Origin of the sequence: Aliivibrio sp. EL58, from assembly GCF_900312675.1 — a bacterium.
Lineage (GTDB): Bacteria > Pseudomonadota > Gammaproteobacteria > Enterobacterales > Vibrionaceae > Aliivibrio.
Genome location: NZ_OMPC01000001.1, coordinates 57672 through 115342, shown reverse-complemented (window position 1 = coordinate 115342; position 57671 = coordinate 57672). Strand labels below are relative to the sequence as shown.

Annotated in this window: 49 protein-coding genes, 1 pseudogene and 1 riboswitch (2 of these 51 cut by a window edge); of the genes and pseudogenes, 28 read left to right on the top strand and 22 right to left on the bottom strand. The window is 38.7% G+C overall.

Translation table 11 applies throughout. The annotated features are described in order from the left end of the window. Positions 1–64: riboswitch (TPP riboswitch) on the top strand; it begins 34 nt to the left of the window's first position. Between the two features lie 103 nt (positions 65–167). The 7 genes and pseudogenes from thiD to thiE all read left to right on the top strand — a co-directional run bounded on the left by thiD (position 168) and on the right by thiE (position 5774). Further along, positions 168–1022, top strand: a complete 855-nt coding sequence (thiD, locus tag ED622_RS00500; RefSeq protein WP_122032031.1) for a bifunctional hydroxymethylpyrimidine kinase/phosphomethylpyrimidine kinase — start codon at positions 168–170, stop codon at positions 1020–1022. 5 nt (positions 1023–1027) lie between these two features. Continuing rightward, a complete protein-coding gene (locus tag ED622_RS00495; RefSeq protein ID WP_122032811.1) occupies positions 1028–1795 on the top strand; it encodes an ABC transporter ATP-binding protein in 768 nt (255 codons plus the stop codon). Positions 1796–1877: 82 nt separating this feature from the next. Next, positions 1878–2606, top strand: a pseudogene (locus ED622_RS00490) (ABC transporter permease); the annotation flags it as partial. A 27-nt stretch (positions 2607–2633) separates the two neighbouring features. After that, positions 2634–3581, top strand: coding sequence for an ABC transporter substrate-binding protein (locus tag ED622_RS00485; protein ID WP_122032029.1), 948 nt, complete (start codon positions 2634–2636; stop codon positions 3579–3581). Positions 3582–3614: 33 nt separating this feature from the next. Further along, positions 3615–4277, top strand: coding sequence for a thiaminase II (gene tenA / locus ED622_RS00480; protein WP_122032028.1), 663 nt, complete (start codon positions 3615–3617; stop codon positions 4275–4277). A 54-nt stretch (positions 4278–4331) separates the two neighbouring features. Continuing rightward, positions 4332–5135: a hydroxyethylthiazole kinase gene (thiM, locus tag ED622_RS00475; protein WP_122032027.1), complete on the top strand. Its 804-nt coding sequence runs from the start codon at positions 4332–4334 to the stop codon at positions 5133–5135. A gap of 9 nt (positions 5136–5144) precedes the next feature. After that, positions 5145–5774 carry a thiamine phosphate synthase gene (thiE, locus tag ED622_RS00470; RefSeq protein WP_122032026.1) on the top strand — a complete coding sequence of 210 codons (630 nt, stop codon included), beginning with the start codon at positions 5145–5147 and terminating at the stop codon, positions 5772–5774. Positions 5775–5787: 13 nt separating this feature from the next. Here thiE and ED622_RS00465 read toward each other — a convergent pair whose 3' ends face one another. After that, positions 5788–6594 carry a GGDEF domain-containing protein gene (locus ED622_RS00465; protein WP_122032025.1) on the bottom strand — a complete coding sequence of 269 codons (807 nt, stop codon included), beginning with the start codon at positions 6592–6594 and terminating at the stop codon, positions 5788–5790. A 274-nt stretch (positions 6595–6868) separates the two neighbouring features. On the opposite strand from ED622_RS00465, the gene ED622_RS00460 reads away from it, so the two are divergent. After that, a complete protein-coding gene (locus ED622_RS00460) occupies positions 6869–7294 on the top strand; it encodes a hypothetical protein (protein ID WP_122032024.1) in 426 nt (141 codons plus the stop codon). 88 nt (positions 7295–7382) lie between these two features. Here the strand turns inward: ED622_RS00460 and ED622_RS00455 are convergent, their stop codons facing one another. The 4 genes from ED622_RS00455 to ED622_RS00440 form a co-directional block, all read right to left on the bottom strand. Next, complete coding sequence (locus ED622_RS00455) at positions 7383–8108, bottom strand: DsbA family protein (RefSeq protein ID WP_122032023.1); 726 nt, start codon at positions 8106–8108, stop codon at positions 7383–7385. A 13-nt stretch (positions 8109–8121) separates the two neighbouring features. Then, complete coding sequence (locus ED622_RS00450) at positions 8122–8646, bottom strand: protein disulfide oxidoreductase (protein WP_122032022.1); 525 nt, start codon at positions 8644–8646, stop codon at positions 8122–8124. Beyond that, positions 8646–10751, bottom strand: coding sequence for a protein-disulfide reductase DsbD (locus ED622_RS00445; protein WP_254052585.1), 2106 nt, complete (start codon positions 10749–10751; stop codon positions 8646–8648). Before ED622_RS00445 ends, ED622_RS00450 begins: the two co-directional genes overlap by 1 nt. A 64-nt stretch (positions 10752–10815) precedes the next feature. Then, a complete protein-coding gene (locus ED622_RS00440; protein WP_254052563.1) occupies positions 10816–11397 on the bottom strand; it encodes a hypothetical protein in 582 nt (193 codons plus the stop codon). A 39-nt stretch (positions 11398–11436) separates the two neighbouring features. Between ED622_RS00440 and ED622_RS00435 the strand changes: the two genes are divergently transcribed. Next, on the top strand, positions 11437–13098 hold the full coding sequence (locus tag ED622_RS00435; protein ID WP_162922407.1) for a methyl-accepting chemotaxis protein: 1662 nt from the start codon (positions 11437–11439) through the stop codon (positions 13096–13098). 83 nt (positions 13099–13181) lie between these two features. Here ED622_RS00435 and ED622_RS00430 read toward each other — a convergent pair whose 3' ends face one another. Then, positions 13182–13880 (bottom strand): metal-dependent hydrolase, encoded by a 699-nt coding sequence (locus ED622_RS00430; protein ID WP_122032019.1) that lies wholly within the window; start codon positions 13878–13880, stop codon positions 13182–13184. 56 nt (positions 13881–13936) lie between these two features. Here ED622_RS00430 and ED622_RS00425 point away from each other — a divergent pair, with 56 nt between their 5' ends. Further along, complete coding sequence (locus ED622_RS00425; protein ID WP_122032018.1) at positions 13937–14107, top strand: hypothetical protein; 171 nt, start codon at positions 13937–13939, stop codon at positions 14105–14107. 142 nt (positions 14108–14249) lie between these two features. Here ED622_RS00425 and ED622_RS00420 read toward each other — a convergent pair whose 3' ends face one another. Continuing rightward, positions 14250–14918, bottom strand: a complete 669-nt coding sequence (locus ED622_RS00420; protein ID WP_122032017.1) for an OmpA family protein — start codon at positions 14916–14918, stop codon at positions 14250–14252. 113 nt (positions 14919–15031) lie between these two features. After that, positions 15032–15499, bottom strand: a complete 468-nt coding sequence (locus ED622_RS00415; protein WP_122032016.1) for a MarR family winged helix-turn-helix transcriptional regulator — start codon at positions 15497–15499, stop codon at positions 15032–15034. 144 nt (positions 15500–15643) lie between these two features. On the opposite strand from ED622_RS00415, the gene ED622_RS00410 reads away from it, so the two are divergent. Together ED622_RS00410 and ED622_RS00405 are read left to right on the top strand one after the other, a co-directional pair. Continuing rightward, on the top strand, positions 15644–16066 hold the full coding sequence (locus ED622_RS00410) for an organic hydroperoxide resistance protein (protein ID WP_045103675.1): 423 nt from the start codon (positions 15644–15646) through the stop codon (positions 16064–16066). A gap of 18 nt (positions 16067–16084) precedes the next feature. Next, on the top strand, positions 16085–16480 hold the full coding sequence (locus ED622_RS00405; RefSeq protein WP_122032015.1) for a DoxX family protein: 396 nt from the start codon (positions 16085–16087) through the stop codon (positions 16478–16480). 91 nt (positions 16481–16571) lie between these two features. Here ED622_RS00405 and ygjK read toward each other — a convergent pair whose 3' ends face one another. The 10 genes from ygjK to ED622_RS00355 all read right to left on the bottom strand — a co-directional run bounded on the left by ygjK (position 16572) and on the right by ED622_RS00355 (position 34326). After that, positions 16572–18953 carry an alpha-glucosidase gene (gene ygjK, locus ED622_RS00400; protein WP_122032014.1) on the bottom strand — a complete coding sequence of 794 codons (2382 nt, stop codon included), beginning with the start codon at positions 18951–18953 and terminating at the stop codon, positions 16572–16574. A 132-nt stretch (positions 18954–19085) separates the two neighbouring features. Then, on the bottom strand, positions 19086–20081 hold the full coding sequence (ygjJ, locus tag ED622_RS00395) for a protein YgjJ (RefSeq protein ID WP_122032013.1): 996 nt from the start codon (positions 20079–20081) through the stop codon (positions 19086–19088). A 340-nt stretch (positions 20082–20421) separates the two neighbouring features. Next, positions 20422–21843, bottom strand: coding sequence for an amino acid permease (locus ED622_RS00390; RefSeq protein WP_122032012.1), 1422 nt, complete (start codon positions 21841–21843; stop codon positions 20422–20424). A gap of 261 nt (positions 21844–22104) precedes the next feature. After that, a complete protein-coding gene (locus ED622_RS00385) occupies positions 22105–25014 on the bottom strand; it encodes an HD domain-containing phosphohydrolase (protein ID WP_174213415.1) in 2910 nt (969 codons plus the stop codon). Positions 25015–25175: 161 nt separating this feature from the next. Next, entirely contained in the window at positions 25176–26603 is a 1428-nt protein-coding gene (locus ED622_RS00380) for an amino acid permease (protein ID WP_122032011.1), read from the bottom strand. 92 nt (positions 26604–26695) lie between these two features. Then, entirely contained in the window at positions 26696–27148 is a 453-nt protein-coding gene (locus tag ED622_RS00375; RefSeq protein WP_122032010.1) for a beta-galactosidase subunit beta, read from the bottom strand. After that, entirely contained in the window at positions 27148–30249 is a 3102-nt protein-coding gene (gene ebgA, locus ED622_RS00370) for a beta-galactosidase subunit alpha (protein WP_122032009.1), read from the bottom strand. The genes ED622_RS00375 and ebgA overlap by 1 nt, the downstream gene beginning before the upstream one ends. A gap of 337 nt (positions 30250–30586) precedes the next feature. Beyond that, positions 30587–31582, bottom strand: coding sequence for a transcriptional regulator EbgR (gene ebgR / locus ED622_RS00365; RefSeq protein ID WP_122032008.1), 996 nt, complete (start codon positions 31580–31582; stop codon positions 30587–30589). 101 nt (positions 31583–31683) lie between these two features. Next, positions 31684–32463 carry a 3'-5' exonuclease gene (locus ED622_RS00360; RefSeq protein ID WP_122032007.1) on the bottom strand — a complete coding sequence of 260 codons (780 nt, stop codon included), beginning with the start codon at positions 32461–32463 and terminating at the stop codon, positions 31684–31686. Positions 32464–32466: 3 nt separating this feature from the next. Beyond that, positions 32467–34326, bottom strand: a complete 1860-nt coding sequence (locus ED622_RS00355) for a DUF294 nucleotidyltransferase-like domain-containing protein (RefSeq protein ID WP_122032006.1) — start codon at positions 34324–34326, stop codon at positions 32467–32469. A gap of 287 nt (positions 34327–34613) precedes the next feature. Between ED622_RS00355 and ED622_RS00350 the strand changes: the two genes are divergently transcribed. From ED622_RS00350 to ED622_RS00325, 6 genes are all read left to right on the top strand, one after another. After that, positions 34614–37175, top strand: coding sequence for a VCBS repeat-containing protein (locus tag ED622_RS00350; protein ID WP_122032005.1), 2562 nt, complete (start codon positions 34614–34616; stop codon positions 37173–37175). Between the two features lie 288 nt (positions 37176–37463). Beyond that, complete coding sequence (gene galE / locus ED622_RS00345) at positions 37464–38474, top strand: UDP-glucose 4-epimerase GalE (protein ID WP_122032004.1); 1011 nt, start codon at positions 37464–37466, stop codon at positions 38472–38474. A 132-nt stretch (positions 38475–38606) separates the two neighbouring features. After that, positions 38607–39656 carry a UDP-glucose--hexose-1-phosphate uridylyltransferase gene (locus tag ED622_RS00340; protein ID WP_122032808.1) on the top strand — a complete coding sequence of 350 codons (1050 nt, stop codon included), beginning with the start codon at positions 38607–38609 and terminating at the stop codon, positions 39654–39656. A 144-nt stretch (positions 39657–39800) separates the two neighbouring features. Further along, positions 39801–40961 (top strand): galactokinase, encoded by a 1161-nt coding sequence (gene galK, locus ED622_RS00335; RefSeq protein ID WP_122032003.1) that lies wholly within the window; start codon positions 39801–39803, stop codon positions 40959–40961. 9 nt (positions 40962–40970) lie between these two features. Next, on the top strand, positions 40971–42032 hold the full coding sequence (gene galM, locus ED622_RS00330; protein WP_122032002.1) for a galactose-1-epimerase: 1062 nt from the start codon (positions 40971–40973) through the stop codon (positions 42030–42032). A gap of 206 nt (positions 42033–42238) precedes the next feature. Next, positions 42239–44806, top strand: coding sequence for an ATP-binding protein (locus tag ED622_RS00325; protein WP_254052562.1), 2568 nt, complete (start codon positions 42239–42241; stop codon positions 44804–44806). Between the two features lie 44 nt (positions 44807–44850). Here ED622_RS00325 and ED622_RS00320 read toward each other — a convergent pair whose 3' ends face one another. Next, complete coding sequence (locus tag ED622_RS00320) at positions 44851–45855, bottom strand: substrate-binding domain-containing protein (protein ID WP_122032000.1); 1005 nt, start codon at positions 45853–45855, stop codon at positions 44851–44853. A 147-nt stretch (positions 45856–46002) separates the two neighbouring features. On the opposite strand from ED622_RS00320, the gene ED622_RS00315 reads away from it, so the two are divergent. The 7 genes from ED622_RS00315 to ED622_RS00285 all read left to right on the top strand — a co-directional run bounded on the left by ED622_RS00315 (position 46003) and on the right by ED622_RS00285 (position 52665). Beyond that, the gene (locus ED622_RS00315; protein WP_122031999.1) at positions 46003–46335 is read left to right on the top strand and encodes a tRNA-binding protein; all 333 of its coding nucleotides are present in this window, start codon (positions 46003–46005) and stop codon (positions 46333–46335) included. A 180-nt stretch (positions 46336–46515) separates the two neighbouring features. Then, positions 46516–48084, top strand: a complete 1569-nt coding sequence (locus ED622_RS00310; RefSeq protein ID WP_122031998.1) for a PAS domain-containing methyl-accepting chemotaxis protein — start codon at positions 46516–46518, stop codon at positions 48082–48084. Between the two features lie 217 nt (positions 48085–48301). After that, complete coding sequence (locus ED622_RS00305) at positions 48302–49810, top strand: sodium:alanine symporter family protein (protein ID WP_122031997.1); 1509 nt, start codon at positions 48302–48304, stop codon at positions 49808–49810. 142 nt (positions 49811–49952) lie between these two features. Beyond that, positions 49953–50429, top strand: a complete 477-nt coding sequence (locus tag ED622_RS00300) for a DM13 domain-containing protein (RefSeq protein WP_122031996.1) — start codon at positions 49953–49955, stop codon at positions 50427–50429. Between the two features lie 71 nt (positions 50430–50500). Beyond that, the gene (locus tag ED622_RS20020) at positions 50501–50809 is read left to right on the top strand and encodes a type II toxin-antitoxin system RelE/ParE family toxin (RefSeq protein ID WP_254052561.1); all 309 of its coding nucleotides are present in this window, start codon (positions 50501–50503) and stop codon (positions 50807–50809) included. 318 nt (positions 50810–51127) lie between these two features. Beyond that, a complete protein-coding gene (locus ED622_RS00290; RefSeq protein WP_122031995.1) occupies positions 51128–51730 on the top strand; it encodes a GNAT family N-acetyltransferase in 603 nt (200 codons plus the stop codon). Between the two features lie 416 nt (positions 51731–52146). Next, positions 52147–52665: a YgjV family protein gene (locus tag ED622_RS00285; RefSeq protein WP_122031994.1), complete on the top strand. Its 519-nt coding sequence runs from the start codon at positions 52147–52149 to the stop codon at positions 52663–52665. Positions 52666–52869: 204 nt separating this feature from the next. Here the strand turns inward: ED622_RS00285 and ED622_RS00280 are convergent, their stop codons facing one another. Continuing rightward, positions 52870–53097 (bottom strand): PAS factor family protein, encoded by a 228-nt coding sequence (locus ED622_RS00280; RefSeq protein ID WP_122031993.1) that lies wholly within the window; start codon positions 53095–53097, stop codon positions 52870–52872. 334 nt (positions 53098–53431) lie between these two features. Here ED622_RS00280 and ED622_RS00275 point away from each other — a divergent pair, with 334 nt between their 5' ends. From ED622_RS00275 to brnQ, 3 genes are all read left to right on the top strand, one after another. Then, positions 53432–53932 (top strand): GNAT family N-acetyltransferase, encoded by a 501-nt coding sequence (locus ED622_RS00275; protein WP_122031992.1) that lies wholly within the window; start codon positions 53432–53434, stop codon positions 53930–53932. A 29-nt stretch (positions 53933–53961) separates the two neighbouring features. Beyond that, the gene (locus ED622_RS00270; RefSeq protein ID WP_122031991.1) at positions 53962–54414 is read left to right on the top strand and encodes a hypothetical protein; all 453 of its coding nucleotides are present in this window, start codon (positions 53962–53964) and stop codon (positions 54412–54414) included. 292 nt (positions 54415–54706) lie between these two features. After that, positions 54707–56023 carry a branched-chain amino acid transport system II carrier protein gene (gene brnQ, locus ED622_RS00265; protein WP_122031990.1) on the top strand — a complete coding sequence of 439 codons (1317 nt, stop codon included), beginning with the start codon at positions 54707–54709 and terminating at the stop codon, positions 56021–56023. 87 nt (positions 56024–56110) lie between these two features. Here the strand turns inward: brnQ and ED622_RS00260 are convergent, their stop codons facing one another. After that, positions 56111–56566 (bottom strand): hypothetical protein, encoded by a 456-nt coding sequence (locus ED622_RS00260; RefSeq protein WP_122031989.1) that lies wholly within the window; start codon positions 56564–56566, stop codon positions 56111–56113. A gap of 12 nt (positions 56567–56578) precedes the next feature. Next, positions 56579–57671, bottom strand: the 3' portion of a protein-coding gene (locus ED622_RS00255; RefSeq protein WP_122031988.1) for an LruC domain-containing protein. Its footprint extends 1019 nt past the window's final position; 1093 of the gene's 2112 nt are visible here — the last part of the coding sequence; its start codon lies off the right edge, out of view; it ends in the stop codon at positions 56579–56581.

Genomic DNA, 57671 nt, shown 5'->3' with positions numbered 1-57671 from the left:
CAATAGCGAACCCGTTGAACCTGATTCAGTTAGTACTGACGTAGGGAACTAATGGTCCTTTTGATACGATCTTTCAATGAGATCCGTTTCTTTTGGTGAGATCTACGTCTATACGTACTTGTTCTCACTCGACTATTTTTCCTGACCGTTAGTTAGGGAAAATAAGTATGTCTTCATTAAACAACACTGCGCTTTTATCTACATTATCTTCTACCACACCGATTGTATTAACTATTGCTGGCTCTGACAGTGGTGGTGGTGCAGGGATCCAAGCTGACATCAAAGCAATTTCTGCAACCGGCAGTTATGCGTGCTCTGTGATTACCGCATTAACGGCCCAAAATACACAAGGCGTGACGGGCATTTATCCAATCAGCAGTGAATTTGTTGAGCAGCAACTGGATGCTGTTTTTTCTGATTTGAATGTTATCGCCGTTAAAGTCGGTATGTTAAGTGATTCTGATATCATCCGCTCTGTTGCGAAAAAAATAAAACAATACTCTCCTCGCTATCTTGTGGTTGACCCTGTTATGGTGGCAACCAGTGGTGATCTTCTTCTGCAATCCTCTGCTATTGAAAGCCTTAAATCCGAACTGCTTCCTCTTGCCGATGTGATCACGCCAAACCTCCCTGAAGCGGCGGCACTTATTAACGCTAAAGTACCCGAAAGTGAAGCTGAAATGACGGCAATGATTGATGAACTTCGTCAATTAGGTGCTAAGTCAGTATTGCTAAAAGGTGGGCATTTAGAAAAAGATGAGAACAGTACTGATTTACTGATTTTATCTGATTCCATAGAGCGTTTATCGACACCCCGAATTGAAACTCGCAATACACACGGCACGGGCTGTACGTTATCGTCAGCGATTGCTTCGTATTTAGCGCAAGGTCATGAGTTACAGGCGGCAGTAACACTAGGTAAGCATTATATTACTCAAGCGATTATTCATGCGGATGAACTGAATATTGGTCAGGGACATGGGCCTGTGAATCACTTCTTTGCTTTACATACTCCAGAGTAATGGGGATGAATCATCGCATTGGTGCCGCCATTTCTAATGGGGCCTTACAATATACAGACAGCGAACAGCCTATTATTTTCAATCTAAATATGACGATCCCTAAAGGAAAATGGACCGCCATATTAGGAAAGAGTGGTTGTGGTAAAACCTCTATTTTGCGTTATCTCGCAGGATTATTGACCGATAAAGTCATGTGGTCAGGGGATGTTTCGATTGATGGCGTAGACGCATTAGAGGGCAATATCGCGTACATGGCGCAACAAGATTTATTGATGCCGTGGTTAAACGTAATAGATAACGTCTGCTTTGCCGACAAGTTTGCAACGAACTCTCGCTTTAATTCAACGAAACCGAACTCGGATAAACACAGAGCGCATGAACTTTTAGAGTTAGTTGGACTAAAAGGGCATGAGTTTGCGATGCCGTCGCAATTATCGGGTGGGATGCGCCAGCGTGTTGCGTTAGCTCGGACATTAATGCAAGACAAACCAATGGTATTAATGGATGAACCTTTTTCTGCGTTAGATGCAGTAACTCGTTATCGCCTGCAAGATCTTGCTGCTCAAGTGCTAGCAGATAAAACCGTTTTATTGATCACGCATGATCCACAAGAAGCGTTAAGACTGAGTGATGCGGTTTATATCATGCAAGGACAACCTGCTTCAGCGGTCTCCTTACCCGTTCCAAGTACGTCGATACCTCGCAAGATTGATGCAGAGTTGGCGGTACTTCAACAACAGATAATTGATACGTTAGAGGTCGATTATGTCTAAATCACTCCTTATAAATTCGACATCAGCAACGATAGGAAAGGTAACGCAAAAACCAATGCTACAAAACGTGAAATCCTTAATAAGAATCTTAATCAGTGCGGCGGTTATTCTGGGATTATGGCAATTCATCGTAATCGTTTTTGCTTTACCAAGCTTCATTTTACCGAGTCCATTGGCTGTCTTTACTAAATTAATACAGCGATACGATGTGCTACTTGCTCATTCATGGATAACGGCTCAAGAGATCTTACTTGGTCTTGGCTTGGGTCTTTCTATGGGGTTGTTATTTGCGCTTCAAATGCTGTTGTTTGATCCACTTCGACGTTGGTTATTACCAATTTTAATTGCGAGCCAAGCGATCCCTGTTTTTGCTATCGCACCTATTTTGATGTTGTGGTTGGGTTATGGCATCGCATCAAAAGTAGTGATGGCGGCATTAATTATCTTTTTCCCTGTGACTACCTGTTGTTATGACGGGCTGCGAAATACCCCAAGTGGTTACCTTGATTTAGCCCACACGATGGGTGCATCAAAATGGCAATTATTAAAATACGTTCGCTTACCTGCGGCTTTACCTGCCTTAGCATCTGGTATTCGTGTTGCTGTTGTTGTCGCGCCTATTGGTGCTGTCGTTGGTGAATGGGTAGGCTCAAGCGAAGGCCTCGGCTATTTGATGCTGCAAGCGAATGCTCGAATGATGATAGATGAAATGTTTGCTGCGTTATTTATTCTCGCGGCGCTATCCGTCAGTTTGTATTTTCTTGCGGATGTATTGATTCAAAAACTCATACCGTGGCAACACGATAAATAAATTCATAATAAAAGGACTCATTGAATAATGAAAAATAGAGTAATTAAAGGGGCGGTGGCTCTGCTTATTTCAAGCTACTCCATGATGGCAAGCGCGGAAGACAAAGCGATGACATTAATGTTGGATTGGTTTGTAAATCCGAACCATGGGCCAGTGGTTATCGCACAGCAAAAAGGCTATTTCAAAGAAGAAGGCCTAAATGTGACGGTTCAAGAACCTGCAGATCCAAGTATGCCGGCAAAATTAGTGGCGGCAAATAACATTGATTTAGCCATTTCTTACCAAACCAGTTTAACGATTGATGTAGCGGCAGGCTTACCGTTAATTCGTTCAGCTACTCTTATTGCCACGCCATTAAACACCTTAATGGTACTGGATAACGGCAAGATAAATTCTTTAGCTGATTTGAAAGGCAAGAAGATTGGTATTGCAATTGCGGGTAATGAAGACGCCACGATTGGCACTATGTTGAATACAGAAGGGGTTGATTTCTCTGAGGTTAAAATCATCAATGTAGGCTGGGCATTATCGTCTTCATTAGCTTCAGGAAAAGTGGATGCTATTTGGGGAGGATTACGTAATTTTGAAACCAATCAATTAGCATTAGAAGGTTACAAAGCGAAATCATTTTTTCCAGAGGAGCACGGTGTGCCCTCGTATGATGAGCTTGTTTTTGTTGCGAATGCCAAAACATACGATGCCGATGCGCTAAAGAAATTTAATCACGCTATCGAAAAAGCGACACAATTTATTGTGAATCACCCTGATGAATCGTGGAAAACCTTTGTTTCTTACGCGCCAGATACCTTAAACAATGAATTAAATAAACGCGCATGGAATGACACGTTAACGCGTTTTGCCTTACGCCCATCAGCGGTTGATTTAGAACGCTACAATCGCTTCTCTGAGTTTATGTTCGAGCATAAGATCATAAAAACACAACCTAAAGCCCAAGATTTTGTGCCGGTGTTGTAATCCATTTTTCCTGTTTATTTTTAGAGAATCAGTATGAATCATCAAGACTTAATTCAAGCGTGTCAAAATGAGTGGACCGAATACACCGAGCACAGCTTCGTTCAACAATTAGCACTTGGAGAGCTAGCGCATTCGTCATTTCTACATTATTTAAAGCAAGATTTTCTGTTTTTAAAACAGTACACCAGAGCGTATGCCTTAGCGATTTATAAAGCGAGAACGTTAGCGGAAATGCGAATGGCGTTACCGAGTGTACAAGCATTATTGAGTTCAGAAATTGCACACCATGTGACTTATTGTGGTGAGTGGGGCGTGTCAGAAGTAGAGATGGAAGCAGAGCCAGAAGCCTTTGGCACGGTAGCCTACACTCGATTTGTATTAGATACCGGTATGTCTGGTGATGTCATTGATTTATACGCAGCATTAGCGCCGTGTTCTATTGGTTATGGGGTGATTGGTACGCAATTACTAGCAAGAGAGTCAACTAGGCTAGAAGGCAATCCGTATGCGAATTGGATCAAGATGTATGGTGGCGAAGAGTTTCAATCTGGCGTGCAAAAAAGTATTACACAGCTAGATGAATTGCTTGCTGATATCGACCTTGATAGTCAGCGTGGGCAGCGTTTGTGTCATATTTTTAAAACGGCGACTCGAATGGAAGTGGCGTTTTGGCAACAAGGATTAGATGAAGCCTAATTGTTGATGATTAGTACTCAATTAATGAATAAGCGAACGAATTAAGGAAGAACAATGACAATCATGAATACGCAAAAAATTATTGAAGCATTGGTGGTATTACGCGAGAAAAAACCATTAGTTGTGAACATTACCAACTATGTTGTGATGAACAACACCGCGAATGCTTTATTGGCGTTAGGTGCGTCACCAATCATGGCGCACAGCCAGCAAGAAATGGCAGAGATGATGAGTTTCTCTGGTGCGTTAGTCATTAATATTGGTACGTTGGATAGCGTATGGACACCAAGAATGCATTTCGCGGTAGAGCAAGCAAACCTTAATAATAAAGTGGTGGTGCTTGATCCGGTGGGATGTGGTGCAAGTCAACTTCGTACCCAAACCGCGCGTCAAATCGCAGAAGCGGCGAATACATTGATTATTCGTGGAAACGCCTCTGAGATCATCGCATTAGCAGGTGAAAATGCACAGAGCAAAGGCGTAGATGCATTAGACAGCAGTGATTCTGCATTAGGTGCAGCTTGTTATGTCGCGCAGCAATATCAATGCAACGTCGTTATTTCGGGTGAAACTGATTACGTAGTTACGAAAGATGCGCAATATCAATTGAATAATGGCCATGCGATGATGCCTTTTGTTACGGGAATGGGTTGCACACATACAGCATTAACTGGGGCTTTTGCCGCAATAGGTGAGTATTCAGGGGTTGCTGCGACGGCTGTTTTAGGCGTTGCAGGTGAGATCGCAGCTGAGAACTCAGCAGGTCCTGGTAGTTTGCAAATGAACCTATTAGATACGCTTTATCAGTTGGATGAAGAGACACTGATAAATCGCTTGAAATTAACGGTTAATACATAGGCAATAAGTATGAATAATCCTTATAAACTGTATTTAGTGACAGATGATAAGCAAGACATTGGTATATTGTGCCATGTTGTTGAAGAGGCAATAAAAGGCGGTGTAACCATGGTACAGATCCGTGAAAAACATGGTGATGTACGTGCTTTTATTGAACGTTCAATTGCAGTAAAGAATGTATTAAAAGACAGTGGTGTGCCATTGATCATTAATGATCGCGTTGATGTGGCATTAGCAGTGCAAGCGGATGGGGTTCATTTAGGTCAATCGGACATGCCTGCAAACCTTGCTCGTCAATTGATTGGCCCTGATATGATTTTAGGCTTGTCTGTTGAAAATGAAACGCAGTTGCGTGAGGCGCAAGATCTGCCTGTTGATTACCTTGGTATCAGTGCGATATTTTCTACGCCAACGAAGACTAATATTATTAAAGAGTGGGGCATTGACGGTTTAACTAAAGCCGTTAAAAAAAGTAGGCTCCCACTTGTTGCGATTGGTGGAGTTAATGAGTCGAATATTCGAGAGGTTGTAGATACAGGTGTTGATGGTATCGCGTTGGTTTCAGCAATTTGTCATGCTGTATCCCCTAAGCAGGCAAGTCAAGAATTGCTAATATTAATGGGTACTGAAATTCAGTAATCTAACAACGATGTTAACCATGTAAATTTGGAGCACTTTTGGTGCTCTTTTTTTGTGTCTGTTTCATATCATACATACTTTTATCTGAACGTATAAGTGCTTGGTCTAGGGTCTCTTTAGTGGCGGTTTCAATGCCATAGGCAAAAGTAATTTGTTCATTTCCGAGCTGTTTATACATATGTTCAATAAAAGAACTAGAGCGACTTTCATGAGTTAATGCTACAAACTCATCTCCCCCTATTCGAAAAGCCATTTCTTGATCAATACACGCAGTTCTAAGCACTTGGGCAAAGCGAATAATCATCAGATCGCCTACTTGGTGGCCTTTAAAATCATTGATCTTTTTTAGATCATTTAGGTCAAAATAAATAAGATCAAATGTCTTTAATTTTATTTCAGAGAATTTTCTTCTGTTATATAAATTAGTGAGTTCATCTCTCATATTCTGTTTTGACAGTACTTGCATCATATGAGTAAGACCAACGGCAATGAATAAGAATCCGGAGAATAAGGACCCATCATCAAAAATTGTATCAATGACTTCATATTGGTCTGTATGAAATTCAATCTGGGGGAATTCGGTTAATAAGTCATAACTTTTATTAAATAACAGAAGCCAAGAACCAATAACAAGAAATGAATATGATTTAAATGAGTGGTAAGTGGTTAAATAAATATAAGTTAATAGGATGAATGTTAAGCCTTCAAAACCAAGGTCTGCAGAAGATTCAAATCCAATCTCATTGTAAAAAAGTACGCAGATAATGAGGCATACAGATAGAATTGCAACAACGATGAAAGGCATTTTTTTATCTAGCATAATGAGTAACCATAGCTTATGTAGTGTTGTTAGATATAACATACTTAATTTTTATTGAAAAATAAATACAAAAAGAGAATGATTCTCCTATAGTGATGTGCAGTCTTATTTAAAATTAAATCTGAAAGTAGATTTCATAGAACCAAGGGCATTTAATAAAGTGTTAGTTGGTTCATATTTTCTCTATATACAAAGAGAATAACTATATTGATAAATAGAATAATGAGAACTATATATGGTATAATTTGTTGTCAGCTATTTTTAAGGTTTAAGTATGCATGTCATTTCCTCATTAACAAGTCGAGTGTTATTTAATCTAACACTCGCTTTACTTCCTGCTACGATCATTATCGCTCTTAATATTTGGTATGAGTATCGAACCGAAAAGCAGTTAGTTCAAGATGAAGTAAGAAGCACGGTGAATGCCCTTGCTAGCGAGCATATTGAAACTATCGGGGAAATTGAATTGATGTTAAAAGAACTAAGTTATTTTAGTGAACTTCAAGACCCTTCAAGTAAAGCATATAATAAACTTATTTCTGATTCATTAAAGTTGAATGCAAACCTTATTAATATCGGCGTTCTTATGGCAAATGGTGATTTGTTCAGTAAGCCATTACCTGTTAAAGAGTTTGAAAAATTTATCCAGACCCACGCAGAGTCTAAAGTAGAAGTGGAATTTGAACCTAGATTTATGTAATGGGAAATTGTAATCAGCAACTTAAAGTAACCCCCAATAGTGAGTCATCATTATTGGGGGTATTTTATAGGTAAATCTTAATTAGCGTTTAGAGTTGTTTATCAATGATGGCTTTTAAGTCTTCAGTTGGTATAAATCCTGGAATGATTTCGTTACCAATAATCAAACTTGGAGTACCTCTTAAGCCTAGTTGAGTAAAGATCTTTTCACTCTTTTCTACCATTTTTACCTTTTCTTGATTTGGAGTCAGTTCTTGCTGTGTTCCTGTTAGCTCCGCTATTTTCATTATGGATTTACTGTCATGACGTGATGGTTTTGCCATCATCAAGCGATGCACTTCTGCGTATTGCTCTGGTTTTTTCTCCCACACATCTAAAGCATACCAAGCAGTGTTAGTTTTTAGTCCAGGCACCATACGTTGTTGGAAAGGTAAAAAGACATTAACGATTCGAATTTCTGGGTACGATTTAAGTACATCAATTAAACCTGATTCTAAACGCTTACAGTAAGGGCAGTTGAAATCAGTGAAATTGATGATGGTTAATTTCGGATTCTCAGCACCAAAATAAGGATGTTTAGGGTTGTTGTATAGATAGTCATGATTCAGCGTCAAGATACTGCTTAGTGACTGTTGGCTATCAATATATTGCAATAAATTAGTATGTAACCCTTCAATGATTTCTGGGTTTTCACGAAGTAAACCAGAGATTTCTGCTAACTGTTTTTCTTGAGTAGAAGAAATAGTTTCTGCAGATACAAGCGGTGATAGAAATAAACTTGCTGCGATTGATACCGATAATAATAATGATTTCATGAGAATAATAACCTTAAGCAAAAAATAAACGTAACCACAGACCAATAGGGGTCGTTACGCCAGTTGTGATAGAAGATATTTCACCGTTTTTAACGATGACTATAGATGGGGTTGCCGTAACTCCCCATTCTCGGCCAATATTTCCCGTAGAATCATTAATAACAGGGAAATCGTAATCTTTGTAATTCATATACTGAGCTAAGCGGTTATTATCCCCAGAGGTAATCGCAACAGAAACGACTTGATGGTCGTTAGCTAACCAGCTCACACTAGGGCTCACCATGGTGCAAACTGGACACCAAGTCGCCCAAAAATAAACTAGAACAGGTTCTTTATAGCTCATTTTTGTAATATCAACCCATTCTCCGTCTATAGTGTTAATGGACAGTTTAGGTGGGATTTCTGATGGCATATCTTGGCTTCGCCAATAATCTACGGCAACAGAAAACAGTGTTATAAAGACCGTGAATTTTATGATTTCCTTAAGCCAGTGAATGGCCTTTTGTTTTTTCCCTGTAGCTATCTTCTTTGCCGTCATTAGTTTGTTCTCCCTGCATATTCAATTGCTTGAATAACATCGTTACTTGTTAAAATAACAGGTAAAGGTAACCCTCGCGGTGCATTCGGCCCATAAACAACATTAAGTGGAACCCCAAAACGTTGATGACTTTTTAGGTAATTGGTCACTTTTTCACTTGGGTGAGTCCAGTCTCCTTTCATAGCAATAACGTTTTCTTGATGCAGTGTTGAATAGACAGGATCTTGTAAAATTACACCTATCTTGTTGGCTTTACAGGTAATGCACCAATCTGCGGTAACATCGACAAAGACTGTTTTCCCTTGAGCTACATATTCATTTATAGAGTGTTGTTCTAAAGATTGCCAAGGGATATCGTCGACAATAGGGGTTACCCAATGCTTTGTGGTCATACTGCCAATAATCAGTAATGCGCTACTAGAGAAAACGATAATAGCTAAGATAGCAATAACGGTATTCTTGCCGTGTTTTTTACCTACTTTATATAATAAGAAAATAATTAGTAATGCAGTAACAATCCAAATAGTAGCGCTACCGAGAAAGGGAGAAAGTAAGCTAAGTAACCATAACGTTGTTACTAGCATCATCAAACCAAAAATAATTTTGACCTTGTTCATCCACATTCCAGGCTTTGGCATAAATGAAATGAGTCCCGGAAATAAAGCGAACAGCAACCAAGGAAGAGCCATTCCAAGCCCTAACGAAGTAAATATCACCCACATCTCAAAAACATTAGCACCTAATGCAAAAGCAACCGCGGTACCTAAAAAAGGCGCACTACATGGAGTTGAAAGTAGTGTTGCAAACATACCTTGAACGAAGTGTCCAAGTGTTGTGTTATTACCTTTACTCGCAATAGAGGTTGAGAAGCGGCTTGGTAATTGGATCTCGAATATGTCAAATAAATTAGCGGTAAACAAGGCGGTAATGATAACCATAAAGCCAATGAATATAGGGCTTTGGAACTGGATCCCCCAACCAATGGCACTGCCTGTAAATTTTAAAATAAGCAAACCAGATGCAAGTAACCAGAAAGAGGTTAAGATCCCCGCGGCAGAAGCAAAAAACTGCAAGCGAATAGATCGTTTACTTGACGCTGATGAAGCAACCATGCTGTTGAGTTTCATGCCTAAAACGGGTAATACACATGGCATGATATTAAGAATTAAGCCGCCTAAAAAAGCAAAAGCTATCATGGTAATAATGCTTGTATCTGCGCTTTGGGTTAGTGGTTTTGCATCGACAATTGCTGTTAATTCGTGAGCAAATAACTCATCAGAGGCAGTAATTGAAATTGTTTTACCAACTAAATCAGTATCACCTAACCAATTCGTAACGTTATAGGTTGCGGTGACTAAACTGCCATCAACCTCCACTACCGGTTGAGAGAAGTAATCATCAGTTATTTCTGGGCCATCAATCAGAATTTGAGGGGTTGCCCAGCCTGCATCATGATTCAGTTGAACTTGCAGTTTTTGTGATAAAGCATCAAATGAAGCACTAATTAGCGTTGTTGAATCACTTTGTTTTGGAACAGAAGCTAATCCTTGCTGAAATAAGTGCTGAGCGCTTGCTTCGATTTCTAGCTTATTAAGCTCGATTGGAGATAGCTCTAAATCGTAATCAGTAAGAACACAGATATTAGTACATGTTGGCAGGGTTAATTTTCCTGAAAAGTGCAACGGTTGATTGATATCTTCAAACGTTAATTCCATTGGAAAAACAACATTATGTTTATAGCCAAGGGTCATTAACCCTGATTGCTCATAAAAAGCAGGGGTTGGCCAAAACCATTCTAGATTAGATAGGTTTTGAGATTGGCTCAAATCAAGAACAGGAGATACGCCTCCTTCACCTGGTGATCGCCAATAGGTTTTCCACTCATCATCGAGTTTTACCTCTAATAAACCTTGTGCTTTATTATTTGATTTATCTACTTCACCAGTCAGCATAAAACGAACTTGTGCTGGTGGATGATCAGGATGAGTTAACCAACCTGTAGATATTGATTGCTCTGTAGCAGATAAAGAAAAAGCGGACAACAGCAACGCTGATGCCAATAGCACCGCAGAACGAAATCGAGCGATGACTTTAATTTGTTTAATTGTAAACACGGTTTTACTCCGAAAATAATTATATTAAATAAAGATATAAGTACTTACGGTGTGATTATTCTTGGAAGGTGCAAAACGCCAGATGTCGCCGAACACCATAAGAGGTGGTCGGTTCTGTAAAAAAGTAAGTTGATCCAGCTTGTTTAAGGATCGCCGCAAGAATAAGAAGGGCTAAGATAAACATGGGGATAGCAAAATCTAGATGAATGGTGTGAGCATTGACTAATTGTTCACTGCTACTGCATTGTGAAGCATCACCATTCTGTTCTTGTTCTAAATTGAAATTATGGATTTGTCCTACATTGTCAGTTTGAGGAGATAAAGGACAAGCTGTCGATAAACCAAGATTTTGAGAAAAACAGACAAATAGCACAATACACACTAACAATAGTGACCACGAAGCGGTACTTTGGCGCTTGTATTGTAATAATGAAAATCTCAAAGAAGTCAGCTTATTTTCAAGTGATAGGTATTTCCCATATTCTATTGATAAAAGTAAAAAGGTCAATGCAGATTTATCTGTGAATCGGCTCTTTAAATGTAAGGAAAAATAAATAGTAGTGATGTTTTTATGAATAATTGGCATAGAAATTGATGTGTCGTAGGAAATAATAATAATTACATTTTTAGTAAACATATTAATTCAAGACGTAACTTGATCCTCAGAGAGAATAAAATGAACCTATCAATAAAAGCAAGATTGTACCTACTTGCGATTCTGCCGATTGTATTAACATCATTGTTGATAATGGCGATGACCTATAAAGAAGCCAGTGCACTAAACCAAGCTCAAATGGATATGACACGTTCGCAGATGATGAAAATGAAGCGAGTCGAGCTGAAATCTTACTTGGATATTGTATCTTCAGAATTAAAGCATTTTGCGGAACAAGATAAGACTAAAGAAGAAGTGTTAGAGTCACTAAAGCCAGTACAATTTGCAGATACAGGTTATTTATTTGGCTTTACTTCTAACGGTGTTCGTATTTTGCAAGGAAATACCAATGATGTTGGTAATAATATGTGGAATATGAAAGACAAAAGAGGTAACTATTTGATTCAAGATATTATTACGGCAGCCAAAAATTCTTCTGGTTACTCTACGTATTATTACCCTAAGTTAAATGAAACAGTGGCATTACCAAAATTGGCTTATAGTGTTTACTTTTCAAAGTGGGATCTAATTGTGGGTACTGGTTTCTATACTGATGATGTTGATGCTGTCATTAATGATATGAAAGCCTTGAGTGATCAACAGTTAGCTAAAAGTATGCAAGTTATTGTTATGTTTACATTAGTGATTGTTGTTATTGTTGCATTTATTGGTTCTTTGATTAATAGAAGCATTATGGCGCCGATTCAAAAGTTTGATGAATCGATTAAATCTTTTGCTTCTGGTGATGCAGATTTAACGGCACGTATGCCACATTTTACCGTTCCTGAATTCGATCAATTGAGTACGAATTTTAATTTATTTGTTAAATCGCTGCATGAGATCATCACGAATGTATCGCATGTTAGTCGTGATGTATTGGCTGAAACTTCAAATATGTCAGAGCGCTCTGCTCAAGTGAATGCGGTTGTTACTAATCAACGTTCAGAGACAGAACAAATTGCGACAGCGATGACGGAGTTAACCACTTCATCTCATGAGATCTCTTCAAATGCAGAGCAAGCGGCAAGTTCAGCTCAAGATGCAGATAACAATGCTCAAGTCGCTATGCGTACCGTTAACGAAGCCTCAGAATCAGTAAAAACATTGGCAGCAGAGCTTGATGAAGCAAGCAATGTAATTTCTAAGCTTGAAGGTGATGTGCAAAATATCGCAAGTACGTTGTCGGTAATTCAAGATATTGCAGAGCAAACTAACTTACTTGCTTTAAATGCGGCGATTGAAGCGGCAAGGGCGGGTGAACAAGGGCGTGGTTTTGCCGTTGTTGCCGACGAAGTACGTAAACTGGCAAGTCGGACTCAAGAGAGTACAGCACAGATCCACCAACGTATTGAAGCATTAAAATCAGGCTCTGATTCAGCGGTTCAAGTTATGGCAGCCAGTAAGAACTTTAGTACATTAACAGTAAATAAAGCGGTAGCTGCTTCTGAATCACTTGGTCAAATCTTAGCGTCTGTAAATACGATTATGGAAATGAACTCGCTAATTGCAACGGCTACTCAAGAGCAAAGTATTGTAGGCCAAGAGATCTCAGAGCGTATTGTTTCTGTATCTGATCAAAGTTCTGAGTCGGCTGAATTAGCAAGCCAAAACCGCGCTGGTGGCGTCTTGCTGAATCAGAAAGCTAATGAACTGTCTGAATTAGTTGAGCGTTTTACTGTGTAATATAGAGATTAATGAGCTAATTAAAGCACAAGAATTGAAAGATTCTTGTGCTTTTTTGTTTCTCGTAACGTATCAATTCGTCGCTACCACAGCTTAAAGAAGCGCCAATCACTCAATGCACTGATTGTTGATTCAATTGGTGGAGCAAACCAAAATAGTATGCCGCTAGCAATAATAAATACAGCAGATAAAGGTAGATTAGAAAAATCGGTTAGTTTTAAGGCTGAGCCGAATGAGCGCTTGATACGAACGTTCGCTAAATCCACACTGTAGATCTCATCTAAAAGTAAATGAACTATCCCACCTGCGAAAACAAATGCACCAGAAAGCCAAGCAATATGATCCCAGCTTTTAACGTCATCACTAAGAATAAAACACGTAATATTAGTCGTAAGTAGCCCACAAAATAAAAGAAATAATAAAGAGTGGCAGATACCACGATGGATAGTCTGCCATTCAAATACATTACGTATGCCGAATTTCATAAACAGGTGAATCACAACAGGTAAACCAATGAGAAGTAAAAACTGTCTTTCATCAATGGCATCACTAGTAAAATAACGGATACTTAATAGTACGATACAAATAGTAAATAGATTAAATATAATGTCTAAAGAGGTCGAGTTATCAGAGTCGATATCCGGCAATAGGCCACCAATAGTGCCTAAAAACCATAACCATAATGCGGTATTAAGTTCGATGTGATTCGCTGACAATAGGGCGGCGGAAGTCACACCGGATGCCAATGCGGCAACATTTAAATGAGTACTGAAATTTGCCATAGGTTTTCTAAGAATTCTTTTGTAAAATGAAGGCTGAATTATTGAGATAAGTGATTATGTTTAAAATATTTGCATTACTGTTCATCGCGTTAGGGATCTACATTGGTATGAACTATGGCGATGAAGTTCAAAATGTTATGGATTCGGATGCCTTTGAGAAAGTACAAGAAACCATCGTTGATGGTAAAGATCTTGTGGTAGATAAAATAGAAGACGCAGTTCAATAATTAAGCTGTTTGTCTAAAATAAAAAATCCCCCTTGATGCTAGCATCAAGGGGGATTTTTTATTCTATAACAGTCAATACTGAAAGCCAATAATTAACTGTGTTTATATACAGTTAATTATCGGTGAATTTTATTATCGATGATTATTTAAGCGGTAAAATAGTGATTTCTACACGACGGTTACACGCACGACCTTGTGATGTTGAGTTATCACAAACAGGGTAGCGCTCACCGTAGCCACGGGCATGAACACGTCCAGCCGCTACTTTTTGTTTGATTAGGTAAGTACGCACAGAATCAGCACGTTGCTCAGACAAGGTTTGGTTTTTAGTCGCGTTACCAGAGCTGTCAGTGTGTCCATCAATTTGAAGTGCAGTATCAGGATACTCAACTAAAATACGAGCAACCCCATTAAGCGTGTTGTAAATACTTGAATCTAATTGGTAAGAACTAGACTGAAAACCAATACCGTTATCCATAACTAATTTAAGTTCATTATCACCAACACGTTCAACTTGAACACCAGAGCTTTTTAGTTCGTTACGTAAAGCGGCTTCTTGTTGATCGAAGTAGTAACCAGCACCACCACCAACAGCACCACCTGCTGCTGCACCGATAAGTGCATTCTTACGACGCTCTTTTGCGTTATCACCAGTTGCTAGACCGATAGCTACACCAGCAAGCGCACCAGCAAGAGCGCCTTTTGTTGCAGAGTTAGTCTCTGTTTCACCAGTGGTTGCATTTTGGCGTTGAGTCGCCTGACAACCAGTTAAACCAATAAGAAGAGCAAGCGCAATTGTGATTTTTTTCATTTTATTCTCTAATAATATACATCTGTGCCGGCAGTGTACTCATCGAAAATCAAAAATCAATGCTTTAAAAAGATCTTTATTGATAGAAATGCCTAATAAAGGCAAAGACTGATTTATTGCTGTAGATTCGCTAATAATTTTTCACAGGTTTGTTTCAATTGTCGTAATTCTTCTATTTCTAGCTGGCTTTTACAAAATATAGCATTAGGGACAGAGAGTGCTTGCTCCTTTAATTGAAAGCCTTTAGTTGTGAGAAAAACTTGTCGAATACGCTCATCTTTAGTACTACGTTGACGAGTAATGATCTCTTTTACTTCTAGGCGTTTTAATAAAGGCGTTAAGGTTCCTGAGTCTAGGTGCAGTTCTTGACCTAACTCTTTTACATTGATGCCATTGCTTTCCCAAATAACCATCATTGCTAAGTACTGAGAATAAGTAAGGTCCAGTTCGTTTAGTAGCGGGCGGTAAGCTCTGATCATTGCGTTTGAGGCACTATAAAGAGAAAAACAAACTTGATTTTTAAGCAATAGTTGAGGGGAATCACTCTCTTCTTGAGTAGGTGGTTCAAGGTTCTTATTCATATTCACACCAAAAATAAAACTAGATTGCGCACAATATACTTGTTTTTTACCTTTAAATCGACTTATACTTAACGAAAATCAATTGTGCGCAATTTAATTGCCATCAATTCAACTAATTCGTATTCTGAAAAAAAGGACATCATTATGACAACGTTATATACAACAACAGCAACGGCTTCAGCAGGACGTAATGGCCAAGTAACAACTGACGATAACATGCTTGATCTTGCTTTAAGCTATCCAAAAGAGATGGGTGGCACAGGCGAAGCAACGAACCCTGAGCAACTGTTTGCAGCAGGTTATTCGGCGTGTTTCTCAAATGCAATTCTACACGTGGCTCGTGAGATGAAAATCAAACTGACTCAAGCACCAGTATCGGCTGAAGTGGGTATTGGTCCAAATGCAACTGGCGGTTTTGCATTAACCGTTGCTTTAGCAGTGACGTTAGAATTAGATGAAGAACAAGCTCAACAATTAGTGAAAACAGCACACCAAGTTTGCCCATACTCAAATGCAGTGAAAGGCAATATTGATGTGAAATTATCAGTGAATGGTGCTGTACTTTAATCCATAGGGATTGATTAAATGAATACTCTATTACTAACCGTAGGTCGTGTACTTCTGGCATTGTATTTCTTAATTCCAGGTATTATGAAATTTGTGTCGTGGGATATACATATTCAATTAATGGAAAAGCATGACATGCCATTCGTCCCTGTCCTATTGGGGCTTGCGGGTATCTTCCAAATTGGTGCTGCCGTTTTACTAATAGCAAATCGATTTACATGGATAGTTGCTCTGTTATTGGCAGGGTTAGTGTTGGTTATTAATGTGTCGTTGCATGATTTCTGGAATTATTCAGGATTGGAAGGCGCACATGAGATGCAGAATTTCATTAAGAACTTGGGTATTTTTGCTGGTTTATTGGTACTTTCAGGCCACGCAATGCCTGAGTGTTGCAAAGAAAAAGCCAAATCGTAATAACGATACAAAACATTTTTAAATCGAAAGAGTAAAAAAGGGATATGACGTTAATCATATCCCTTTATTTTATTTGTTAGCCTTTATGTTCTTACTTTTCAGCAGTGAAGAAATCATTATAAAGCATGTAAAGGTGAGCTGAACTCCAAGAGAAGTTTGGTGCACCTTGCTGATCGCCAGTTAGTGGGTTGTAGTTTTCACGGATAGGACCGTCACCAACTAGACCATCAGCGTGATCAAAGAATGCACCTGCCATTTCAACCGCATCGTCACGGTAGCCGTAGCTTTCCATGCCTTTTAGGCCAAAGTAGAATTGGTCAACCCAAACACGTCCGCGCCAATAGATATCAGGACCAAATGCAGGGCTAGATAGTGCGGCCGTACCTAATGGAATGTAAGTATTGAATTCAGAGGTATCCTTCATTACTTTAACAACAGCGTCAGCATTTGCTTGGGTTGCCGCTTTATTGAAGAGTGGTGACCAACCTTCAGGGCCTTTGCCACGTTCAACAATTGGCTTACCCGCACAGCCGTTTGCTAATGGTTTGTCTTCAATACGGATATCGTAGAAGAAGCCAGTACCTTCATCAAACATACAAGTGTTGATGTAACTTGATAGCTTATCGGCTTTTTCGCGGAACTCTTTTGCATCAGCATCTTTACCTAGAATATCAGCCATTTGAGCTAGATATTGGTTGTCGCTGAACATGTAGCTTGCTTGGTCAACAGACTCTTGTAGCAAAGAATAGCCTAAAAGCGTGCCATCTTTATCTCGGTTTTGTGCGAATTTAACTTCCCAATCCGAGCGTTTACCACCATTTGCAACATAAGCGTCTAATTGATCTTTATCGATAAAACCAAAGGCTGCGGCATCATCACGGCCAGACTCCCAAGACGCTGCCGTTTGTGCAGGGATCTCAATGTGGTCATAGTTACCAGATTTTATGATCTCTTGGTATTTATCTAGGCCAGCAAGTTCTTCTTTCTTATCACCACGCTCAACCGTAAACAGCATATCGCCATTGTTTGTATTGTGTGCTTTATCGCGTGAAGCGCCATACTCAGGAACACCGTTACCATTGTTATCACGATTACGTAACCACCAATCATGATAAGCAACTAATTTAGGGTACATTTCTTCTAACCACGATTTATCTTCAGTGGTTTTGTACACTTCCATTACTGCCCATGCAGCAAGACTTGGTTTTGTGTTTCGCTCATTCCAGTTACCACCGTCACCGCCACGTTCAGGGCTTGTGTTGTAGGCTAATAAATCAGGAATAAAACCAGCATCCCAAGGACGAACGGTATCATCTGCTTGAATTTGATACGCAAACATAGCGCGAATATTATCTTTAGCTACTTCTGGGTTGAAGTGTGCCATTGCATACGCTTGTTTCCACGTATCCCAAGGCCATGTTTGGTTACCTGAGAACCAACGAGCGGTTACAGATGGTGTTACAGAGTCAAACTCCATTGCACCCGCAGCACCGCGCCAGTTACCATTAAGCGTTTCCATTGCTTTTACTGCAACGCGCTCTTGTTCAGGAGTTGCATTTGGGTTGGTTAAGCCTTTATCAAGGTATTCTTCCCAACGTTTTTCAGTCGCAACTAAATATTGATTCGGATTTGCTAGAATGTCGGTGATTTTAGCTTGTTCTACTTGGTTTTCTTCAGCAGTTAATACATGAGAATACGTAGTATAAATTGTGGTGGAGTGCTCAATGCTTGCTTTAGAGGTAAAGCTTAAGCCATCAACGGTAGTTGTCGTAGGAATAGATTTATGAACTTGGTACTCAGAGTCGCCTGATGTTAATAGAGACCAAGTAGCACGAACCTCACCAAAAGTGACTTTTAGGCCATCATCTGTTGCTTCAATTTGACGATCATAATCAGGGTATGCTTCAGCAATGGTTTTATCTGATTGAGATTTTTCTTCTTTTGCGTGATTTCCTTCGATCAGCTCACCATCCCAAACAAGCTCAACAGGTGAGTTGGTTGTGATTTTAGTTTCAACTAAAGAAGTGCGGTTTGTTGCAAAGCGCAGTGTCATTTCTACTTTTACGCCATCAGAGCTTAATACTTGTACTAATGCACCAGGAAGGCTGTACGCTTCCATAGTAAATTCAACTTTCTTGCCATCTTTAAATACACTTAGGCGATCGAAATTGTTTGCCATGAAATTAATGTATTCTTCGGTAAGTAGAGCCGTTCCAGGAAAACCACCCATACCATCATCATTGTCTGGTAGTAGATGACCGTGCCAAGAGCCCATGTCAAAGAATGGGTTAAAACGTTGGTGATCATCAAAATCGTAATCACGCATATATTCAGGAGAACCAGTGCGATCAATCACGTCTTTAAATTGTGCAGCTTTAAGCTCAGTAGAGCTAAGGTCTGTAGGTGATGTTTGTGCGCAGCCCACAGCAAAAAGGGCAGTAGCAACAGCAAGTGCAGAAATTTTTAAATTCATAATTAAATTCTTATAATTGATTTAGTAAAGGTTTAGTAAATTTAACTTAATGGATATTATTGATAAAGAGAACAGTTGTCCGTGAACTCAGTCTCATTTAATGAAGCTGAGTTCAGGAAGAGTGTGATGTAGTTACCAGTAATAGTACTGCATGATAAATATTTCGTTGGCTGAATCTGTCGTGTCATTGTTCATGAAAAACTTAGTATCAATCGCGGTAGCAAATTTACCATCGGCGTATTCATACCAAACACCACCATTGATGTAAGAGGTCGTTTCATCTTCGGCTGTATCAAGCTTAGTGTTGGCATAGTTATATGCAGCAGAAAGGTAAACGCCCTTAGTCACTTCATAATAAGCACTCGTCATGATGCCGGTTTCTGTACCTTCACTAATGTCATTACCTTTATCGGTATGATGCCAAACTCGAGCGGCTAAGGTTTTGTATTCTGCTCCAATTAAGTACATCTCACCATCGCCATCGGTAAATTCAGCACCACCAAGCAACGTTAAATTTTCGGCAATATCATACTGAACATAACCATTTACAAAGGCGGCATAGCTGTATTTATTTGCGTATTCATCATATTTACCAAAGTTAACTAACGCATCATCTTCAGAGAAATCAGACTCAGGAGCAGCAGAAACACTGTAACGAAGTCCCCCAACTTCATTACGGATCTTAATGCCTACATTTACATCTCGTGTGTTAGGTAAGGTGTAACCATTTTCTGGTGTTGCATCTCCCCACCATTGAATATCATCTAAAGAAGAGTCAATACGACCAGCAATAAATTCCGTTCCTGCATCGGTTCTATAACCAGCATAAAATCGGTTAATGCCTCCTTCAAAGCCTCCCCAACCGTGGCCAGTAGCCCAAGCATTGCCTTCGTCATCGGCTTGTACTGTCCAGCCTTCGCCGTAAATTAGACCAAACCAGTTGCCTTCTTCAATAGCAAGGCCTCCTTCAATATAAGTACCATCGCTATAACGGCCTTTATCATCACCATCAAAGAAGGTGCGACCACCAATTCCCATTTCTCCGTAAAAGTCGGTTTCAATAGCGTGAACATTAGCTGCTAAAAGTAGAGTTGAAAGTAATGACAGCTTTGCAAAAGTAGGTTTCATAATTAGAGTTTCTCACTGTAATAGAAAAATTATTGTTATTGTTTGATAGGAAAGAACCGAAACTAGGTATCTACGGAGTAACTTATCAATAAGAAAAGGATAGCTAGAAATTAGAGGCTAGAGTAGGGGTGTAAGAGATAAGTGTGAGCGAGAGAAAACGATTTTTACCTATATTTACCTAAAGTTTTACTTATAAAAAGTTCTAATTTACACGTGTTTTTTAGAAAGGAATTGAGATAAGTAATCTTATTCTCAACGTAATTTTAGAGACAAAAAAGGCACTGGGGGTATCAGTGCCTTTGTCTTATTTAGAGAAACTAAATGCTAATTTGATTTCTACTTATTTTGCCGATGCTGTTTTTAGTTCAGCTGCTTTTTCTTGCTTCTTTTCAAAGCGAGAGATCCACCAGTATGCAAGAGCAGAGAATACCATTGTCATAAATACATTGATGAAGAAGGCTTGGACTAAATCAACACCCGTTGGGAAAGCCGATGCTGTCATACTTACCACAAAGATAGTGATAAGTACCGATACCACACCCATGCCTACTTTACGCGAGCCCATACGGAAATCGCGAGGAGTATCATCATGCTTCAAGCGGAAAACAAAGTAAGCAACCATAATGAAGATCGGTGGTAGCATTGCCGTACCAGCTGTTAAGTTAATTGCTGTATTCATCATGTCTTGTACAGATTCAGAGCCAAAGCCATTTACAACTAGCATCACAACTACGAAAGCAAACTGCCACCATGCTGCGCGAACAGGAACACCGTGCTCGTTTAGTTCTGTTGTTTTCTCACCGTAAACACCTTGAGGGATTTCAGAGAAGTGAATTTTAACTGGCGCTGCAGTCCACATCATCATAGAACCGAACATTGCGATGAAAAGAACGATACCAACAAAGCGACCAACTAATGATTCAGAAACGTTGAAGTATTGAGCCATACCCGTAAAGATTTCAACCATACCACCAGCGTAGGTTAGAGAATCACGAGCAACAAACACGTTTACAAGTAAAGAACCAACAGCATACATAGCACCAATTAGGATACCTGCGGCAATGATAACTTTAATAAACGTCTTTTGACCGCCTTTTACATCTTTCAAATAAGCTGCGGCAGTTTCTGCACCACCGGCTGCTTGGAAGATCCAACACATAATACCTAGCGTTGCCCAGTTAATGGTTGGAGTCATTGCTTTTAGTGTGATTGGTTCAACAGGTGTGTGGTCTCCACTAAGTGCCATTAGCGCGCCGATAACATACACCGCAAACAGAGCAAAAACACCATAAGCAACCATCTCTGCAATTTTGCCTAGCCATGATGCACCTTTGGTTGAAATATGCGTCGCAGCTGCAAATAAAACAATAGAGATAACTGAGGTGACAATAGGAGAGAAGGCGTATTCATAACCTAACATTGCATAAGAAGCATAAGCAATTACGTTAGGAAGTAGAGATACGAACCAGAATAGATTTACAAACCAGTAAAGGAAAGAACCTAAATAAGCCATCTTAGTGCCAAGAGGTTGTTTTAACCAATCGTACATACCTGATTCTGAGTTTTTGTTTGCTGATACAAATTCAGCAATAATGAATACGAATGGGATGAAGTAGACTAAAGTAGCGAATAAAAAGATGGGTGCAGAACTTAGCCCCAGCTCGATGTTGTTATTAACAATGTTACGAACGTTAAATACCGCCGCCATTGTCATCGACAGTAAGGCAAACTTGCCAATTGTCCCTCGTAAAGAATCAGACATAATAATGTATCCCTATGTGTTTGCGTTTGGATTATGAGTTTATTATTTTAGTTAACAATTGCAGGTAACTTTTAGTAAAATTATAGTAATAAGTTTTACTAAAAGTTACTGTGAGATATGTCATTAAATAGAGATTAAGAAAACAGCAAACTGTGATGGTGATCTATGCTAGCAGGGAGAGTCGTGAACAGTCGGAAAATAAAAGGAATAATTTTGCACCCATATTTATAGGTGCAAAGAAGGGAACGTAGTGGAATACGACTAGCTTAGGTAGTTATGAATATCAACGTCATCGCACTGTTCTGGCTTTAAGTGTGCTTCTGCGTATTTGTGATAGAGACCTGAGGTTAAAAATAAATTAAACAAATCTTTGTCGATGTGTTTATCTTTAACCATGAAACTCATAATCTTTAAAGATTCCGTTAATGTTTTTGCTTTCTTATATGGTCGATCGTGACTGGTTAGGGCTTCAAAAATATCAGCAATAGCCATGGCTCGTGCGGTAAGTGGCATTTCTTCTGCTTTTAGTCCCATAGGGTAACCTGTGCCATCGACTTTTTCATGATGGCCACCTGCTATTTTGGGAATAGCTTTCATCGTTTTTGGAAACGGGAGAGCTTCTAGCATTTTAATGGTTTGAATAATATGATCATTTATTGTAAATCGCTCTTCATTATTTAACGTACCGCGCTGAATCGATAAATTATAGACTTCGCCAATGTTATTTTTGTATTCTGGTAGATGTAATGTAAAGCGTGGATCTTGAACGGTATTAGTTACTCTCGGAATTAGATGGGATTGATTGTCTTGTAGCAGGGTAACCGTTATAGGCAATAGGGCGTTAATCGAGTTATTCAGGCGTGCTTTTTCTTCCCATGCAAGACCAAGGCTACTATCTAAGGTTTGTATCCAGGTTTGTTGACCAATTTTCTGTACTTTTTCTACATCTTGTTCTGATAAGAACTCATCACCCACATTTACTCTCGCAATAAGAGCAAATTCTTCATCTAATCGTTGCCATTCTTGTTCCAATTCTTCTCTATACTCATCAGGTAGCGTGTTATTAAACGCTTCCTTCCATTGTTTTATTTCAACATCACGTTTTAATACTTCAAATCTTGTTCTTATTTCATGAATTCGATTGTAAATAGTTTCTAATTTTGTTGCTTTATCAACGACGTATTCTGGTGTGGTTATTTTACCGCAATCATGTAACCACGAAGCAATTCTTAACTCCTCTTGTTGAGTGGTGTTCAGTTTGAAATCGTTAAATGGTGGAGTAGAAGAATCACTCGCCACCTGAGAAAGCCATTGGGTTAATAAAGGCACTTTCTGACAATGGTTTCCAGTATAAGGTGACTTTGTATCAATCGTACTTGCCATTATTTGAATAAAAGAATCGAGTAAATCCTTTTGATTTTGTTGCATTTTTCGTCCATCTAAAGCAATGGCAGTATAGTTAATTAATGATTCAAAGTAGTGAAACTTAGTATTACGAATGTACTCACTCTCTTTCACATCAAACACTAATATCATTGCCCCTATGGTTTGTTTTTCTTTAGAAAACAAAGGGAAGGTGATAGACCATATTTGCTCACTGTCTAAACCCAATTTATTCTGTTCTTGTTTGTCGAATGTATTAATATTCAGGTTTTCAAAGGGTTTCTTTTTGATCATTATCTGTTCAATGGTTTTTGCTATTTTTTCATCATTTAGAGCAAAGCTTTCTAATTGACTAATGTCTTCATTTTGCGTGGTGATTCTCCATGCAAATTGAGGCTCTATGTGCGTTTCTGCATCATTGATAAGATAAAGATAAGCAGCGTTTGCTTTTGTTGCTTTGGCAGTACTGCGGCCAATGAGCTTTATTAATTCATCAAAGTTATTCTCTTTTGATATTGAATTGGTTAGGTTAAAGTAATTTTCTATCGCTGATTTCATACCAGAAATAGATTGGGTAAGATTTGCTATTTCAAGTATCTTGGTTGGTGTGTGATCGATAGATGAAAAATCAAATGTGGATATTAACCGTGCTTGCTCTGTGGCTTGTTGGATTGGCTTTGATATTCTTTGTGATATGAAATAAATACAAGGAATCGACAGAATAAGAATAACGAAAGACCACCAAATGGTCTGTTGGCGAATAATATAGGCACTAGATAATAATTCTGATTCTTTTACCGCAACCAATAAGTTTAATGATCGTTCTGTGTTAATTGGAACCGAAAATATTTTCCCATACCAATTTTCATCATTATTCTGATATTGTTGAATTTTTTGGTCTGAATTGACGTGTTGAATTGTGCTTAATACCTCAGAGTTAAGTAAATCACTCAAATTGATGACTTTACTTTCTTCTTTGTTCATTAAAGCGAGGTTGGTGGAATTACTTGCGTAAACGATGTTCTTCTCATCATAAAGCACTCTAAGAGAGGAGGGGTGGATAGCCGTGCTTTTTAATACGTGACTGAGTTTTTCCATTAAAATATCAGCACTTACAACAACGTTATTCTCTGCTTTCTTATGAAGGGTTAAACCAAATTGTTGTAATCCTGGAAAGTAACGAGGTTTAGATAAAACAATTTTTTCTTTGATCGAATTCTTAAACCAATTTTCATTTCTTGGGTCATATTGATGTTCATTAAGTTCATCTGAACGGATAAAACGTGCTTGATCATCGTAGAAAAAAACGGTGGTTTTATTTTCGATAGTAGAGTTATGATTGATGAAGAAATAGTAAGTATTCTCTGGAGTGTTTAGTTTTTTTCTAAATAAGGAATTACCTAATATACCAACGCCAAACCAATCGCCATTTGGAAAGGAAATACGATACGTCGAGACATGTTTATGTAAATCTAAGAGCATCGCTAATTCGGTAAAGTAAGCGTTGCGTTGCTCTACTGTTTCGGCGTGGACGATATCTCTCCTGGAGAGCTTAGCTATTGCGTTAAATGCGGGTCTATATTCACTTCTTATTGAAGATCTTGTATCTGTCGATATTCGGTCAAAAATGGTTGAGGTAGCTTCAAGTAAAAGTTGATTGATGCCTTTGTTGGTTATGTATATTTGTACCGAACAGATGACGACGATCATTACCATAAACAACGTCGATATATGAATGTGCAGTGGCAATAGTAGTTTATCTTTTATTTTTTTTATTCGAGATATCATAACGCACCAATTGTTTTTATTATCTAGAATAAACGTAGTTTACAAATAGGAAAAAATCGATGGCGAATAACGGATAAAGTATTAATTAAAATAAAAAAACCGAGAGTATGGCTACTCTCGGTTTTTTTCGGTTTAGTTTTATTTAATTAAAAAACCATGAATTATTGAACAGCAGGTTTTGCTTCTTCAATTTGTTCTTCTTTAGATAATGATTTTTCGTATTTGCTGTATTTCCACCATGCATAACCAAGGAAGATAACAATACCACCGACGTTGTAGAAGATAATCGTCATGATATCTGCACCTGTTGGGAAGGTTGACGCAAAGAAACCAACCGTAAAGATACCAATCAGAATTGAAACCACACTGATACCAGTAAGGCGAGAGCCCATTCTAAAGTCACGCTCTAGGTGATCCAATTTTATGCGTAAGTTTAAGTACGCTATCATGATGAACAGTGGTGGAAGCATAGAGGCAGCCGCTGTCATGTTAATGATGGTGCTCATTAAATCTTGTACCGTATCAGACGCTAGTGTTGGGATAAACATTAGTGGAATAACGATTAAGAACTGAATCCATGCTGCACGCTCAGGCACACCTTGTTTGTTTAGTGCTACTGTTTTTTCACCAAAAATACCTTTTGGAATTTCAGAGAAGAAGATCTTAACCGGAGTTGCAGTCCACATTAGTAGCGAACCAAGCATCGCGGTGAATGATACGATACCAACAAAACGGTTCATTAAGATTTCAGATAGACCAAAGTGTCTTGCTAGCCCTTCAAATACTTGTACTGAGCCACCCGTAAATTTCAATTCTTCGCGAGAGACGAACACGTTCGCAAGTACCGAGCCAACTGAGTAAAGTGCGCCGATAAAGATACCTGCAATGATGATCACTTTAACGAAAGATTTATGACCGCCTTTGATGTCGTTTACATAAACTGCAACTGATTCTGCACCACCTGCCGCCATGAAGATCCACGTAATTACACCAAGGAACGCCCAGTTAAATGATGGAGTCATTGCTTCAATAGTGATTGGGTCTGCTGGCTCAATACCACCAATTAACGCGCCGCCTGATAATAAAATGTAAGACAGAGTAAGCAGAAGCATTAATGATGAGGTTAAAGAGGTAATTGGACCTAGTAATTTCGCACCATTGTTTGATACATGAGTCGCTACCGCAAACAGTAGGGTACTTAATACCGCCGTAGTTAATGGTGTAAATATGTACTCGAACCCTAAGAAAGCATAAGACGCATAAGCAATGATTCTTGGTAGTAAAGAGGTGAAGAAGAATAGGTTAACAAACCAATAAGTATACGCGGTAATAAATGCCCAGCGACCACCGAGCGAACTTTTTACCCATGCATAAACACCGGCTTCGGAATTTTTATTAAGAGATACAAATTCGGCAACGATTAAACAAAATGGAACAAAATAGAATAGGGTTGCAAGGAAGAACATTGGTGCAGAGGATAGCCCGATCTCAATATTATTATTGATGATATTATTGAAGCTATAAACTGCAGCAAAAGTCATAGACAGTAAGGCGAACTTGCCTATCGTGCCACGAGTTGATGTAGACATAAGGTACTCCGATGAATCACATATTGTAGGGTAGGAAGGGTTTGGTCGGTTAAGATCCAACCCCTCTCATAGTTTTTTATTTCAGGTATTACTTATTTATTCAGGAAATAGCCATCTTCGATAGTGACTTTTAGAACCACTTTACGAACACGACTATCGCCATGGAATTTGTAGGCTTTACTGTTATCAAACACTGCGACTTGGCCTTCACAAAGTTGATGTATTTGACCATTACCATTTAGGTGTTCACGGTCAGTTTCATCTGAATACGCTTGCACGCTCTCTAGCTCAGATTTACTCGCAACTTCAACTGTTTCACGGCCTTCTAGGTAGTAATGAATATCAAAGTATCGGCGGTTACCAACAAAGGTTTCTGTGTTTTTAGCCACGCCATCTTCAATCATGTACACCAGAGAGTCGCCAATGGAATACATGATCCCGTCTCTTAGGTTGCTAATGTTTTCAATCGCTTCAACACAGCGGTTCCATTTACGGCCGTCGCGATACACCACTTTAAATTGTTCTAGGTTGTCTAAAATGATCATTACTTTTCTCCGCCTTCAACTGTTGTTTTTGAAGTGAATGTCGTGTTTGAGGTAAATGTGTGATTAGCTAATGTTTTTGGTGAACAGCCACCCTTTTGGAATGGAACCAAAGTTAGTGCGTATTGGAATTTATCCATGTAAACACGGTATGAATCCAACACCTCAGAGCCCCAAGAGTTAGACCCTAAGCCCATCAGTTTGTGATCAAGGTTTAGGGTGATGTAACCACTTTTCTCAAGCTCAATCGTGTGCTGTGCTTCATGGATATTTTGATTAGTGTAGAACCAAGCACTGAAGTTAATCTCTTGCTCAGGTTTAACAAACAAACCAGAACCATGACGATTCGCAAGTGACGCCCAACGAACGTGCTGGCGGTTGCCGTTATTTTGTGGGAACGGGTAGTTCTCAAACATATTAGTTACAGTTGTTTGGTATACATCAATCATGTTTGCTTGTTGGCTGTCTTGGTAGTTCTCTTCAGGACCTCGGCCGTAGTATTGAACTTGGTCAAACTCATTATTGATGCCAAGATCCAAACCAATCACAGGGATAACATGAGGGTAATCACCGTAACGTTCACCAGATAACTGAATATTTAACTGGCCTTCTTTATTGATTTCATAAACGTAAGTACAGCGCATACCAAAATCAAACACAGGTGGCGCAATAATGCTGGTTACCGTGAAAGTGGCTTTACCGTTTGATGCATCAAGGTCGATAGAGCGGAAGTGCTCTTGCATGATTTGAAGATGTGCAGGCTCCCACAGACCTTCATGCTCTTGCTTATGGTTATCCACCATCGGTTTGAAGAAATTCAACTTAGGTGAGCTTGCAATTAGCTCTTCACCATTCACTAACCATGAAGTTAATTTACCGTTCACTTTTGAGAAAGTAAGCGCAAAGTTCAACCCTTTCACTACATAATCTAAACGAGATGCCGTGATATCAAGTGCGATTGCATTACTGTTAGAGAACACTGGAAGTTGCTCTGTGTTTTCTTTTAATTGAACTTGGTAAATCGCAATGTCGTGATTCGCTTCGCTATACAGAGTGCGAGAATCTTTACGTACTGTGAAATTAACGAATGTTTCGCGTCCATCCAATTCTGGTAGTGTGATTTCAATGTCACGGCTTGAGTTTTCAGTTAAGCCTTCCATTTTGAATGTGGTGCTTTGCAGAGTTTCGCCTTCAGCACGGATCTCTGCAGTAATGGTGTAGTCATCAAGGTTTGAGAACCACAGCTTGTTATCAACAGTGAAAATGCCGTTTGCTGCGTCTTTAGCGTGGATCTTAACCGGTGCGATAACTTGCTTGTATTCTTTTAAGCCAGGTCCTGGAGTTTGATCTGAGTAAACCAAACCATCCATGCAGAAGTTGTAGTTGTTTGGATAATCGCCGTAATCGCCACCATATTTTAAGAACTCAGTACCGTTTTCATCTTTAGCAAGAATGCCGTGATCACACCATTCCCAAACATAATGACCTTGAATAGAGTCATGTTTGTAGAACACGTTTTGGTATTCAGTTAATCCACCTGGGCCGTTACCCATTGCGTGTGCGTATTCACAAATGATGCGTGGTTTATTATGAGGGTGCTCACCAAAGGCATTCATTAGTTGAGCACGAGAGTACATAGTACTGATGATATCAACCACTTCAGCATCACGGTCTTCTTCGTAATGAACCAGACGAGTGTCATCAATTGCTTTTGCTGCATCATACATAGATTTGATATTACAGCCGTAGCCAGATTCGTTACCTAGCGACCACATGATGATTGATGCGTGGTTTTTCTGAGCGTGAATATGGCGTTCAATACGCTCTACAAATACGTGTTCCCATGCAGGATCATTGGTAATTCGGCTTAAATCTCCAACGTTAGCAAAGCCGTGCGTTTCTACATCGGTTTCACCCATAACAAACAGACCGTATACATCACACAGTTCATAAAAGCGTGGATCATTAGGGTAGTGAGCAGTACGTACTGAGTTGATGTTGTGTTGTTTCATTAATACGATGTCTTTCTCAACACGATCCATACCCACAGCACGACCTTTTAGGTGATCGTTATCGTGGCGGTTTACACCATGAAGCATGACGTATTTGTTATTGATGTAGAACAGACCATCGCGCACTTTAATGTCACGGAAACCAACACGGTTTGGAATGATTTCTAGTGTTTTTCCGTTTTCATCTTTAAGCGTAAGTACCAATTGATATAGGTAAGGGTTTTCTGCCGTCCAATGCGTTGGGTTTTCCATATCAATCTTGATGTCTACATTATGGTTTGCATCAAAAGAGAGTGAATTTACAGTACCTTCAGAAACGACAGACTTACCATCAAACAGTGTGTAATCAAGTGAATAATTAGATACTGAGTTGCTTGTTAGGTTTTCTAACTCTGCTTTACAAGACAGTGTCGCACTTTGGTAATTTGCATCAAAATCAGTGCGAATGGTAATGTCTTGAACATGAACTTGCTCTTTACCAACGAGGTAAACATCACGGAAGATACCGCCAGTCCACCACATGTCTTGGTCTTCAATGTAAGTTGAATCAGCCCATTGCATTACACGAACAGAAAGCAGGTTTTCACCTTGTTGTGCAAATTCAGAGATATCAAATTCAGCGGTTAAACGGCTGCCTTTACTAAAACCAACGTAGTTACCGTTTACGTACACTTCAAAGTAAGTTTCTACGCCATCAAATTTAATAATGGTTTGTTTGTTGTTCCAAGTTTCGCCTAACGTGAAGGTTCGTTGATAAGCGCCCGTAGGGTTGTCACTTGGTACAAAAGGAACATCGATAGGGAAAGGAAAGCCTTCATCTGTGTATTGAAGATCACCATGACCTTCCATTTGCCACATGTTAGGAACGGTAATGCTGCCCCAATCGCTCATGTGCTCAGAGTAGAACTCGTCAGGTACAAGTAATGGATTAGTAAAGAAGTTGAAATTCCATTGGCCACTTAATAGCTGGTAGTGACTACTTAATTCACGTTGGAATGTCTTTGCAGACTGAACTGAATCGTATGAGAAAAAGTAAGCACGCGGTGCCATTCTGTTTTCATTAAGGCGGAAGAAGTTTTCCCAATTGTTCACGTGTTGCCTCCCGGACAATGCCGATAGTTCTTATAAATAGGTAATTAATAACTCTCTGGTAAAAGATATTAACTAAAGTTTTAGTAAAACAAATCGGTAAATTGTTTTACTTTTAACTTGGTCACATTATGAACTGAGCTTTGTGAGCGCGGTAACGTTAATAAGAGTTGTAGAAACAATTCATTAACCTTAATTGATTAATAAATAGATAAAATAATCGTGAAGTGATGGTGTATTGTGCAGAAATAGAAAAGAGTAGAGTAAATCGTTAAAATTTAGGTGTAAAAAAAGCAGCGAGATAAACGCTGCTTTTATTAAAATAAAAAAGAGTTTTTAGTTATTTTTTAGTGGTATCACGCAAGCGTAATTTACTTGGAATATACACACGAACAGGGATTACTCGTTCATCACGACGGCGCTCAAGTAACAAGTTAACGCCTTGGCTTCCCATCAGTTCTGAATGAATACGAACGGTAGAGAGAGAAGGGAAGGTAAACTTGGCGGTTGGTATGTCATTAACACTGATTAGAGCAATATCTTCTGGAATGCGTAAGCCTTTTTCATGGATAGCACGTAATACACCAATAGCAATGGAGTCAGAAGCAATAAACAGAGCATTTGCGTGATCGGTTTCTAGCATTGCTTTAGCCAGTTTATAACCTGATGAACTTGAGAAATCACCACGGTAAAGGTCAGATTCTGAAACTACCCCTTTTAATTGGCCGTATTCCGCAAACACTTCTTCACGAATATCAGAACAATCAATATTATCTTGACCACCAATAAAACCAATGCGTTGATACCCTTGATTCATGAAGTAATTAATCACTTCTTTACTGATACGCGCAAGATCAATATCAACAGAATCAAAGTTTTGTTCGTGATCGGTATAATCAATATAAACAATGTTTTTACTGATCTTTTGAATCGCTTTTAATTGAGCTTTACTTTGACGACCGACGAGTAAAATACCATCGATATTCGGGTTTTTAATCTCAAGACTGCTTTCATAGCTATTGGTCAACGTGATATCAAATTTATCACACTGAGTCTCGATACCGTGTCGAATAGCAAGGTAGTAAGGATCATTGACTTCAGTTTCTTGCTTATAATTATATAAAGCCAGAAAGTGTAATTGTTCTTTTGCTACTTGAGGTAAGGCACTGGCCAATTTACGAGTCGAGCTGGTTTTGTACTCAAGCTTTTCTGCGATCTCGAAAATACGTCGCTTAGTTTCTTCTTTTACACTTAGCGTTGGATCTTCATTTAATACACGAGATACCGTTGCCAATGAAACGCCAGCTTCGTTGGCTATTTCCTTTAACGTTGCCATTCATCCTCCAGCCTTTATTTATTAATATTCTTGTATATTACTGAATAAATGATGACTTTGATACTTAAATATCATTTTTACTAAAGTTTTACTTGGTTTCGCTATCGTGACTTTTGATATAAGAATCCAATAGGGGCAACAGATTGATTAAATAGACGTTTTCTTTGTGCTAAAAACAGTTCGGCGGTTGAAATCGCATCGACTAAAGCGTGATGTGCAGGGTAATCTGGTAGGTTATATTGGCGTCTGAGAGAGAATAAACGGAAATCTCTTTGATGGCGATTATATTCAATTGTATTTTGTTCAATTCTCAATGTATCTAACCAAATTATGGGTAGGTTTGGAAGTTGGTGTGACAGAAAAAATTGTTCTAAAAAACGCTGTTCTATTGTGGCACCATGAACAATTAAAATACTGTTTGGAAGGCTGCTAAAGAACCGCTCCATTGCCTTTTTAATTGAGATACCCGTCTTTTGCTGTTCAGGCAGAATGTGATGCAACGAACGAGCGGTATGGTCTACCTCGGTATGTTCAGACGGCGATCTTTCTACTGTTGGTTCATTGATAATGTAATGTTGAGCACTGCTAAGTTTAATTGTATTTTTAATAATATGAACCCAACCGATGCTGACAATATGGTCGCTTTCTGGGTTAAGTCCTGAAGTTTCAAAATCTACGACAGTAAAGGTGATGTTATTACTGTCTTCTTTTGGGCTTGGATAAGGAGATTCAAGCAAACTTGTTATGTAATTCGGTAGCTCTATATCTTGTGCTATTAACGTTTGTCTTTGTTCTTCTAAATGAATCAATGGATGGCGATTAGAAAATAAGTCCATCATGTGGCTGATTATATTTTTGTTCGTTAATGATTTATTTGGCATTTGTTAGACACCAAACTTCATTTTCATTAACTCTTGAAAGCTTGACACAATACGGAACGCATCTTTTATATGCTGACGCTCAAAACTACCAAATAAATCTGGTTGAAGTTGATTATCAATGGGTTTTTCATTTTGTATTGCTTGTAATTGGTGCTGAAATCTCAGGCGATTAACATAATGATAGGTTTCACTGAGATCTTGATAAGTGACATCATTTAACACGTTATTCTCATGTAAAAACTCCATTCGTTCGCTGGTGTTTAGGGCTGTTCCTCCCTCCATTAATGAATGAATACGAATGAAATCGACCATGCAAGAAATAGCGGCTTTTTTGATATTTAATACTTTATTATTATTGCCGTCCTTTTCTAATACCAGGTGTTTAAATATCCCCAGTGGTGGACGCGTTCTTAAGGTATTACGAAGCATTGCGATAGTGAGTGACATATTTTTACTTACCAATTCATGACGGCAAGCATCAACATTCTCAAATAGGCCTTCATCACCATAAACAGGACGAATTTCTAAAAATACATTTAGATTAAGTAGTAAATCGTATTCAGGATTAGTACTCCATTTACGATAATATTCCTGCCAGATGTGCGCTTTTTGGCACCATTTAGGTGTGGCTGCCATGAAGCGGCCTGTACATAAGCTGTAATCTAATTCAGAAAGCGCTTTACATACGTACATTGCAAAATGGTTGAAATAAATCCTATCAGAGCCCGTAGCATCGTCAGCAAGGATAATGGCATTGTCTTGATCAGAAGCTAAGTGCACTTCATTTCGAGCATGAGAGCCTGCGACTATCCAAGTAAACTTACAAGGTGGTTGTCCAAATTGATCGATAGCGAGTTCGATTAATCGATAAGTGAAGGCATCGTAAATCATACTCAGAACTTGTCCGATGGTGGTTGGTGATGCGTTACTCTCCATCATGCTTTGAAATACGGCGCTGCGCTGTTTAGATAAATCGATTAAAGCCGCAATCGAGTCAGCGTGACGAATTTTATCAAGTAAGAAAATAGATTGAACACTGTCGTTCTGAATTAAATGCTGCGGAGTGATAAATCCTGTGACTTGTTTTTGATTATTGAGTACAGGAATGTTTTGAATATTGTGCTTCATCATTAAATGAACGGCACTCATTACTAGCTCATCTTCATACACCGTATGGATATCTTGAGTCATGATAGAACTGATGGGTTCATGCACGTTTTTGGCTTGAGCAACAACGCGTTTAGTCATGTCTTTATCAGTAATCATTCCTATTAAAATGCTATTTTTATCAACGATAAACGCGCAAGAAACCCCAATAACATTGCGCATTTGATGGGCGACTTCTTGAATCGTATCCGTTGGAGATACGATGGCTATTTTAGGATCGGCAATATCACTATTAGGACGAAGATAGTTCTGATGGGTATGTTGTTCACTGTCTTGCTTAGCATCTTGTGCTCGTAAACGAGTCTTTAAACTTAAAGCAAGAGATGAGGCAACCTGAGGGTAAGCGCCAACAGATGCCATTAACGATGCGTAATCAAAACGATAAAGAAGGGTATTTTCTATAGCTAAAATAGAGTAGCCAAACTCTGAGTTATTTTGTTGTAGGTTAAAACCAAAAATGTCTTCTTCCCCTAATTTGGCACGTAGTGTTCCATCAAGGTTATTCTGCTGCACAACACCAGTTCGAATAATATAAAGATTGGTAGAATCATCGTCATTTTCGATGGTTTCTTCAGGACCAAGTAATAATATATCGACAGTTTGAGCGATGTCATTGAGTGCAGTGGAAGGCAATAAATTAAAAGGATAAATTGTTTGTAAGAAGGAAACAATGTTAGGGAGGAGTTCATTATTCATATTGATTGCAACCAACTGTTATTTTAAATAAATCGCTGCACTAGCTATCTGGTTAGCCAATAAAGTTAATTGTTATATTAGGCTGTTAATAGTTTGCCGTAAATAGAATTAAGCCAATAAAAGAATGCACAAGTAGGACATTAGTAATAATTAATGTTTTCATTTCCTAAAAGCAATTTCACGCACAATGATTTTTGTGATCCTCTGTGAATAAATTAACCATAAGGTATAGGCGATGTGAATATAGCTTGTATTATCCGAGCTCAATTTATGGCTAGGAAAATAAAATGAAAACAATGTGTTACAGAAAATACTTAAGCATAATAAGTTTGGTTTTTACATTGTCAGCATGTGGTGGTGGGGAGAGTGACTCTTCTACAAACACTATAGAAAAGCAGACAACTCTGGATCTTAGGTTTAACTCATTATTTGTTCAGAAAATAGAATCAGATGATGCTCGAAATAGAGTGGCGAGTGAGCCTCAACGTATGAATGATAGTCTGATAAAACAGGACTTACGCTTCACTGGAGAGTTAGAAATTACTAACGTAACTACAGGTGCAAAGCAAAATCTTGATTGGTTAGTTACGCTTCGTACAGATGGTGCTATTGATTCTCATAATACGATTACTCTAAAGCCAGGTTTTTATGATTTTAGGTTAGTGCTTGAGCGTAACAATATTCAGTATGTAGCACAGGCATTGGCACAAGAAATTACTTCAAATTCAAATGAGTCTATAGATCTAAAATTGTTACCAAATCTTGGTGATACAATTAGTGATATTAATGATGTTAAATATTTAACAACGATACGTTTTGAATATCCAGCGTCAGATTTTGCTGATATTGTTGAGCCAAGGTTCGGAATGTCGCTTAACCGTGGCGATGAATATATTTTTGATATTAATAAAGACGAGGGAACAACAGAGATAACTATTAGTACAGAGGCAGGGGAGCATACACTTGACCTTCGGCTATATGAAAGTGATCTACTTGTCGCTAATAACGAAAATAGTAATACCATCAATTTCGCAGAGGGTGAGAATGTTGCTGTAAACCTGATTCCATTGCAAAGTGATATTGATTTTAATATTGATCGTCTTAACCAAAATGGTGACTTTGTATTCAATATTCCAAAAGTAATTATTGATGAAGTGGGTGGTGCACAGTATGTTGCGTTGCTAGTGCGTATGACGGCTGGTGATAACCCTATGCAGGAAAAAATTCTTGATGTTGTAGATAATAATGGCATTTTTCAAGCATCTAAAAACTTCGATACTAATGGTGAGGAAATACTAACAACTTACCTTGGTTTTTATAATGCAAGTGAAGTTGGTGATGGTTTTAATGGGGTACCTTATGCAAGTTGTAGTACGACTATTAACGTTGAAAATAACCAAGTATTGGGTTGTAAACTAGAGTTAAAGCGTAACAATGTTGTTAGTGGTCGACTACTTGGCACATTAATGTTAAATGTCGCCGATAAAAATGGAGTTCCTGCGGTTGGTGCTGAGGTTTATTTAAATGATAAGTTAGTTGGTGTAACTGGTAATGTTTATCAAAATGGTTCGTTTAAAACGCATCAAGTTGCAGGTGATTATACACTTAGAGCAATAAAAGCCGAGGCTAAGCATGAATCAGGGTTTAGCTTGGCTCGATTAGAGGTGTTAAATAAATCAGTTAAATTGGCAATTGATGATTCAAATAAGAAGTTTCATTTTGTGAAATCCGATCAGCAGATTGATTCTGGTTGGGCAAATGGAAGACGAATAATTGCAGATTTTAATAATAATGGTCATTTAGATATATTTGAAACTAGAACGAATGATATAACAGACATTCTTTGGCTAAATGATGGTAAGGGTTACTTTACGTCATATACTGAAATTCAAAGAGAGGGCAATCAATACAGTAATGCATCTGCGGCAGGAGATTTAAATGGTGATGGTTACCTTGATTTAGTTGTTGGAGGTGCAAATCAGAGACCATTTATGGTTTATACCAATGATGGAAAAGGTAACTTTACTGAGTTTCATGAGATTAATACAAACGGTGTTGATATTGTAGAATTGGCTGATTTAAACGGTAGTGGCTATTTAGACCTTGTGACTTTTAGTAATTCTCAAGGAGGAAAGTTCAGCGTTTACCTTAACGATGGTTCTTCAAGGTTTAATTCGTCACCTGATTCTATCTTAACGAACCACGAATGTACTTATCAGTTAGATGGCGAAAGTGTGAGAAGTTCTATTTCAGATATGCAACTTGCTGATCTTAATAATGACGGTAATTATGACTTGGTTTTTTCATGTACAGCGAGAACATATAATGGTGTACTGCTACCAACGAAAAACAGTGGATTCTATTATGGAAATAGTGATGGTAGTTTTACTTTATCAGGGACTAGTTTCCCAAATGCTGGTGGTGCGACCCTAGCTGTGGGGGATTTAAATGGTAGCGGTTATAAAGATATTATACTTGGGAGCTTTGATAATATAGAACTGGTAAGCAAAGTATTTTGGAACAATGGTAAGGACGGTACTTTCTCTGAATTTGAATTACCTGTTATGTCTAATGGAAAGCGAGCTTTGTCGATGCAGTTGGCTGACATAGATAAAGACGGTTCTCTTGAAATTGTAAGCAAGCAATATAATGATGGATATTATGGCTTTTATAAATTCAATCAAGCTAGAGAGTTAGTTAAGCAAGGGCAGTTAACTATTCCTAGTACAGATAGAGCTCATTCCTTCTATATGGCTGATTTTGATGGTAATGGTAGACCTGATATCTTTGAAGAAGTTCATGGTTTAAGAGAACCATCAACCTTATATTTTAATATGTTAGTAAATTAAAATAGTTTAGAATAAAAATACTAGCCTATTGTAAATTGGCTGGTATTTTTTATTTGCTAGTTTTTGACGTTATGGTTTTCTATTCAACGAGATGTCAAAAAGCCATCATGTAAGAATCTTTTTTAGCACGTCACTCAAATAATACCCCTCAATGATATTTGCAACTAATTTCTGGTTTATATGACTTTTAGCTCTTTGTGTAAACGTTTACATTTATTTGAAAGTGATCACGATATTATTTTAAAGGCACTGGTAAACTTTACTAAAACCTAGCAGGAAGAGTTAATCATGAAAGTATTAGTAACTGGCGGAATGGGCTATATCGGTAGCCACACATGTATTCAAATGATTGAAGCAGGCATTGAACCTATCATTTTGGATAACTTGGGAAACAGCAAAGTCGCAGTGCTTGATCGCATCGAAGCGTTAACTCAAGTTCGTCCGGCCTTTTATCAGGGAGACATTCGTGATGAAGCCTTTCTAGATAGTATTTTTGCTGAACACACTATTTCATCTGTGATCCACTTTGCTGGTTTAAAAGCAGTGGGTGAGTCTGTCGCTAAACCTCTAGAGTATTACGACAACAACGTTAACGGCTCATTGGTTTTAGCTCGCTCAATGCGAAAAGCGAATGTAAAAAGCATCGTATTTAGCTCATCAGCAACTGTTTATGGCGATCCTGCTATTGTTCCTATTACTGAAAACTCACCAACTGGCGCAACCACAAATCCTTATGGTCGCAGTAAATACATGGTTGAAGAGTGTTTCTCTGATCTGTTTGATGCAGAGAACGATTGGAGCATTACCTTACTTCGCTATTTCAACCCAGTAGGCGCACATCCATCTGGCACCATGGGGGAAGACCCACAAGGCATTCCAAATAACCTAATGCCATTTATTGCTCAAGTTGCGGTTGGCCGTCGTGAATCATTGTCTGTATTTGGTAATGATTACCCAACACCAGATGGTACAGGCGTTCGTGATTATATTCATGTGATGGACTTAGCGGATGGACACATCGCCGCACTAAAAGCCGTAGGTGAAAAATCAGGTCTTCATATTTACAACTTAGGCACAGGTAAAGGTTCAAGTGTTTTAGAAATGGTTGAGGCGTTTGCAGAAGCTTCAGGTAAGCCAGTTCCTTATACTTTATGTCCTCGTCGTGCGGGTGATATTGCTGAATGTTGGGCAAGCACTGAAAAAGCAGAGAAAGAATTAGGCTGGAAAGCGACTCGCAATGTAATGGAAATGAGTGCGGATACATGGCGTTGGCAGTCGAATAATCCAAAGGGTTATTGAGAGCTAAAAGATTAAGAATTCAGATCAGTCGCAAGCTCCTTGGCAGAGTTCAGAGAAGAGCATGGTTAGAGCGCCAAATATAAGTATCTGGGTTCATGTGTATTTTATTAAAAAGAATTGAGTATGAAAATTATGTCAAATGTTGAGTTTAACCCAGTAGATCATCCGCATCGCCGTTATAACCCATTAACGGGTCAGTGGATTTTAGTATCACCACATCGTGCGAAACGTCCGTGGAGTGGTCAAGATGAAAAACCATCAACGGCTGAATTACCACAGTACGACAAAGGCTGCTTCTTATGCCCAACTAATGATCGTATCTCTGGTGATACCAACCCAGATTACAAAGGCACTTATGTATTTAGTAATGACTTTGCCGCACTAATGACGGATTCACCAGAAGCGCCACAATCAACAAATCCGTTATTTAAAACACAAGGGGTTCGTGGGTTAAGTCGTGTTATCTGTTTTTCGCCTGATCACAGCAAAACCTTGCCAGAGCTGCCAGTCGGTCAAATTCGTAATGTGATTGATACATGGAACGATCAAATTGAAGAGTTAGGTAAAGAGTACGTTTGGGTACAAGCATTTGAGAATAAAGGCGAGACAATGGGGTGTTCTCAACCGCATCCACACGGCCAAATCTGGGCAAACAGCTTCCTACCCAATGAGATTGAGCGCAAAGAAAAACATCTTAAAGAGTATTACCAAGAATACGGTTCAAACTTGTTAGTTGATTATGTTGAATCAGAATTAAACGATGGCGAACGCACTGTTGTTGAAACGGAACATTGGATTGCAGTAGTTCCTTATTGGGCTGCTTGGCCATTTGAGACCATGTTACTACCAAAAATACACATTCGCCGCATGAGTGAATTAACGGACGAGCAACGTGATGATTTGGCGTTAGCAATCAAAAAACTAACCAGCCGTTACGACAACTTGTTCCAGTGTTCATTCCCATATTCAATGGGTTGGCATTACGCGCCTTTCTTTGAAGAGGGCACAGACGTTGATCATTGGCAGCTGCATGCACTGTTTTATCCGCCACTGCTTCGCTCTGCATCGGTTCGTAAATTCATGGTGGGTTACGAAATGTTAGCCGAAAGCCAACGAGATTTAACTGCAGAGCAAGCCGCGCAAAAACTGCGTGATGTGAGTGATGTGCATTATAAGGATTAGGGACTAGGACGCTTCGCTAAAGGATTCAGGGGTATTTGTTGTGACTATGGTGTCTAACGAATGTAACCCTGAAACCTGCAGGGAGCTTGCGACCGACCTGAAACCTAAAGATAGAATTCCCTACAAAATTTTGAGAACAAGACGATGACAAATTTAATTAAAAACGTAAAAGACGCATTCAACTCAGTACTTTCTTACGCTCCAACTCACATTGTTCAAGCGCCGGGTCGTGTGAACTTAATTGGTGAACACACCGATTACAACGACGGTTTTGTATTGCCTTGTGCGATTAACTACCAAACGGTAGTGGCTGCAGCAAAGCGTGATGACAATATCGTTCGTGTCGTATCGGTAGATTATGGTAATGAAACCGACGAGTTTGATATTACTCAAGAGATCACATTCCAAGAAAACAAAATGTGGTCGAACTACATTCGTGGTGTGGTGAAATGTTTAATTGGTCGTGGTTTTGAATTCAAAGGGGCAGATATTTCAGTATCAGGAAACGTTCCTCAAGGTGCAGGTCTTAGCTCATCAGCCGCATTAGAAGTGGTTATTGGTCAGACTTTTAAAGAGCTTTATAACCTAAACATTAGCCAAGCAGAAATTGCGCTAAATGGTCAGCAAGCAGAGAACGAATTTGTTGGTTGTAACTGCGGCATTATGGATCAAATGGTTTCAGCGGAAGGTAACGAAAACCACGCAATGTTACTCGATTGTCGCTCACTAGAAACCACAGCGGTATCAATGCCAGAAGACATGTCAGTGGTTATTATTAACTCAAATAAAAAACGTGGTTTGGTTGATTCAGAATACAACACTCGCCGTGAGCAATGTGAAGAAGCCGCACGCATCTTTGGTGTAAAAGCACTGCGCGATGTAAGCATTGAAGAGTTCAACGCAAAAGCACATGAATTGGATGAAATGGTCGCAAAACGTGCGCGTCACGTGATTACAGAAAATGATCGTACCGAAGAAGCGGCAAAAGTGTTAGCGTCAGGGGATATGAAACGCATGGCTGTTCTTATGGCTGAATCTCATGCCTCGATGCGCGATGATTTTGAAATCACAGTAAACGAAGTCGATACCTTAGTTGATATCGTTAAAAACGTGATTGGCACAGAAGGCGGCGTTCGTATGACAGGTGGTGGTTTTGGTGGTTGTATCGTAGCTTTAGTTCCGCCAGTATTAGTGGATGAAGTTAAAGCAGCGGTTGAAGAGCTATACGAAACCGCAACAGGTCTAAAAGAATCAATTTATGTGTGCCAAGCAAAAAATGGTGCAGGTTTAGTGGAAGTGCTGTAAGGAATACACATGACAGAACAATCAACATTGTTCGAAACCATGACACAGGAGGCGGCCAGCGATGGTCGCCTTGCTCAGTTATTCGAACTCAAAAATGAAAACGGAATGTGCGCTGTGTTTATGGATATTGGTGCGACGTGGTTAAGTTGCAAAGTGCCAGTAAAAGGTAAACTACGTGAAGTCTTGCTGGGTCAATCGACAATGGCGGGTTTTAAAAAACAAGCAAGTTATATGGGTGTTACTGTAGGTCGCTATGCCAATCGAATTGCTAATGGTCAGTTTAAAATTGATGGAACTAAATACCAAGTAGATACCAACCAAGCAGGCAATACTTTACACGGTGGTTCAGAAGGGTTTGATAAGCGTCGTTGGTCAGTCGTAAAAGAGACAACAAACAGCATTGAATTTAGCTTAATTTCACCTGATGGTGACCAAGGTTTTCCGGGCGAGTTAACGGTTTTTGTTTCCTATCAACTGACTGATGATAATCAAATCGTGATCAGTTATAACGGACGTAGCACCAAATCAACCCCAGTTAATTTAACTAATCATGCCTACTTCAACCTACTTGGTGCAGACAGTGATTCTCTGGGTTTAGACCATATTCTAAGTATCAACGCCAGTGAGTACGTACCAACAAGTGAAGTTGGTATTCCAAAAGGTGCATGGAAAAAAGTAAAAGACACAAATTTTGATTTCACCGATCCAAAAGTGATCTCACAAGATTTTATGCTAGACAAAGATCAAGATAACGCCAAAGGTTATGACCACTCATTTGTGCTAGATAAAACTTGTGCAAAAGGGGAGTGTGCAGCAAGCTTAACGTCTCCTGATAGCTTAGTCACAATGCATGTGGTGACCACAAAACCAGCAATACAGCTGTATACCGGAAATTGGTTAGCAGGTACACCAAATCGTATTGATGGTGACTATCAAGATTATTCAGGTGTGGCATTAGAAACCCAATTCTTACCAGATGCGCCAAATCATCCTGAATGGCCTCAACCTAGTAGCCTTCTTTCGTCGAGTGATACTTACCAACACGAGACTCGATATCAATTTATTGTCTAATACGTATTTAGATTGGTATTAAAGAGGATATTATCAATAATGTAATTAAAATCCCTACGAGTTAATCGATTAGGGATTTTTTTGTTTTAGGCATTAATGTGGCTCGGATCTGAAATTTGTAGGATTTCTAGGAAAAAAGTGACTATGCTGATTATAGTTAATTATTAAATCAATAAGATAAGTGCTAGGTTTTTATGGCGAATAATATGTCACTAAAGAAAAAGAGCATGCTGGCATTAGCGTGCTACGTATGTTTTTTAATTACAATTATCGGCAGCATTACCTATTATGTTGTTGAGCCGCCTATTCGTGAAAATCTAGAAAACAACCTGAATCTAAGAACTCAACTGCTTGCCCGAGAAATAGATGATCCATTAAGTCATTCCCTTTCCACACTACACGCTTTAGTTGGGGTTGCGGTGAGTGGGTATTCTCCCGATATCATTACAAATATGCTTTCTTCGGTATTAAAAGAAAGTGATGACATCATTATCAGTGGTGGTATATGGCCTGAGCCGAATACGTTACTTCCCTCAAAACAGCTTGCGAGTTTATTTTTCTCTCGAAATGAAGAGGGGAAAGTTGAGCTGATTAATGATTACAATATCCCTAGCGTATCTCCCTATCAAAAAGAATCTTGGTATGTTTCGGTTGCACATGAAAAGAGTGCCAATCAAATATCATGGTCAGACGTTTATATTGATCCTTTCACTAAACAAAATATGATAACCGCCTCTCAACCCTATTTTGATAAAGGCCAATTTGTTGGTGTTGCGACGATTGATATTTCACTAAAAGGGCTGCTCAGTGTTATTGAAGCTCAAGCAGAAAAGCACAAATTAGGTATTATTATTAATAATGGTGATACAACCATCGCAGACTATAAATTTAACGTGCAAGATGATATGTACATTGTTAAACATATTATGAATGACTTTAACTGGAAGATACAAGTTGTAAACTCATACCGAACAGTTGCTGATGATATTTATGAACAAATAATTAATGTTGAATTAGGTATTGTTCCTATTTTGCTATTGTGTGTAATTATGGCTTACTACTTTATTAATCGTAGTTTAATTAAGCCTATTGTATTGATATCAGAGCAAATTAATAACACTAATTTGAGCGATGTTATTGATATCAATTACACCTATAATGATGAAATTGGCAACCTGATTGGGTCTTTTAATAAGAAAACAGAAAATCTAGAGATAGAGAAAGTAAAAGCAGAAGCGTCAACTAAAGCCAAAAGCTCGTTTCTTGCCAATATGTCTCATGAAATTCGAACGCCATTAAATGGCATTATCGGTATGTCTGATATTTTAGGTGGAACAGAACTAAACCCAGTACAATCTGAATATTTACAAACCATTGATATCTCCTCTCAAGCTTTACTGTTATTGATTAATGATATTTTGGATTTATCGAAAATAGAATCTGGTAATTTAGTGCTTGTACCACAAAAATCAAATGTTGCAGAGGTCGCCTATGACACAGTAACTGTGATGCTTAGTAAGGCTTCAGATAAGGGATTAGCGTTGCAAATTGAGCTAGATCCTGAATTGCCTAAATACGTTATGCTTGATGAACATCGCCTTCGTCAGGTATTAATGAATTTATTATCTAATGCCGTAAAATTTACCGAAACAGGTGCCGTGATTTTATCTATAAATTACGAAGACAAACCCAATAATTGTGGATCTTTACTGTTTTCAGTAAAAGATACAGGGATAGGGATTAGAAAAGATAAATTAGAGCAGGTATTTGAACCATTCACACAAGAAGACGGCTCTATTACGCGAGAATTTGGTGGAACAGGTTTAGGACTTGCGATTTGTCGTCAATTGGTTGAACTGCTTGGCGGGAATATTAAATTAGAATCAGAAAAAGGATTTGGTAGTAAATTTTATTTCAGACTTGAAGTGGATGTTGTAGAGAAAAATACAGCGACGGAAGACGATTACAGTGATACTAAGTGCTTAATTATAAGTAATAAAAATCACTATTCTTCTAAATTAGAATCAGAATGTAATAAGTTAGGTTTACAAACCAGTATCCTTCCTAAGCTTAATAAAAAAGAAGATCTTTCAAAACAGTATGATGTGATTGTGTATTGCCAAAACACCTTAACAGCGACAGTAGAGGAGGTGAAAATACTGAATGAATCCAATGAACGTGCTGCCATATTGTTATGTAAGAAACAACAAGATGAAAAAGCAGATTTCAGTAATGAAATAGACGGATTGATTATTTACCCTCTTCTTGGTCAGCGTTTTACTAAGTTAATGGCTAATGCTGTACAGAAAGCCAGCCAGAAAGAGCAGGATAATCAAGAGACGAAGCCAAATGCAGATACAGTTGATAGCATTAATACCGTCGCTGATATGACAGTGAAAGAGAAAACAATATTGGTGGTGGAAGACAATCTTATTAATCAAAAAGTAGCGTCATTATTATTAGTAAAAGAAGGCTATATTGTTGCCTTAGCCAATGATGGGAAAGAAGCCGTTGATATGGTGAAAGCTCAATCTTCGGTGTATTCATTGATATTAATGGATTGCATGATGCCAATTATGGATGGTTTTGCGGCGACAGAGGCTATTCGAGCGTGGGAGCAAGAGCAAATGGTAAAACGACTCCCAATCATTGCATTAACAGCCAGTGTATTTGTGGAAGATATTGATAAGTGCTACGAATCAGGAATGGATGATTACGTAGCAAAACCATTTAAAAAAGAGTTGGTACTAGAAAAATTAGAAGCCTATACATAGGCAACTTACTGCCTATCCGTTTTTATTAAACAGTAAGCTAATCTTCAATTCTCTTGTTTGATTACTGATGAGCGCTCTACCAAGGTAGCTTGAAAAATAGCCCTTTGAGTCGTGCCTGTGTTTCCCTTTGCTAAAGCTAATGAGAGTTCAGCAGCTTGCTCAGCCATTGTCTGAATAGGGTAATCAATCGTACTGAGTTTTGGGTATAAATACTTAGCGATGAGTCCGTTATCAAACCCCATTAAAGAAATATCTTTTGGAACAGATATTTGATGTTTCTCTAATGCCGACAAGGCACCTGCCGCCATATAATCGTTATAACAAACGACTGCTGTAATTGGTAAGTTTCGTGATAACAATTTTGTCATTGCCGCTTCGCCACCCTCATCAGTAGGCTGTGCTTCTGCGCTGTAGTTTTCATCAACGACTATGTTATGAGTTTCTAAGGCTTGTAGGTAACCCGCTTTACGGTGGTGGCTATCATCAATATCGTGTTCAGAGTTAATATACGCAATGTATTTATGCCCTTGAGTAATAAGATACTCTGTCGCTAGATTTGCCCCGTGTTGGTTATCTAATGAAATACAGCGATCTGCAATCTCAGGAATATGGCGATTGATAATAACTAACCCTGGTACTTCCTTTGCAAATTGCAGTAATTCTTGGTCGCTTAACCCTTTTGAATGAATAATCAGAGACTCGCAGCGGTTATTAATGAGTAACTCAATGGCCTCTTTCTCTGTGGTAGCATCATGATAACCATTGCCGATAAGTAGGTGTTTTTGATGAGCTTGAGCAACATTATCAACCGCTTTAAGCAGTGAGCCAAAAAATGGGTCAGAAACATCGCCCACCATAACCCCAATCGTATTGGTACTTTTGCTAACTAATGCACGAGCATTTGCATTTGGGCGATACCCCAGTTTTTTCATGGCAGTATTGACCGATTCGATAGCCGCCTTACTCGCTTTGGGCGATTTATTTACCACTCTAGACACAGTGGCAACAGATACCCCTGCTTCTTTTGCAACATCTTTAATGGTCGCCATAATTAGTTTAATCCTGTGATGTGGTCGAGATAAAATATTTGATCGAGTTAAAGTTTTAGTAAATATTTAATTGCTGTTTACTTATTCAGTAGCGTATTGTTGAGAATGTAAACGTTAACACTAACTTAAAGCTAAGGATAAAGTAAAATGGAAACAATTGCATACGGTGATTTCGCAAAATTAGATATTCGTGTTGGCAAAATCACAGACGTTAAACGTCATGAAAATGCAGACAAGCTTTACATTGTTCAAATTGATGTAGGTGAGCAGAGTCTTCAAACCGTCACAAGCCTTGTTCCTTATTACACAGAAGATGAACTAATGGGTAAACAAGTGGTTGTGTTGTGTAACTTAGCAAAAGCAAAAATGCGCGGTGAAACTTCCGAGTGTATGTTGCTGTGTGCAGAAACAGAAGATGAAAGCGAAAGCGTATTATTGACACCAGAGCGCCTGATGCCTGCTGGAGTTAAAATCGTCTAATTGGTTTAATAACCAAAAACATAAGCCAAGTGTATCCTTCCCCAGATAGACTTGGTTTTTTTATGAATAGGGTTTAACCACTTGTAATACCATATAAAAACAAGATAAATAGTGGATTAATAGGCCATACCTTCCTAAGTTAATTAATGATTATTTAATAATATGAAAGGTTGGCTACATATGGATTTTAAGAATGGCTCTTCAAGGGAAGTGAGATACCCCCCAAGTTATAATTTACTCTCTGTCACCAAACCAAGCAGTCACATTACTTATGCCAGTAAAGAGTTTTGTGAAGTGGCGGGCTACACGCAAGAAGAGTTGATAGGGCAGCCTCATAATATGGTAAGACACCCAGATATGCCTAAAGCAGCATTTGCGAATATGTGGGGATACTTACAAAATAATAATTCATGGATGGGATTGGTAAAAAATCGCTGTGCTAATGGCGACTATTATTGGGTTGATGCATTTGTTTCACCCATTTCAGAGAACGGACAAGTTATTGAATATCAATCTGTTCGAACTTGTCCTAAAAGAGAGTATGTTGATAATGCAGAAAAGATATACGCTCAACTGAACGCAGGAAAAACACCCCGTAAACTAAAGTTACCTAGAACCCGTTTGTGGCAACGTGCCGCTATCGCTCTTATAATTCCCGCTCTTTTTGCTTTTGGTCTTGAGCAATTTGTTCCTAATGCCGGCGTCCCATCATTATTCCTTTTAGCAATAACCTCTTTTTATATGATGACCCGTCGATTAGAAGCATTAAGTAAAGACGCTCGTGAGATCTTCAATAACCCATTAATGGAGCTTGTTTATAACAATAAAGTTGATGATATTTCAGAAATAGCGCTTGCGATGAAAATGTGTCATTCAGAAACTAACGCGGTTTCTGGGCGTATCCAAGATTCGAATGAGCAAGTGACTGCGGCAATGGAAGAGTCATTCCAAAATCTAGATACCATGTCAAATCAGCTTGATTCTCAATCAATGGAAGTAGAGCAAGTTGCCGCAGCCATTAACGAAATGCATTCAACAGCGCATGAAGTAGCAAGAAATGCACAAAATACCGCATCAACAACTGATGAAGCGAAAGTGGCGGCAGAGGAGGGGATGGTAGAAGTGAAATCCACATTACATGCCATCGATGTGTTAGCAAATCAGTTAGATCAAACGTCCAATTCGGTTAGAGAGCTTGAAGCAAACACTAATACCATTGAAAGTGTACTAACGATAATTCAAGGAGTTGCAGAGCAAACTAATCTCTTAGCCCTTAATGCTGCGATTGAAGCTGCTCGTGCTGGCGAACAAGGCCGTGGATTTGCTGTGGTGGCAGATGAAGTTCGTCAACTTGCTCAGAAAAGTCATGATTCAACCACAGAGATTCAAGCGGTTATTAACCTAATTCGTACAGGAACGAGTGCGGTTGTGGAGTCAATGGGGGAGGGAGAGAAGCTTTCCGCGGATTGTATTGAAAGTGCGAAGATTTCAGCGGATAAATTGGAACAGCTGTTGACTGAAATTACTGATATATCTGATCAAAACTCTCAAATAGCCACGGCCGTTGAAGAGATGAGTAACGTATCAGAAGACATGAATAATAACGTTCAATCCATTAGTCAATCGACTCAAGAATTATCGAGTTCAACGGCGTCCTTAGTTCAAGAAAGTCAGGCTGATAATGGAGGTTTGATGGATAATTTACTTTCTCAAAGTAAGCTAGCAGAGCAATTTAGGCACACTGGCTAGTGGGATAAAATAAAGTTTTTCTACAATATCAATACAAAGCATTGTCATTTCTAATCTTATTGGTTTTTTGTATTGGGCTTATCAATATAAATTGAAATATAGTGCTTTGATTCACACTTTTCTATCTTCAAGAAAGGTTGTTGTTAACTTGCTGTTAAATCTTACTGTATGGTTGGTTAAATAATAAACCGACTTCATAAACTAAAAAGGATTTTATATGCAAGGTATTGTTGATTTTCTCAATGGCATAATTTGGAGCCCAGTATTGATTTATCTCTGCTTGGGTTCTGGTTTGTTTTATTCTATACAAACTCGATTTGTTCAAATTCGTCACTTTAAAGAAATGTGTCGTCTGTTGTTATCAAACAAAGAATCAAGTAAAGGGATCAGCTCATTCCAAGCATTAGCAGTATCACTGTCTGGCCGTGTTGGTACGGGTAATATTGCAGGGGTTGCGGCGGCTATCGGTTTTGGTGGCCCAGGGGCGATATTCTGGATGTGGGTTGTGGCCTTCTTAGGTGCAGCAACGGCTTACGCTGAATCAACGTTAGCACAAATCTATAAAGAAGAAGACGAAGGCCAGTTCCGTGGTGGTCCGGCTTACTATATTGAAAAAGCGATGGGCCAAAAATGGTATGCGTGGATCTTTGCCATTGCGACTATTTTTGCTTGTGGTGTCTTACTTCCGGGTGTGCAATCAAATAGTATCGGTAATGCAGTTGAAACGGCGTTTGGTACTGGCGGTATGATTGATACAGGTATTGGTGTTTTCAGTTTTGCTAAAATCTTTACTGGTGCGGCTATCTCTGTCATCCTTGGTTTTATCATCTTTGGTGGTGTTAAGCGTATTGCGCACTTTACTCAAATTGTTGTGCCGTTCATGGCATTAGCATATATCATTCTTGCATTCGTTATCATCCTTCTTAACATCTCAGAAGTACCAACTATCTTTGCTATGATCATCGGTGATGCATTTACACCTATGGCAGGCTTTGGTGCTGCGATTGGTTGGGGTGTAAAACGTGGTGTTTACTCAAACGAAGCGGGTCAGGGTACGGGTCCTCATGCGGCAGCTGCAGCAAATGTTGATCATCCTGCGCAACAAGGTTTAGTTCAATCGTTCTCTATCTACATTGATACGTTACTGGTTTGTTCAGCTACCGCGTTTATGATCCTTATCACTGGTACATATAATGTTCAGGGTGGTGGTGAAGGCGTATTTTTAGTTCAAAATATTTCTGAGACGATTGGTGCTAATGGCCCAATGTTCACTCAAATGGCGATTGAAAGCACACTGCCGGGCATTGGTAAAATCTTCATTGCTTTTGCACTGTTCTTCTTTGCATTTACGACTATTCTTGCTTACTACTACATTGCAGAAACAAACATCGCTTATATCCGTCGTACAGTTAAAATTGATGGCATGATGTTCATCCTTAAACTGGTGTTAATGTCTGCAGTATTTTACGGCACTATTAAAACGGCCAACCTTGCATGGGCAATGGGTGATATAGGCGTAGGCTTAATGGCATGGTTAAACATTATCGGTATTTTGATCATCTTCTTTATGTCTAAACCGGCACTAAAAGCACTAAAAGATTATGAAGATCAGCAAAAGCGTGGCGTAACAAACTACACGTTTGACCCAGTAAAACTTGGCATTAAAGGCGCAACCTACTGGGAAGGAAAGCTAGAGCGAAACAAAAACAAATCAAGAGAGAAATAGTAAGCTAGCTTGATAAATATAAGAAAATGCCATCCACTGTGATGGCGTTTTTTTTTGGATTTACAAAGGAAGTATAACGAAATAAGGCCGCATTCTGGTATGCTATATTGCAATGTTAGGAGTTATTAAAAAAGGGAAGGATATGAGAATTAAGCAAATTATAGTACTTATTATCTCTCATTTGTCAGTGGGGGCATTTGGGGTTGCTTTGGGGATTTATATGCTTCCTATTCTGATTGCGCCTGAAGCACCCACAGAATCTGAAGTAACAAGTTTATCTTCTCAAGCTCAATATTCAGCTATTTTCAAAAAAGATCTTAAAGACAGTGATTCCTTTCATTGGGGAGAAGGTCTGGTATCTATTGGTTCAGAGTTTATTACGTTAACGGGTAAACTTGCTCCAGGGCCGGATTATAAGCTTTATTTATCACCTGAGTTTGTTGAGACAGAGCTTGATTTTAATCGCTTGAAATCCAATATGGTTTTTGTTGGTAATGTTAAGACCTTTGAAAACTTTGCGGTTCCAGTACCACAAGATATCGAGTTATCTAATTATAATACTGTCATCGTATGGTGTGAGACATTCGGTGAATTTATTACAGCAGCTAAGTATCAATAGTTCTTTGGTTGAATTTAACAAATAACCTGTCAGATTTCACAGTTGGTAGAGTGCAGTTAAAGTAATAAGCTATGTTTGTTCCTCACTCTGTGTTTCTGCAGGCAGCTACTGCAGTTTGGGACTCAATTGTAGCATTGAGTCCCATTTTTTTTGGGGGAGTATATAGAATATTTTTCTTCAATATTGAACGTTTAGAGGATTTCCCATTATCAGGTCGCAGTGTCCCTGAACTTTCTCATTTAGACTATCGTGAAATTGTATTGTCACCATGTCGTATTTTTTACAAAATAACCAACGATGATATTGTATATATTCTTTATGTCATGAGGGAAGAGCGTGAGTTACGCCAATTTGTTCTCAATGATCGTGGTTTGCAGTAAGAGTTCATTTAACAAATAACTATGGTGTGAATCGCTAATTATTGCGTGGTAAACCTTAGATTCGTACGAACTATGCAGCCTCATTAATTACTAAATTATCAATGAATTAAACGCCAAGTAGACATTGTCTACTTGGCGTTTTTTTGTTGGATTTATGAAGGAAATGCAATGAAACGGAGTGTCGTTCTGGTATGCTGTGTAGCATAGATATATAAATCATTTTCTGGTTGTTGATAGGTTATATTCAGTTGTTTTTGTGGATATTAGGAAAGTGAGGGGGATATTTGGATATTAGCTGCTTCAAAGAAGGAATTTAGTATGCAAGGTGAGAAATGGCTCTCAGGTACGGAGCTTAAAGGTAAAACAGTCACATTGATCCCACTACAGTTAGAGCATGCATCAGATTTGATTGAAGCTGCTTCTGATGGTGAGCTTTGGAACTTGTGGTATACAAAAATACCAAATGAAGAGACTGTAAACGGTTATATTGAATTGGCTTTAAGCGAACAAGATGCTGGGCGTTCTTTGGCTTTTTCTGTCATTGATAATGAAACTCAAACCATTATCGGTACAACTCGTTTATGCCACGCTGATTGTGTGAATAAACGGGTAGAAATCGGTTATACGTGGTATGCCAAAAGCTACCAGAGAACATCAGTAAATACCGAATGTAAGTTCCTTCTTCTTTCTCATGCATTTGAAAACCTCTCAGCAATCGCAGTTGAGTTTAGAACTCATTGGCATAATCATGCTTCACGTAATGCAATAGCCCGTTTGGGCGCAAAGCAGGATGGTGTAATTAGAAATCATCAACAAATGGCTGATGGAAGCTATCGAGATACCGTTTTGTTTTCGATAATTAATAGTGAATGGTTGGCAGCAAAAGCTAGTTTGTTATTCAAACTGGAAAGGTGCAGCTAACAAAGAAATCAACATGATTTATTACACTCGGCAATCTCAGTTTACCGAGTGTTTATTGTTTTAGGGTGTCAATTTAAAGTATAATTGCATGGTGGTAAATGTGTTATAAAGGCGTTATATTTCCAAGTGGTTAACGGTTAATCGTAACAAAAGGTAATATAGGTTTGTTTTTTTTATTTTAAAATATAGAATTACCGAATCATTTATCACCAACAACTATGAGGAGTTTTACTATGAGTTCATTAGTTAGTCAAATATCCTCAATTTATTTCAATTATCTTCCTCAAGTTCAAGCTGTAGCAGTATATCTCCCCAATAAATAGTATTTTTAAAAGATAACTCAAAACATCAGGATTACTTTGAGTTCTTTATCTTAATTTTACCCATTAAATTTTCTATTTGTTGATGGAGGACGTATGTCCTTTTTTATTATTTCTCAGATATTGGTAGGTTTAGCTGCATTATTTGATATCGCATCATTTCAGTTTACAAATCGTAAGATACTTTTATTGGCACTAAGTATTTCAGCGTTATTAATCGCTGCCCATTTTGCCTTACTAGAAGAGTGGACCGCTGCATGTTTACTTGTAATTGGTGCATCTCGTTACTTTGCAGGGATCTTTATATCGGATCCAAGAATGAAATGGTTGTTTTATTTTGTGACAGTACTAGGCACTATTTTAACGTTCAATGGCATCACAAGTGTACTAAGTTGTATTGCTTCGTTATTTCATACTGAAGCCTCATTCATGCGTAACGATAAACTTATGCGCTGGCTAATGGTTTTTGGGACAGTAGTTTGGGGGGCTCATGACATCATTGTTGGTTCGCCAGTGGCAGTGTTAATAGACATTTTATTTATAATAAGTAGTGCTATTGGTTATTATCGCATTTATATAAAGAATATGGTGGATAATAGGGAAATAATAAAGTAGATCTTATAAAGATAACAAAATGCATCAACACGATTTTCTATATTCGCCGTTGTAGGTTTGTCTTTAGTCTCAGCGATTAAGGCAGTAAAAATCAGATAAGTTTGCATAGTAGAAATCGTGTAATGCAGGCGTTATGTGCATTTTAGGATGGACTCTAGCCTTCAAGGTTATTAATTAAAGGCTAGAAATATTAAATGGTTACTATCAGCTAGGGTTCTCTTCTAGAATTTTACAAGCTTTAGTCACCGCATCATCAAGATTCGCTAATCTTCCAGCGCTAACTGGGCCTAAGACGCTTGAATATAAAGTAAACTTCTTATCAAAAGGTAAGTTTAATTGGTCGTACAGTTTCTGCCTAATTTCAGCGTACTGGTTAGGTTCTGCATTTGTTAAGTTCGTTAAAGTGTCATAGATGAGTGATGTTGTATCCATTAATTTATCTCCGTTTTGGTCACCTAATATTATCGCTAGTATAGGAATAATATTTACAGATACCCATCACACAATGATTAAAATCTTGCCCAAAATAACTAGTTAAAATTAAGGTAATGTGGCGAGTTCTTAAATGCTCAATTGTGATAATACACATAATAATTTTAAAAGCCGATTTACTACACTTACGCCTAAAATTGCCGAGTGTTTCTCTTTTCAGGGCGTAATTAAGCATAATCTATACAGCCGAAATCGTATTGTGTAGACGTAAACTGTTGCCGAAACTATTCAACTCATGTAAAACAGCTTCAGATTAAAATAGGAGTGTAATTTCATGAGTTTAGTAGTACGACAAGTAGAAATAAATGATGCTCAAGGTATCACCGATGTTCTTAATCCAATCATTACGGAAGGTTTGTATACTGTCTTAGATACGACATTTACCGTTGATGAAGAAAAAGAGTTTATTGCCCAGTTCCCAGAGCGTGGTGTATTCACTGTAGCAATTAACGAAGATGACTCTAAGGTTATTGGTTTTCAAAATATAGAGCCGTTCGCGTCATATACCAAAGCTTTCAACCATGTAGGTATTATTGGTACATTTGTTGGTAGTGATAGCAGAGGCCAAGGCGTATCTAAAAAGCTGTTTCAATCTACGTTTGAAGTTGCGAAAGCCAAAGGGTACGAAAAATTGTTTGCTTATGTTCGTGGTGACAATGAACGAGCGTTGGCCTCTTATGTTAAACAAGGTTTTGAAGTGGTCGGCATTGCTAAAAAGCACGCAAAAGTCGGTGATATTTACGTTGATGAAACGCTAATAGAAAAGTTCTTATAAGTTCTATTGCTAATTTAAGAGGATAAAATATGAGATATTTAATATTGTGCCTGTCTTTTGTGATTTTTGGGTGCAGCAATCAAGCAGATCTAAACCCTGATTTACAGCAATCAGTCTCTGAAGCTACCCAAGAAAATGAGCCAGTATTCTCTACCGGATATGCAGATCTAAACGGTGATGGTTTAGAGGATGCCGTGGTTTTTCTTAAAGGAATGCAATGGTGTGGTTCTGGGGGTTGCACGCTTATGATTTTCGAAAATCTGGGTGATAGCTATCAATTGATATCTAAATCATCCGTAACGAGTACTCCAATTAGTGTGGCTAAAACCGAAACTAATGGGTGGAAAGACTTAATCGTGTGGTCGCGTGGTTCAGGGTTGGTTTTAATGAAGTTTAACGGTCAACAATATCCTCGTAATCCTTCTTTAGAGCCTGCAGCTAGTGAGCCACAAATGTTAGAGGCACGTCTGATTTTAGAGTGATAATTAACAAAGTTATAATTAGGCTTTACAATCCTCGTTAATTCCTTTAGCTTAAGGACAATTATTTTTTCTAGAGTGTGTAAGTTATGTCTACAGGCATCAAACAACATCAAGCAGGTTTACTCACTGCTTCTAAGCGTAATGCTTATGCACTCGTCTCTGTCGTCGTTGTCATTTACTGATACTGACGATTTTTTTATTCGTCAGTTAGGCTGGCGGATAGATAAGACCCTTTCTTCATAATCTTCTAGCTAAATTGACACCCTGTTTTAATTTATAAAAGGTATGTCGTTTGAACAGAAGAGATCTTGCCGCTATCGGCTTTATGACATTTGCACTCTTTCTTGGTGCAGGTAACTTAATCTATCCACCCTTGATGGCACAACAAGCTGGCGATAATTGGCTTATTGCTATCGGTGGTTTTCTATTAACTGCTGTTGGCCTGCCTGCAATCACTTTGGTCGTATTAGGCCGTTTATCTTCTGCAGATAAGTTGACATCAGCCTTACCAAAATGGATGGATCGCTCATTCTGGTTCTTGGTATTAACCACATTGGGACCTGCGTTTGTTTTGCCTCGTGCTGTTACCGTTGCTTATGAGATGGGCATTAAGCCTTTCTATTCAGGTAATGGGCTAATGGTATTCTCTGCGTTATTCTGTGCTCTAACGTTATGGTTAGCATTGAAACCGGGTAAGTTAATTGATTACATCGGTAAAATCATGACACCAGCGTTGATCGCTATGTTAACGATATTAGTCGTAGCGGCATTGCTAAATCCATTAGGCTCTCCAAGCCAAGCTATTGAGATTTACGAGCAAGCACCTGCGGTAAATGGATTAATTCAAGGTTACATGACATTAGATGCAATCGCAGCGGTCGCCTTTGGTTGGGTTATAATTCAAACTATTCGTAGCAAAGGTGTGGAGAGTAAAAAAGCTATTTCTTACTACACATTACGCATTGCCGTTATTTATTCAGTATTGATGTCATTATGTTACTTAGCAATGGGCTATTTAGGCTCAACATCGTCTGAAATTGCACCAAGTGCAAGTAATGGTGGCGAGATCTTAACGCGTTATGCGGCAGGGGAGTTTGGGGTATTAGGTCAACTTCTATTGGCTGCAATTACCTTAATGGCGTGTTTAACCACTACAATAGGTCTAACCAATGCGAACTCTGAGTACTATAAAAATACTTACGGCATCACGTTTAAAGTGAGTGCTACCGTTATTATGGTATTAACGGCGATCATTTCAAACGTAGGGTTAGAGACGATCATTGAGGTGAGTTTGCCTGCTATTCTGATCTTATGCCCGATTGCTATTGCGCTTATCATTGCGATGATCTTGATGCCAGAGAAAACAAGCACAGAGAAACCTGCGATTTCAATGAGCCACACCACGGTAGTCTGTATCGCCGCTCTGTTTGGTACGATTGATGCGCTGCATATTCTGGATAAATTACCAGAGGGCATGAACGCGTTTTGTGAGCAATGGTTACCCTTGTATGCATCTCATACTTCTTGGTTGCTTCCTGTATTTATTACTATCTTTGTTAATAAAGCCTTCAGTAAAGCAATGCCAAAGCGTGTGGCGATAAATAATTAGTCCCTATAAATAACTCTTGTTGTAAAATAAAATGCCAGTCAGATTAATTGACTGGCATTAGTTAGGTATAAGGTTGTTTTTTATAGTTTATAGAACTGCATTAACAGTATTGTTTACTATATCTATAGATTGAGTGATCTCATGACCTAATGCTGAAGGGTACCAAACTTCAACCCAAATCTTATTAACATGGTTAGGAAGCATTACTGTCGTTTTAAGCTCTGTTTGATCATTCATTGGTGTCAAAATAAATTGGGATGTGTAATCTACAGCGCCTTCATTGAATTCACTATAGAGAGACATAAACCCTCGATCACTTTGAGAATTTGCAACAGAAAGGGTGATGGAAACTTCTCGTTCTGTTGCAAAATTAAAGCCTTCAGGTATCGATAACTCACTTGTTCTTATCCCATCGTTAGTATCAGGTGTTGCGCTTGAGGATGGAGCCGTAGAACCTGGGGAAGAAGAACTAGATCCAGAATCACTACAAGCAGTAATAAAAACTAGGGCTACAATGCTCAGTAATAAATTAATTCTTTTCATAAATCCTCCGTGTTAGTCAGCAGTTGACCAAGTTTCGCTAGCATTAGGGTTAAGGTACCAAGTTGGTTTATCAATACCACCTGAAGTTGCCCATTCTGCAAAATCGGGATAAGCATAACCAACATCAATGTACTCTGAAGGGTGATTCCAAGGTGATGAAATCAAGATCCCCCACGGTAGATTACCTGTCGTACGGTAATATTTACTAGCTGCAGGATCTGAATCATCCTGAGCGATACCGTAGAAACTGCTGACCAGAGTTCCTCGTGTAGTTGGAGGAAATCCTGCTGTATGAATTTCTAGATCTTTACCTGGTGCGGTAGAGAAACTATCACCATGATACAGCCCATAGCCAGCTGCAAAGATGAATGGGTCTGCACCATTTAATGGTAATAATGAACTAACGCTTGGCTCACTACCATCATTGAAAGGCAGAGAGATACTAAAGGTCATTTGTTCAGATTCTAATGAAGCACTGCAATACGGATTGGTGCGGTGAAATTTACACTCTTCATTAATAATGATGTCATCGCGTAAATTTAGTGATGCTACAACAATAAGATCTCCACCTGGAGAGGCAACACTTTTATCCTCACCTGTAAACGGTGAAATATTCGCTCGAGTTACTCCATTTTTTTCTAAGCGAGCTAATGGAAGATTAATATCAGATTCGGAGAAACCATTAAGTTTCCAACCTAATCCATTACCATAAGATGCACCGTATGCCATGATGGTACCAGTAAGATCAAATCGTAATACTTCACTATCTTTACTTACAATGGTAGTTCGGTAATAAACAACCACATCATTTAAGTCGAAATCACCAATTTCAGGCCAATTATCCTCAAATGCTGCAGTGTAATAACCTGAATGCTGAATTGTTGTTCCTGGATCCGTTACGTTAAATACATAATCTTCGACTTCCCCATCACCAACATAGCCAGAGCTTGGTATGTTAGGATTACTTGATAAGCGGAAACGTGTTTGAACAGAACCAATAATGGCGCTATCACTGACTCGGATAGGAACCACTTGTACACCACTAACAACTGGGTGATTTGTTAAAATTTGTTCACCCTCATCAAATGTTCCATTCATATCCCAG

Excerpts from the sequence above, each read along its gene's own strand:
- galK (WP_122032003.1), top strand. The coding sequence starts at position 39,801 with ATGACAAATTTAATTAAAAACGTAAAAGACGCATTCAACTCAGTACTT.
- ED622_RS00375 (WP_122032010.1), bottom strand. The coding sequence starts at position 27,148 with ATGATCATTTTAGACAACCTAGAACAATTTAAAGTGGTGTATCGCGAC.
- ED622_RS00405 (WP_122032015.1), top strand. The coding sequence starts at position 16,085 with ATGAATACTCTATTACTAACCGTAGGTCGTGTACTTCTGGCATTGTAT.
- ED622_RS20020 (WP_254052561.1), top strand. The coding sequence starts at position 50,501 with ATGTTTGTTCCTCACTCTGTGTTTCTGCAGGCAGCTACTGCAGTTTGG.
- ED622_RS00455 (WP_122032023.1), bottom strand. The coding sequence starts at position 8,108 with ATGAAATCATTATTATTATCGGTATCAATCGCAGCAAGTTTATTTCTA.
- ED622_RS00320 (WP_122032000.1), bottom strand. The coding sequence starts at position 45,855 with ATGGCGACCATTAAAGATGTTGCAAAAGAAGCAGGGGTATCTGTTGCC.
- ED622_RS00430 (WP_122032019.1), bottom strand. The coding sequence starts at position 13,880 with ATGGCAAATTTCAGTACTCATTTAAATGTTGCCGCATTGGCATCCGGT.
- thiM (WP_122032027.1), top strand. The coding sequence starts at position 4,332 with ATGACAATCATGAATACGCAAAAAATTATTGAAGCATTGGTGGTATTA.
- ED622_RS00300 (WP_122031996.1), top strand. The coding sequence starts at position 49,953 with ATGAGAATTAAGCAAATTATAGTACTTATTATCTCTCATTTGTCAGTG.
- ED622_RS00425 (WP_122032018.1), top strand. The coding sequence starts at position 13,937 with ATGTTTAAAATATTTGCATTACTGTTCATCGCGTTAGGGATCTACATT.
- thiE (WP_122032026.1), top strand. The coding sequence starts at position 5,145 with ATGAATAATCCTTATAAACTGTATTTAGTGACAGATGATAAGCAAGAC.
- ED622_RS00385 (WP_174213415.1), bottom strand. The coding sequence starts at position 25,014 with ATGATATCTCGAATAAAAAAAATAAAAGATAAACTACTATTGCCACTG.
- ED622_RS00460 (WP_122032024.1), top strand. The coding sequence starts at position 6,869 with ATGCATGTCATTTCCTCATTAACAAGTCGAGTGTTATTTAATCTAACA.
- ED622_RS00355 (WP_122032006.1), bottom strand. The coding sequence starts at position 34,326 with ATGAATAATGAACTCCTCCCTAACATTGTTTCCTTCTTACAAACAATT.
- ED622_RS00285 (WP_122031994.1), top strand. The coding sequence starts at position 52,147 with ATGTCCTTTTTTATTATTTCTCAGATATTGGTAGGTTTAGCTGCATTA.
- ED622_RS00440 (WP_254052563.1), bottom strand. The coding sequence starts at position 11,397 with ATGTTTACTAAAAATGTAATTATTATTATTTCCTACGACACATCAATT.
- galM (WP_122032002.1), top strand. The coding sequence starts at position 40,971 with ATGACAGAACAATCAACATTGTTCGAAACCATGACACAGGAGGCGGCC.
- ED622_RS00350 (WP_122032005.1), top strand. The coding sequence starts at position 34,614 with ATGAAAACAATGTGTTACAGAAAATACTTAAGCATAATAAGTTTGGTT.
- ED622_RS00410 (WP_045103675.1), top strand. The coding sequence starts at position 15,644 with ATGACAACGTTATATACAACAACAGCAACGGCTTCAGCAGGACGTAAT.
- ED622_RS00280 (WP_122031993.1), bottom strand. The coding sequence starts at position 53,097 with ATGGATACAACATCACTCATCTATGACACTTTAACGAACTTAACAAAT.
- ED622_RS00415 (WP_122032016.1), bottom strand. The coding sequence starts at position 15,499 with ATGAATAAGAACCTTGAACCACCTACTCAAGAAGAGAGTGATTCCCCT.
- ED622_RS00435 (WP_162922407.1), top strand. The coding sequence starts at position 11,437 with ATGAACCTATCAATAAAAGCAAGATTGTACCTACTTGCGATTCTGCCG.
- ED622_RS00305 (WP_122031997.1), top strand. The coding sequence starts at position 48,302 with ATGCAAGGTATTGTTGATTTTCTCAATGGCATAATTTGGAGCCCAGTA.
- ED622_RS00360 (WP_122032007.1), bottom strand. The coding sequence starts at position 32,463 with ATGCCAAATAAATCATTAACGAACAAAAATATAATCAGCCACATGATG.
- ebgR (WP_122032008.1), bottom strand. The coding sequence starts at position 31,582 with ATGGCAACGTTAAAGGAAATAGCCAACGAAGCTGGCGTTTCATTGGCA.
- ED622_RS00450 (WP_122032022.1), bottom strand. The coding sequence starts at position 8,646 with ATGACGGCAAAGAAGATAGCTACAGGGAAAAAACAAAAGGCCATTCAC.
- thiD (WP_122032031.1), top strand. The coding sequence starts at position 168 with ATGTCTTCATTAAACAACACTGCGCTTTTATCTACATTATCTTCTACC.
- ED622_RS00290 (WP_122031995.1), top strand. The coding sequence starts at position 51,128 with ATGCAAGGTGAGAAATGGCTCTCAGGTACGGAGCTTAAAGGTAAAACA.
- ygjK (WP_122032014.1), bottom strand. The coding sequence starts at position 18,953 with ATGAATTTAAAAATTTCTGCACTTGCTGTTGCTACTGCCCTTTTTGCT.
- ED622_RS00390 (WP_122032012.1), bottom strand. The coding sequence starts at position 21,843 with ATGTCTGATTCTTTACGAGGGACAATTGGCAAGTTTGCCTTACTGTCG.
- ED622_RS00380 (WP_122032011.1), bottom strand. The coding sequence starts at position 26,603 with ATGTCTACATCAACTCGTGGCACGATAGGCAAGTTCGCCTTACTGTCT.
- tenA (WP_122032028.1), top strand. The coding sequence starts at position 3,615 with ATGAATCATCAAGACTTAATTCAAGCGTGTCAAAATGAGTGGACCGAA.
- ED622_RS00310 (WP_122031998.1), top strand. The coding sequence starts at position 46,516 with ATGGATTTTAAGAATGGCTCTTCAAGGGAAGTGAGATACCCCCCAAGT.
- ED622_RS00315 (WP_122031999.1), top strand. The coding sequence starts at position 46,003 with ATGGAAACAATTGCATACGGTGATTTCGCAAAATTAGATATTCGTGTT.
- galE (WP_122032004.1), top strand. The coding sequence starts at position 37,464 with ATGAAAGTATTAGTAACTGGCGGAATGGGCTATATCGGTAGCCACACA.
- ED622_RS00485 (WP_122032029.1), top strand. The coding sequence starts at position 2,634 with ATGAAAAATAGAGTAATTAAAGGGGCGGTGGCTCTGCTTATTTCAAGC.
- ED622_RS00340 (WP_122032808.1), top strand. The coding sequence starts at position 38,607 with ATGTCAAATGTTGAGTTTAACCCAGTAGATCATCCGCATCGCCGTTAT.
- ED622_RS00275 (WP_122031992.1), top strand. The coding sequence starts at position 53,432 with ATGAGTTTAGTAGTACGACAAGTAGAAATAAATGATGCTCAAGGTATC.
- ED622_RS00270 (WP_122031991.1), top strand. The coding sequence starts at position 53,962 with ATGAGATATTTAATATTGTGCCTGTCTTTTGTGATTTTTGGGTGCAGC.
- ygjJ (WP_122032013.1), bottom strand. The coding sequence starts at position 20,081 with ATGAAACCTACTTTTGCAAAGCTGTCATTACTTTCAACTCTACTTTTA.
- ED622_RS00495 (WP_122032811.1), top strand. The coding sequence starts at position 1,028 with ATGAATCATCGCATTGGTGCCGCCATTTCTAATGGGGCCTTACAATAT.
- ED622_RS00260 (WP_122031989.1), bottom strand. The coding sequence starts at position 56,566 with ATGAAAAGAATTAATTTATTACTGAGCATTGTAGCCCTAGTTTTTATT.
- ED622_RS00465 (WP_122032025.1), bottom strand. The coding sequence starts at position 6,594 with ATGCTAGATAAAAAAATGCCTTTCATCGTTGTTGCAATTCTATCTGTA.
- ED622_RS00325 (WP_254052562.1), top strand. The coding sequence starts at position 42,239 with ATGTCACTAAAGAAAAAGAGCATGCTGGCATTAGCGTGCTACGTATGT.
- ED622_RS00420 (WP_122032017.1), bottom strand. The coding sequence starts at position 14,918 with ATGAAAAAAATCACAATTGCGCTTGCTCTTCTTATTGGTTTAACTGGT.